Genomic DNA, 45,681 nt, shown 5'->3' with positions numbered 1-45,681 from the left:
GGGGTAAGACATCACGACGAAGCTCCTGGCCAGGCGAGTTGATCTAGGCAATCGCCCGTCTACCAGGAGCTTCACCCATGCACGGAGCCGACACGCCGCACAACCGCCACACTCGCTGACGAGGTTGGCAAAGGCTCACTGTCGTCATCGACACCGATGTCGCCTCCGCGATCCTCACAGCACGGCTGCCCGACCATCTCGACCGCCTGATCGCGGGCGCCGTATCGCGATCACCTTCGTGACCGTCGGCGAGCTCACGCAGTGGACCCACCGCCACCGATGGGGTGAGGCCCGCCGCGCGGGCCTGCACGCGTTCTTCCGCCGTGTCGTCATCCTGAACGCTACCGTCGACGACTGCGATCGTCCGGGGCGACATCCAGGCCGCCGGGCGGCTGCGCGGCCGACCACGCCCGATCAACGACAGCTTGATCGCGGCCTGCTGCATCGCCCGGGACCTGCCGCTGATCACGCTCAACATCAAGGACTACCGCGACGTCGCCGAGCACGAGGGCCTCGAACTCATCCGGTGACGCCGCTACCCCGTGGAACCTCGCGTTGTCGGTCCTCCCGTAGCGGGAGCCACAGGTTCGAGTCCTGCCGAGGCGCGCAGATGCTCCCGTACGCGCCGAAGGTCGTGTCCGGGTTCGTCAGCCCCCCGAGCTGTCGCCCAGCGGCTCCTGGACGAAGGGGTCGGTGAGCGGGGAACCCGCGCCCCCGGCCGTGCCCGGCATGATCTCGAAGTCGGGCCGGAAGTGGACCAGCAGCGTCGCGAGGGTGCCCAGCAGGGCGGCGTCGCCGTCGAGCGCGACCGTCCCGTCGGCGATCTGCTGCTGCAGCGGCCTCGTCCCGATCATCGCCTCCTCCAGGTCGGTGCGGTCGGCGGTGATCGTGAGGTCCGGGTCGTCGGCCGTGAAGCCCTGGAGGTTGGTCAGGGTGTCATTGCTGAGCTCGACGACGAACCGCTCCCCATTGTCGGGCGTGACCAGGTTGATGGTGAAGGCGAGCCCGGAGACCTTCGCCGGGTCGATGCGGATCGCGAGGAAGTCGAGGAACTGGCCGGTGCTCAGGGCGCGGATCAGGTCCGGGTGGCTGCTGCTGGGCGCCGCCCCGGTGGGGATGCCGGAGCGCAGCTCGAGCGCCGCGGCCAGGAAACCTGTTGCGCAGGCTGGGGCTCTCCCGCTGGTAGCCGACCTGCTCGAACGCGTCGGCCAGGAGACGTCGGGCATCGACGTCGGCAGGCTCGGCGTGGACGAGCTTGTCGAGGATCTCGATCGCCAGCAGGTACGAGCCGTCCGCCATGAGATCGCGGGCGCGGCGCAGGATCGGCTCCGCGCCGCCCATCATGTCCACGTACAGGGGCGCGGAGTCGCGCGGTGAGAGCGGGATGAGCGTCGCCGGGTTGCCGTCCCAGTACCCCAGGTACCGGTTGACCACGGCGCGGGAGTTGTGCTCGACCGAGCCGTGGTAGCTGCGCGCGGCCCACTGCCGCTCGAGGCACTCGGGCACCCGGTAGACGTTGTGGATCTCGTTGATCGTCACGCCCTGGTTCGCCAGGTGCAGCACGCCGTTGTTCAGGTGGGCGTAGGTGTCGCGCTGGGTGCGCATGACCTCCTGGATCCGGTCGTTGCCCCACCGGGGCCACGAGTGGGACGCGAACATCACCTCGGCCTGCGTACCGAAGAGGTACAGCGCCCTGTTGATCTGGCGCGACCACTCCAGCGCGTCCCGGACGAGGGCGCCGCGCAGCGTGTAGATGTTGTGGATCGTCCCGGTGATGTTCTCCGCGGCCCAGAACACCTTCCAGTCGGGGAACCACGTGTTCATCTCGGCCGGCGCCTCGGTCCCGGGGGTGTTCTGGAAGACCATCCGCACCCCGTCGACGGTGTGTTCCTCCACGTCACCGGAGATCACGACCGTCGGGGCGATGAGGCCGCCCGTCCCGGCCGCCACGCCCTTGCCGATGGCCTGGTCGACGTGCCCGAACGGACTCCGCGCCAGCAGCGACCCGTACTGGTAGAACATGCGCCGGTTCATGGCGTTGCCGGAGTAGACGTTCTCGGCCACGGCATGCTCGAGGAACCCGACCGGCGCGATGATCTGCACCGTGCCCGCGCGGACGTCCGCCTCGTCCACCACGCCGCGCACGCCGGCGAAGTGGTCGGCGTGCGAGTGGGAGTAGACGACCGCGACCACGGGCCGGTGGCCCAGGTGCTCGGTGACCAGCGCCAGCGCCGCCGCGGCGGTCTCCTTGGCCGTCAGCGGGTCGAACACGATCCAGCCCGTCTCGGACCGGATGAAGCTGATGTTGGCCAGGTCGAAACCGCGGACCTGGTAGATGCGGTCGGGTACGACCTCGAACAGGCCGTAGTGCATGTTGAGGACGGCCTGGCGCTGCAGGGACGGGTGGATGCTGTCGAAGTCCTGCCCGTCGAGCAGGAAGTCGTAGCTGCCCATGTCCCAGGCCACGTGTCCGGCCTCCGCCATGATCCGGCGGTAGGCGGGCGCCGCGACGAACCCGCGGCGGGCCTCCTCGATGTCGCGCACGTCGTCGAACGGGAGTGCCTCGCGGGCCGCCCGCAGCGCTGCGACCGTCTCCGCGGAGGGCGGCGTGCCCAGAGGGTGGAAGTGCTCCATCGTCCGCAGACCTCCGTGTCGCGCTCGTCCTGCTCCGGATCGGCACGACAGCAGCGGGCGTCCGCCGCCGTCATCGCAGCATCGAGCCTCGCCGCCGGGCCCGCCGGCCGCCTCACCTGCGCCGGGCGAGGACGGGACGCGCACGGCCGTCATCGGCCTGCCGACCGACGACCGGCCTGCGCACCACACCTGAGCCGACCGGAGCACAGGACCGACGGCCGGGACGGCGTCGGTGCCGGCGATCTCCCCCGCGGCAGGGGATGCGGCGGTCGCCGGGCGACGACGTCGCCCGCGCTGCGTCCCGCGACCGCTGGACTCACTCCAGTACCGCCACTGCCTCCCTCCACATCCGCGCGACGACCTCCCCCGCGGGGTCCGCCGTGGCCAGTGCCGCACCCTGTCCCGCCCAGTGGTTGACGCGGTCGATCCCGTCCGGCTCGCCGCGCCGCCACTGCGCGACCAGCGCCCGCTGGTGCGGGTACGGCGCGGGCGGCGGCGCCCCGGGCGTGTGCCAGGCCGTCACGTACGGGGTGGGCGCGGCGCGGGCCAGCCGGCCGGAGTAGGCACGGGTGGGCACCGTGGCCTCCGGAGCGAGGCCGTGCAGCGACCGGGCCCAGTCCGCGGCGATCGCGGCTTCCGGTGTGCGCAGCAGGGCGGTGCCGATCTGCACCGCGCTCGCACCCAGCGCGATCGCGGCCGCCACGCCGCGCCCGTCGGCGATCCCGCCCGCGGCGATCACCGGGACGTCCAGACCGTCGGCCAGCCTCGGGACCAGTGCGAACAGGCCGACGTCGGTGGCCTCCGCCATGGCCGGGTCGAAGGTGCCCCGGTGCCCGCCCGCCTCCATGCCCTGCGCCACGACCGCGTCGGCGCCGGCGGCCTGCGCGGCGAGCGCGTCGTCGAGGGTGGTGGCGCAGGCGAACCAGGCGATGCCGGCGTCGTGCATCCGCGCCACGAACGAGGGCTCGAACAGGCCCATGATCGACGAGATCACCGTGGGGCGGGCGTCGAGCATCGCCGCGCACTGCTCGGCGAAGTCCGGGGCAGCCGCACCCGGCTCACCGGGCGTCCCGAGCCTGCCGAGGAAGGCCCGGGCGGCGTCGACACGGGCCGGGTCGTCGGCGGGCGGGTCGGGGATCCAGATGTTGAGCTGCACCGGGCCGTCGGACCCGGCCCGGAACTCGCGCATCCACCGCGCGATCTGCTCCGGCGGGTCCAGCACGACCCCCGAGGCGCCCATCCCGCCCGCCCCAGCCACCGCCACCGCCAGCTGGGGCGGGCAGGCCCCGGCCATCGGCGCCTCCAGGATCGGCACCCGCAGGCCGAATCGGTCACAGAACTCGCGCACGCGCGCCGGCATCATGGACCCGTCCTACCACCGGGGACGCAGCCCCGCTGCGACGGCGGTACCCGGGTGTCCGACGACGCCCGCTCGCCGGCCTCCTGGCCGCGGTCGACGCGGACCCGCGATCGCCCCCCGGTTCCAGCCCCGAAGCCGCTGCCGAGGACGCGCGGAACGCCCGGCCTGCGCGTCGCCGACGTCGGCGGGACACGCCCTGCGTGCTGTTCGTCGACGAGATCGACGTGCTGGGGTCGGAAGCGCCCGAGACCGGCCGTGCTGCCGCTCAGCGTCGTGGCACTCGTGCGGCTGCGCAGGTGGCACCGCGAGCACCGCTGACCGCGACTCGCGCGCACGGAGACCCCGACTCGCGCACACGGAGACCCCGACTCGCGCACACGGGGACCCCGACTCGCGGAGCCGCCACGCGAGTCGGGGTGTGGGTGCGCGTGAATCGGGGCGGCGGGGCGCGGGGTCAGCGGGGCGGCCGGGTACCGCGGAACCCGTCGGCGCACCGCACGAGATGTTCGCTGTTCACGGCACGGCCCTCCCCGACAGTTCACCCGCGAGGGCCGCGGCCGCGGCGTGCAGCAACGGCGTGATCTTCTCGACCGCGGTCCAGGTCACCCGGGTCTCCGGGCCCGAGATCGACAGTGCCGTCATCGACGGCCCGCCGGGTACGGCCACCGCGACGCAGCGCACGCCCAGCTCCTGCTCCGCGTCGTCGACGGCGTAGCCCTGCTCGCCGATCTTCTCCAGCTCGCGGAGCAGCCGCTCGGGGTCGGTGATGGTGTGCGGGGTCTGCGCCACCAGCCCCGCCCGCCCGACCAGCGCGAGCACCTCGGCGACCGGCAGCTGCGCGAGCAGCACCTTGCCGACCCCGGTGCAGTGCGCCGGCACCCGCCTGCCCACCTCGGTGAACATCCGCATCGAGTGCCTGGAGGGCACCTGCGCCACGTAGACGACCGCGTCGCCGTCGAGCATCGCCATGTTGGCGGTCTCCCCCACGGCGTCGACGAGCCCGGCGAGCTGCGGCTGCGCCCACGAGCCCAGCATCCGCGATGCGGCGTCCCCCAGACCGATCAGCCGGGGTCCCAACGCGTAGCGCCGCGACGGGAGCTGCCGCACGTAGCCCGACCCGACCAGCGTGCGGATGAGGCGGTGGATCGTGGGCAGCGGCAGGCCGGAGCTCGTGGCCAGTTCGGACAGCGCGACGTCACCCCCGGCCGCGGCCATGTGTTCGAGCAGGCCGAAAGCGCGGTCCAGCGACTGGACGCCTCCGGTCCGTTCGATGCTGCTCATCACCCACCTGCCTCCGGTCCGAGCCTACTTGCCGAGCCGATCGGTTCCGGCCCACATCGACCACCGCCGCGCGCCATGGCCGGCCGTCCGGCCCGAACCACGACCGGAGCGCACCCGGTGGACGCCCCGGGAACCCGCGGGACCGGCGGCGAGTTGTCGGTGCGTGATCGAGCTCGTCGCCGGCGCGAACACCCCGCTGCCCGGGGCCGCCGTCGCCGTCCGCCTCGACGGGGGGTACGACCTGTCGGCGCTGGTCCTCGGCTCCGGAGGCAAGGTCGGCGGGGACGGCGACTTCGTGTTCTACAACGCTCCCCGCGCACCCGGGGTCTCGGTGGCGCCGGGCCGCGTGGAGGTGACCCCGGCCCGGCTGCGAGCGGGCGCGGAACGGGTCGTGGTGGTCGCCAGCCCGGACGGCCCGTCCGGTGCGGGCCCGCGTGCCACCCTCGCCGGCCCGGACGGGCGGCCCTTCGCCCGCCTGCCCGCACTCGGGCCCGAGGCCGCGCTGCTGCTGGCCGAGATCTACCCGCGCGCCGGGGCCTGGCGGGTGCGGGCGATCGGCCAGGGCTACTCCGACGGGCTCGCCGGGCTCGCCCGCGACTTCGGGGTGCAGGTCGACGACGACGGCACGGGCACCCCGGCCGGACCCGGCGCGGGTGCCTCCCGCGGGGACCCGCCCGTCGACGAGGTCGTCGCCGCCACCAACGCCGAACGTGCCCGGCATGGCCTGGGCGGGCTCGCCGTGGACGTCCGGCTGACCCGCGCCGCGCACGCGCACACCGCGGACATGGTGCGCCGCGGCTTCTTCGCCCACGAGAACCCGGACGGCGCGCAGGTCTGGGACCGCGCCGTGGCCGCCGGCTATCCCTACCGCAAGGTCGCCGAGAACATCGCGGCCGGCCAGCGCACCGCGGCCGAGGTCGTGCGCGGCTGGATGGACAGCCCGGGCCACCGCGCCAACATCCTCGACGGGGAGCTCACCCAGATCGGCGTGGGCCGCGTCGAGGGCGGGGAGTACGGCGTCTACTGGACGCAGGTGTTCGGCACTCCGCGCTGACCCGCCGTACCCGGCGGTCGAGCCCGCCGGCCGCCCTCACCGCGTGGGCGCATCGGCGACTGCCGGGCTGCTCGCGCTCGCCGTGGGCCCGGCCGCCCCCTCCCACCCCGCCCCCTCCCACGCCAGTTGCACCAGCCGCCGCAGCGCCCCACCCCCGACGGGCACCGGGTTGTCCGCCGGCACGACCGCCTCGGTGCGCGCCGCCACCTCGTCGAGCTGGTCGGCCCGCAGCCCCAGCTCCCGGAGCCCGCGCGGGACGCCCGCCGCGTCGGTCAACGCCCGCAACCCGGCCACGGCGTCGGCACACCCCAGCGCGCGGGCGATGCGGGTGGTGGCCTCCGGAGAACCCGCAGCGTTGAACGCCAGTACGTGCGGCAGGACGGTCGCGTGCGTGCGGGCGTGCGGCAGGCCCAGGCCGCCCAGCACGTGGGCGAGCTTGTGGTGCAGGCCCGAACCGGCCGCGGCGAAGGCGGTGCCGGCGAGGTAGGCGCCCCGGAGCAGGTCCGCGGGATCGCCGTCCCGCAGCCCGGCGGCGAGCACCCGCACCCCCTCCTCCGCCAGGACGCTGCTCACCGGGTTGCGGCGCGGCGCCCAGAACGCCTCGACGCAGTGCGCCATCGCGTTGAGCGCGCTCGCCGCGGCCAGCTCGGGCGGCAGCGTGGCCGTCAGCTCCGGGTCGTAGACGACGGTGCGCGGCAGCACCGCGAGGTCCACACCGGTGGTCTTGACCCCGTCCTCCGACAGCCCCCAGATCGGGGTGACCTCGGATCCGGCGTACGTGGTGGGGACGGCGACGATGGGCAGCCGCGTGGTCAGGGCCACGGCCTTCGCGGCCCCGATGGTGGATCCGCCCCCGATGCAGAGCACCGCATCGGCCCCGACGGCGGCCGCCCGCGCCGCGTCGGCCGTGGCCACCGGGACGTGCTCGCGCACGGCGGTGAACGTGGCCGCGACCCGGCCGGCGAGAGGATCGGTGATGATCCGTACGCGGCCGGCGTCACGCTCCGAGGCGATCAGCAGGACCCTCGTCGCCCCGAGCCTGTCGATCTCCGCGGCCAGCTCCGTGCGCGCCGCGCCGGCCCCGAATACCACGCGGCCGGGCAGTGCGTCGTAGGTGAAGTGCACCGGCCCACCCTGTCGGGGGCCGAGATCGATGTCCACCCGGCCCCCGCGCCCCCTCCCCGCAGTTGCGCGACGTCCTACAGCACCCCGAACCCGCACCTGGGGTCCTCCGGGTCGCAGTGGGGTGGCTTCACTGCGGCGACACTGCAGTGGGGTGGCTCCACTGCAACCTGGCTGTGGCGGCGAGGCGCAACGTCGCGGGGGTGGGTGGCTGGCGCCACGGCCGGGGCAGTGTGCGCATTCGGGCCCGGCGCCGCGGGCGGGCTGGCAGCATGCGCGGTCGTGACCACCGCCGTGCGGGCCTCCCGCATCACCTCGCTGCACGTGTTCTGCGCGGTCCTGGTGCTCGCGATCCTGGCCCGGCCGCTGCTCACCGAGGTCGCGGCGGCGCCGGCGCTGCGCACGGCGGCCACCGTGTTCGTCGCCGTCTGCGTGCAGGCGCTGCCGTTCCTCGTGTTCGGGGTGCTGCTGTCGGGGGTGATCGCGGCGTTCGTGTCCCCGGCTGCGCTGCGCCGGGCGCTCCCGAGCCGCCCGGCCGCCGCGGTTCCCGTGGCCGGCGCGGCCGGGCTGGTGCTGCCGGGCTGCGAGTGCGCCTCGGTGCCGGTGGCACGGCGGCTGATCGGGCAGGGCGTGCCCGACGCCGCGGCGCTGACGTTCCTGCTCGCCGCACCCGCGATCAACCCGGTCGTGCTGGTGGCCACGGCCGTCGCGTTCCCCGGTGAGCCGCGGATGGTGGCCGCCCGGTTCGCCGGGTCGCTCGCCACGGCGTGCGTGATGGGCTGGCTGTGGCAGCGGGCCGGGCGGGCGGAGTGGATCGCCGACCGGGCCCGGCGCTCCGCGCCCACCACCGGGGGCGCCGGCCGGTGGGCGGTGCTCGCCGAGACCGCGCGCCACGACCTCGTGTCCGCGGGGGGCTTCCTGGTGCTCGGCGCGGCCACCGCCGCGGCGCTGTCGGTGCTCGTGCCACCGGAGTGGATGGACGCGCTGGCCGGGCAGCTGCTGCTCGCGATCGTCGTCATGGCCGTGCTCGCGGTGGTGCTGGCGCTGTGCAGCGAGGCCGATGCGTTCGTCGCCGCGTCGCTGTCGATGCTTCCGCTGCTGCCGCGGCTGGTCTTCCTCGTGGTCGGCCCCGCGGTGGACGTCAAGCTGATCGCGCTGCAGGCCGGCACGTTCGGGCGGGCGTTCGCGGCCCGCTTCGCCCCGGTCACGTTCGTCGTCGCGATCCTCTGCGCGTGCGCCGCCGGGTCGGTGATCCTGCCGTGAGGCGCGACACCCAGCACGTGCTGCTGGTGCTGCTGGGCGGTGCGCTGCTGCGGATCGCCGCCGACGACACATACCTGCGCTACGTCAAGCCCTCGCACCGCTGGCTGCTGGTCGCGGCGGGGGCGGTCATCGTCGCACTGGCCGTGGTGGCGCTGGTGCGGGACCTGCGCGGCGACGCCCCGGCCGACGACCACGACCACGGCGCCGCCGAGCGGCACGTGCCGTGGCTGCTGCTCGCCCCGGTGCTGGTCATCGCGCTGGTCGCCCCGCCCGCGCTGGGCGCCGACTCGGTGGCCCGCGCCGGTGCCCGCAACGCCGTGGTGCAGGACGGCGACGTGTTCGCGCCGCTGCCGGCCGAGCCCGAGCTGACCGTCGCGGAGTTCGTGCAACGTGCCGCGTGGGACCGCTCGGGCTCGCTGGACGGCCGCGAGGTGACGCTCACCGGCTTCACGGTCCGCCGCGGCGCGGCCGTGGAGCTGGCCCGCCTCACGATCGCCTGCTGCGCGGCCGACGCCCGCCCCAACCGGGTACGGCTCGTCGGCGACCTGGGCGATCCGCCGCCGGACACCTGGCTGCGGGTCCGCGGCACCGTGCAGACCGGCAGCGCCACCGCCGCCACCGGGTACGTCCCGGCGATGACGGTGGCGGCCGTTGAGGTCGTGGCGGCCCCGCCGGACCCCTACGAGTACTGACGGTCAGGGTGTGGCCCGGCGCAGCCCGAGCCACCCGGCGCCGCCGACCAGCAGCGCGAGCAGCAGCGGGTAGACCACGGCGGCCGCGGGCGGCTGGTCACCCAGCGCCGAGAACACCTGCGGCCACCAGCCCTGCCACCCGATGACGGCCATCGCCCCGACGAGGACCACCGCGAGACCGATCAGCACCGCATACACGCCCAGCTGGCCCCACCGCTTGAACACGACCCCGAACCCCAGACCCACCGCCGAGCAGCCGAGCAGCACCGCCGCGAAGACCAGCCAGGCGAGCAGCAGGTTCTCGGGTGCCCCGAACCGGAAGAAGCCCAGCCCGACACCCCACCCCCCGGTGGCCCGCTCGATCGCGAGGCCCGCGGCCAGGACCAGGCCGAAGGCCATCGCCTGGACCAGCGCGTAGAGCAGGGCCGCGGCGTAGAACTCCTTGCGGGTGACCCCGAGGCCCAGCGCGAACGGGAAGAACTGGGTGATGACCTGGATCTGCCCGATGGCCACCACGACGTAGATCGCGCTCACGCCGCCGGTGGACAGGTCGCCGGAACTGGCGATGAACGCGATCGCGACGTTCAGGGCCAGCACCGTCGCCATGATCCCGAGCGGAAGCCCGACGGCCTTGCGCCCGTCCATCAGCTGGAGACGGGCGACGTCGACGATGCGTGTCATGAGAACTCCCCCGGGGCCGCGCCGGCTCCCACCGGCCGGGCCTGCGTCGTGCGGACGACGAGCTGCTGCAGCGAGACCGGCTCGAACCGCAGCTCCGGCGCGTCGACGGCCGGTTCCGGCGAACCGGTGACCGTGACCCGCAGGAACCCGCCGAGCTGCTCGCGGTGCAGCTCGGCGCGCCCGGCGACGAACCGCTCCACGGCGTCGGTCGGGCCGCTGACGGTGACCGCGCTGTCGCGCAGCGCGTCGGCGGCGTCGTCGAGCAGCACGCGACCGCGGTCGATCAGCACGACGTGCTCCACGAGGTCGCTGACCTCGTCGATCAGGTGCGTGGAGAGCACCACGGTGCGCGGGTGCTCCGCGTAGTCGGCGAGCAGCCGGTCGTAGAACAGCTGGCGGGCGACGGCGTCGAGCCCGAGGTAAGGCTCGTCGAAGAAGGTCAGCGGCGCCCGCGACGCGAGCCCGATGATCACCCCGACCGCCGAGAGCTGGCCCCGCGACAGCTTCTTGATCATCTGGTGCTCCGGCAGCCCGAACTCCCCGACCAGCTCCGCGGCGAACGCGGCGTCCCAGTGCGGGTACAGCAGCGCCGCCGAGCGCAGGGCGTGGGACACGCGGAACGCGTCGGGGTAGCGCTGGCTCTCCTTGACGAAGCAGACGCGCGAGAGCACGCCCACGTTCTCCCGCGGCGCCTCGCCGAAGATCTCGACGCTCCCGGAGGTCTGGAAGACCTGCCCGGTGAGCACCTGCATCAGCGTGGTCTTGCCCGCCCCGTTGCGGCCGAGCAGCCCGTGGACGGTGTTCTCGGCCAGCTCGAGGTCGATCCCGTCGAGTGCGGCGACCTCGCCGTAGCGCTTCGTGAGACCGACCGCCCTGATCGCACTCATGATTCCTCCCCCGCGACGTCGATCATCTTCTTGACCTGCTCGGCGTCCATGCCGAGCTTGCGGGCCTCCGCCAGCAGCGGGGCCAGGTACGCCTTCGCGAACTCCTCGCGCCGGCGGTCCAGCAGCAGCGTGCGCGCGCCGGTGGCGACGAACATGCCGATCCCTCGTCTCTTGTAGAGCACCCCGTCGGCGACGAGCTGGTGCACGCCCTTCGCCGCGGTGGCCGGATTGATGCGGTGGAAGGCCGCGAGCTCGTTCGTCGAGGGCACCTGGGCCTCCTCGGCCAGCGACCCGTCGACGATCGAGGTCTCGATCTGCTCGGCGATCTGCACGAACAGCGGACGGCCGTCGTCCCTCACGCCGACACCCAGTCCGTTGGTTCGTTACTCATGTAGTTAACCATGCAACGTGAGAACGGGGCTGTCAAGAGCGTCGACGAGGTCGTAGACGCGGGCACGGGGTCGTGTCGCATACCGGGTCGGCGGTGCCGCGGTTGCTCGCCGCCCACACCGGCCTGACCAACCTATGACGACGAAGTCAAGTCCTGGCTTCAGGTGATCTTGGGCGTGTGGGGTCGACTCGGCGGTCTGCCACCGCCGAGTTGATCTTCTTGGTGGGGGTGTGCGTTGCTGGTCGGGTGGTGCCCCGCGCCCGTCTCCGGCCCTACGTAGCGTTCAAGCGGGTTGTTCCCGACAGCCTTCATCCGGGCTTGATGGGAGACGGGCGGGGCTGCTCATGGTCAGTTGCGGGATCTCAGGTCCCGACGGCGATGCGAGCTCGCCCCGCCCGGTGGTCAGCGGCGCGCGGGTTCAGGCGGCGGCGGCCCCGTTCTGGGGGTTGGGGTCCTCGTGGCGGTCCAGGCCGGCGGCGATGGCGGGGTCCCAGGCGGTGCCGGTGACGATGACGGCGTGGAGTTGGCGCAGCAGGCTCGCCGCGCACGCGACGCGGGCCTGGGTGTCGGTGAGCGGGTTGTCGGTGCGCCCGGTGAGGTGGGTGTGGCGGGCGGCGAGGACGGGGTTGTGGCGCAGCGCGGTGAACACTGCCCGCCACGCGGCCAGGCGCAGCTCGGGGCGGCCGCGGCCGCTGATACCGGTCTTGCCCTGGTAGGTGCCCGAGGCGTTGTCGCGCGGACAGAGCCCGGCGTGTTTGACCAGGGCGCGGGCGCTGGTGAACCGGGCGGGGTCACCGGCCTGGGCCAGGATCGTCGCCGCGCCGATCGCGGACACCCCGGGGATGCTGGAGACCAGGTCGGTGAGCCCGAGCTGGTCGAGCACGGCGAGCATCCGGGATTCGACCTCGACGATCTCGGTGCGTCGGGCGGTCAGGTCGGCGCACGCGTAGCCGACCCGTTCCAGAGCGCCGGCTCGCTGCCCGGTGACCCCGACCGCGGTGTGGGCGGGGTCGGTGGCGGCGTCGAACACCGCGCGCACGATCGCGCCGTGCCAGCGGGTGGTGCCGAGCTCGCGGCGGACCGCGGCGGCGAAGCGGGTCGGGCCCCACCGCCCGATCACGCCCAGGTCCCCGCTCTCGCCGACCCGGTCGAGCGCGACGGTGACCGCGGCCAGCCAGTTCGCGGAGTCCAACGGCTTGGACGCGGCCTCGAGCACCGACGGCCACGCGCACTCGAGCAGGTCGCGGACCTGCTGCCGCGCCGCCCCAGCGGCGACGAGCAGCCCGGCCCGGCGTGCCCCGAGGTGCCGCAACCTTGCCCAGGTCGGGTCGGCCCGCTCGGGCAGGTAACAGCGCAGCTCGGTCACCAGCCGGGCGATGATCATCGCGTCGGTGTCGTCGTTCTTGTTGCGGGTGAAGTCCTCGGCCTCCCGCGCCCGGCACACCAACAGCGGCTGTACACACACCAGCACCACCCCGAACTGCGCGGCGATCTGGTCCAGCACCCGCCAGCGGTGCCCGGTCGGCTCACACGCGACCACGACCGAGCCGTATCCGGCCTCGGCTGCGCGGGCCAGGCCCCACTCCACGGCGTCGGACAGCTGCCAGGCCTTGCACCGCACCGTGCGCCGGGCCAGGACCTGCGAGTCCGGGTCGGTCAGCGCGCACACCTGCTTGTCCGCGGCCAGATCGAACGCCAGCACCGCGGACTCGCGGGTGATCACCGCGCGGAGCCGGGCGAGTTTCTCGTTGCGACGACGGTCTCCCCGGGACAACCGGTGCCTACTAGCGTTGGACACGACATCCTCCTGGTGCGGTTGGGACTCCAAGCCCGAGAACCTCACCAGGAGGATGTCCCGCGACCTCAACCGCTCAGGTTGTTACTACCGCCGGGGTTGTCGCGGGTATTGGCGCGGCACGGGTCCAGCCCGCCGACCGCCTGGCGCACCCTGGACGCGATCGGTGAGCCGGCGCTGGCGGCGAACGCCGCCGCCGGAGCGAAGGCCCGCCGTCGGGCCCGGGCCCAGGTGGTGACTCGGCACGGCCGGATCCCACCTCGCGGGTCGCCGAGCGGATCATGCCGCCAGGCTGGCGAACGCGCCCTGTGCTACCGAACTACGAGTCTCCCTTCCTTATGATAGACAAAGGCACTTAGGTAGCAGAGACTCGACATCGCCGGAGGTGAGTAGCAGTGGACGTACCCGGGTCCCACACCGTGAAGTCGCTGCGCGGGATCCGCACTTTCCTCCCACCTGCACTCCCACCTCCCATCGAGTTCACTGCGACCCTCATCAGCACGTTGTCCCGCGCCGACCGGGCGCTCGGCGAACTCGCCGGGACCGGCCGCGGAATGCCGAGCCCGACGCTGTTCACCCGCGCCCTGCTGCGCCGGGAAGCCGTGCTGTCGAGCCGGATCGAAGGGACGCAGACGACACTGTCCGATCTCGTCCTCTTCGAGCTCGACGACGCGCGATCGGTCATCGACGACTCGACGCGTGCCGATGCGCGCGAGGTGGCCAACTACGTCCGGGCGATGGACTACCTGCTCGACGAGGAGCGCCAAGCCCCTCTCGGCCTCTGGGTCCTGCGCGAGGCCCACCGCATCCTGCTGACCGGGGTCCGTGGCGACTCCGCAGTTCCCGGGGAGTTCCGTACCGATCAGAACTGGATCGGCTCCCCTGGCGCTCCCGTCGAGGAGGCCACCTACGTTCCTCCACCTCCCGAGCGCCTGCCGGACTGCCTGGACGCCTTCGAGCAGTACCTGCGCGGGCCACGGACCCTGCCGCCCCTTGTCGACATCGCGGTGCTGCACTACCACTTCGAGGCGGTGCACCCGTTCCGTGACGGCAACGGGCGCGTGGGCCGCCTACTGGTGTCGTTGCTGCTGGCGGAGTGGGGCCTACTTCCCGGACCGCTGCTCGACTTCTCGGCCTACATCGAGCCCCGACGCGAGGAGTACTACGCACGGCTGCTCGCCGTCTCGGCCCGGGCGGACTGGGCTGGATGGATCGCGTTCTTCCTGGAAGTCGTGGCCGTGCAGGCCCGCGACGTCCTGACCCGCGTGCAGGCCCTCCAGAAGCTGCGCGAGAACTACCGCAGCCAGGTCACCGGAGCCCGCTCGTCCAGCCTGTTGCCGCGGCTCGTCGACGAGGTCTTCGTCAACCCTGCCATGACCATCGCCGACGTCATGGACGTGCTGCACGTCACGCACCGCGCGGCGACCACGAACCTGGAGAAGCTGGTGGAACAGCGCGTGCTGGTCGAGGTGACCCGGGCCGGCCGGGTGCGGCGCTTCCTCGCCCGCGACGTGCTCGCGATCGTCAACGGCAATCGGCTGTGAGGCCGGTCAGATCTCCGCGCGTCGCTCCACCAGCGTCTGGGCCACCTGGGCCAGCTTGACGTTGAGCGCCTGCGACGCCGATCGAAGCACCTCGAACGCCTCGTCGGCGGAGATCCTGCGCCGCTCCATCAGGATGCCCTTGGCCTGCCCGATGACGTCGCGGCTCTGCAATGCCTGTCGCAGCTGCGCCGCCTCCAGCTCGGCGGACGTGGAGGCGAGCGTGGCCGCGAGCGCGGCCGAGGCGTGCGCGGCGAGCACGAGGGCGAGATCGCGGTCGAGCTCGTCGAGACCTCCCACCTGGTGGGAGTAGACGTTGAGCGCGCCCATGCGCGGCCCGTCGCCATCGGGGAACAGGCCCACGGCCAGGACGCTGTGCACACCGAGCTCGGCGGCGGCGGGCCCGAACGCGCCGAACCGGGTGCTCGTGGCGAGGTCGGAGCAGAACGTCAGGCCCAGGCCCGACTTGCGGGTGGCGTCGACGCACGGTCCGTCGTCGATGCGGTACTGGATCTCGTCGAGCCGGGTCGCGAGCGCGTCGGTCTCCACGGGGGTGTGGAAGCCGCTCCCGCTGCGCAGGGTGACGCTGACCAGGTCGGCGCCCGGCACGACCGCCCTGGCGGCCTCGACGACCCGTTGCAGCACCCCGCGCACGGTGGTGGCGTTCATCAGCGCGGCGGCCAGCGCCAGGAACTCCGCGGCGACCGGGCCGGGGATGTCGTCGGTGTCGACGAGGGCGTCGAGCCGCTGCCGGTCGTCGGCCATCTCCTGGTCGGTCGTCACCCTCGCCCCCCTTCTCTCGCGCCGTGCGCCGGCGCGGAAGCTTGACCCACGGACGGTTCGCAGGGCAAGCCCGGCCCGATCACTGCGACGTCTGCCGGACACCGATGGCCCGAATGGCGTCACCCGCGGGTCGCGACGGCCTCCGTCGAGCGGCGCCTGCGCACCGCCAGCACGACGAGGCCGACGACGACCAGCCCGATCACCACGTAGCTGACGGGACCCAGCCACTGCTCGACGGTGTCCCAGTTCTCGCCGAGTGCCCAGCCGATGGCGAGGAACGCCGCGTTCCACACCCCGCTCCCGATCGCCGTCAGGACGGTGAACCGCAGCACCGGCATGCCCGAGATGCCGGCCGGGATCGACACCACGCTGCGCAGGAAGGGCACGCAGCGCGCGAGCAGGACGACCTTGCCGCCGTGACGGTCGAACAGCTCGTCACCGCGGTCGATGTCGCGCACGCTCGCGAAGACGAACCAGCGACGTCGGGCCAGGCGACGCAGGCGCTCGTGCCCGAGCCAGGCGCCCAGCCCGTAGAGGATCAGGGCCCCCAGCACCGACCCCGCGGTGGCGGCGGGCCAGACCGTCAGCAGGTTCAGCGTGCCCGTCCGGGCGCGGAAGCCCGCGAGCGGCAGGATCACCTCGGACGGGATCGGCGGGATGACGTTCTCGAGCAGGATCAGCAGACCGACGCCCGCCGCCCCGAGGCGGTCGACGATCGCGAAAATCCAGTCGGCCATACCGCCAAGGATGCCCGAAACCCTCCAGGGCGAACCGGTGCCGGTCGCCGGCTCACACTCCGGGCAGGATGGCGTCATGGCTGTGAACCCCACCGGAGCCGACATGAAGGCCTTCCTCGACGTCGGGCCGGACCAACCGATCGTGATGCTCAACCTGCTGCGCTTCTCCGAGGGCGGGGCGGCGCGCTACGACGAGTACCTCGCGCACTTCCGGCCGCACGCGCAACGGGTGGGCGCCACGGTGGTGTACTTCGGCCACGGGGGCGATCCGATCGTCGCCGAGCACGGCCGGTCCTGGGACGCCGTGCTGCTGGTGTCCTACCCCAGCCGGCGCGCGTTCTCCGACATGGTCCGCGACCCCGGCTACCAGGAGGGCACCCACCTGCGCACCGAGGCGTTGGTGGAGGCCGTCCTGCAGCCCACGACGCCGCGCTGACCGTGCCACCGGGCTACTCCAACCTCAGCGAGCGCCCACCCGGCCGGTTCCTGTCACTCGCCGCACGCCTGCTGCCGGGGGTGCGCGCGGTGCAGGACCAGGTGCTGCCCTACGCGGCCGCCTGGCGGGACCACAACGCCGCCGCGCTCGCCGCCACCGGGCCGCTGTGGGTGGCGCTGGGCGACTCGATGACGCAGGGCATCGGGGCGGGCGCGTACGAGCGCGGCTGGGTCGGGCAGGTCGCGGCCCGGATGCCCGGGTGGCGGGTGGTGAACCTGGCGATCTCCGGCGGCATCGTGCGCGACGTCCTGGACCGCCAGCTCCCGGCGCTGGACGCGCTGGCAGCGCCACCGGACCTGCTCACCGTCATGATCGGGTCCAACGACATGTTCAACCCGCGCCACCGCCCGCACCTGGCCGCCGACCTGGCGGAGCTGCTGGAGCGGCTCCCGCCCGGAACCGTGGTGGGCAACCAGCCGGGCACGTTCGCCCCGGCCCTGGAGATCAACCGCCTGATCGACGACGCCGTGGCCCGCCGCGGGCTGGTGCTGGCCGAGTTCCGCGACCCCCGCACCCGCACCTGGCGGGGCAAGCTCGCCGCCGACCACTTCCACCCCAACGAGCGCGGCTACGCCTCGATGGCCGCGATCATGGAGGAGGCGATCCGCCGCCGGTGAACCACCCGAGCGCCGGACCGGTCGGTGGATCGCTCGCGCCGCCGCACTCGTGGGGCACCGCCGGCACCGGCCGGTGGGCGCCGTCGAGCAACATCCGGACCGTCGACAGCAGCACGTGCGAGCCCAGCGGCCGGACCAGGAACGCACTCGCCCGGTGGGCGGCGGGCTCGTCGCCGGGCCGCCGACCCACCGCCAACACGGGGACCCGGCGTACCGCGAGTGCGGCGATCAGCGCGGACGCGGCGTCGCCCGCCTCGCCGACCTCGATCACCGCGACGTCCGGCGGGCGCGCCCCGACCAGCGCCGCCGCGCCCCGGACGCCGCCCGCGGCGCTGACCCCGTACCCGGCCGTGGACAGCGTGCGGACGTACCCGCGACGCACCTCGGCGCACGCGGCCAGCACCAGGACGTGGCGCGCACACCGCTGCCGGGGCAACGGTGTGCGCGCACCGGGTCCGGGCACCGACGCCTCCTGCCACACGGCCGGCTCACGCACTGCCGCGGCCGACGGCGGGCGCGAGCGGCGATGCGGCACGAGGGAACCGACGGCGCCGAGCAGGTCGGCCGGCCCGAACGGCCGGTTCAGGTACCGGTCCGCGCCCACGTGGAGTGCGAGGTCGTGCAGGAAGGCGTCGTCGCCGAGCATCAGCACCGGCACGGTGGAGCCGCGCTCGCGCATCGCCCGGACCATCGAGACCCCGTCCAGCACCGGCATCGCGACCTCGGCCACGACGATCTCCGGACCCCCCGTCGTCGCGGCGGCGAGCACCGCCAACGCCGCGTTGCCGTTGGCCACGGCCGTGACCTCGTGACCGCTCTGCCGGAGGGCGTGGGCGTAGGCGCGGCGCAGCGTGGGGACGTCGTCGGCGAGCAGCACCCGGCGCCGGCCGCGGGGGTACCGGACCGGGATCGGCGCCGCGGCGCCACCGGACGTCGGGGCGGCCGGTCCACCGCACCGGGGCCGCGCGGCGCCGGCCGCCTGCCGGCGCCCGGATCGGTCGGTGTCGGATCGCGCGATCATGCCTGCTCCTCGGGTCAAACTCCCCGCCACGCTGCCGTCGCGCCCTTGCGCCGGCATGAAGGGTTGATGAGGATCGCTTCAGAATCCGAGCGGTCCGCCGGTGCGCCGCGGGTGCCCGAAGCGCGCGGCGGCCACCGTCACGGGAGTTCGACGTGACGGTGGCCGCGCTGCAGACCCGCGGTCAGGCCGCGGCGGGTGCCTCCGCCCGCTCGCGCAGGCTCGCCGGCACCTCGAACCTCGCGCCGTACTTGGCCACGAACTCGTCGGCGCGGGCCACGAAGCCGGCGGGGCCGCCGGGGTAGCCCTCGACGTACTGCACGACGCCCCCGGTCCAGGCCGGGAAGCCGATGCCGAAGATCGAGCCGATGTTCGCGTCCGCCACGGAGGTGAGCACGCCCTCGTCGAAGCACTTCTGCGTCTCGATGGCCTCGACGAACAGCATGCGCTCGGACAGCTCGTGCAGGTCGACGTCGTGGTCGGTCGCCCCGAACTCGGTGCGCAGACCCGGCCACAGCCCGGCCCGCTTGCCCTCGGCGTAGTCGTAGAAGCCCGCCCCGCCGGACTTGCCGGTGCGGCCCGCGTCCACCAGCCGGTCGATGACCGCCTCGGACGGGTGTGCCTCCCACGTGCCGCCGGCCGCCTCGACCGCCGCCCTCGTCTCCTTGCGGATCTTCTGCGGCAGCGTCAGCGTCAGCTCGTCCATCAGCTGCAGCACCGGCGCCGGGTAACCGGCCTGCGACGAGGCCTGCTCGATCGTCTGCGGGTCGATGCCCTCGGCGATCATCGCGACACCCTCGTTGAGGAACGTCCCGATCACCCTGCTGGTGAAGAACCCGCGGCTGTCGTTGACCACGATCGGGGTCTTCTTCATCCCCAGCACCACGTCGAAGGCGCGCGCCAGCGTGGCGTCCGAGGTCTGCTCACCGCGGATGATCTCCACCAGGGGCATCTTGTCGACGGGCGAGAAGAAGTGCAGGCCGACGAAGTCGGCCGGGCGGTCCACGCCGGTGGCCAGCTCGGTGATCGGCAGCGTGGAGGTGTTGGAGCACAGCAGCGCGTCCGGGGAGATCACCTTGGCGGCCTCGCGGAACACCTCCTGCTTGAGGGCCACGGACTCGAACACCGCCTCGATGACGATGTCGCAGCCCGCCAGGTCGGCGTAGTCGTCGGTGGCGGTGATCCGGGCGAGCAGCGCGTCGCCCTTCTCCTGCGTGGTCTTCCCGCGCGTGACGCCCTTCTCGACGAGGGCCTCGGAGTAGGCCTTCCCCTTCTGCGCCGCCGAGAGGGAGACGTCCTTGAGCACGACCTCCCAGCCCGACAGCGCGCACGTGTAGGCGATGCCCGCGCCCATCATCCCGGCGCCGAGCACCGCGACCTTGGTGGGCGTGTACTTCTCGGGCCCGTCGGGGCGCGAGCCGCCGCCATTGATCGTCTGCAGGTCGTAGAAGAACGCCTTGGTCATGTTCTTGCTGACCTGGCCGGTCACGAGCTCGGTGAAGTACCGGGCCTCGATGCGGAACGCGGTGTCGATGTCGACCTGCGTGCTCTCCACGGCCGCCGCGAGGATGTTGCGCGGCGCCGGCATCGGCGCACCCTTGATCTGCTTGCGCAGGTTGGCCGGGAAGGCGGGCAGAAACGCCGCCAGCTTCGGCGAGGACGGGGTGCCGCCGGGGATCTTGTAGCCGGGCTTGTCCCACGGCGCCGCGGCGTCGGGGTTGGCCGCGATCCAGGCGCGTGCCTGCTCCAGCATCTCGTCGGGCGTGGCGGCAAGTGAGTCGACGATGCCGACCTCCAGCGCCTGCGCGGGCTTCATCCGCTGGCCCTGCGCGAGGACCTTCATGAACCCGTCGGCGATGCCGAGCAGGCGCGTGACGCGCACGACGCCGCCGCCGCCGGGCAGCAGGCCCAGCGTCACCTCGGGCAGGCCGTAGAGCACACCCTTCGCGTCCAGGCCGATGCGGTGGTGGCAGGCCAGGCCGATCTCCAGGCCGCCGCCGAGCGCGGTGCCGTTCATGGCCGCGACGACCGGGCGCCCGAGCGTCTCCAGGCGCCGCAGCACCGTCTTGATCGCCATGGACTGCTCGTAGAACCGCGGCGCGTCGGCCGGGGTGGCCTTCGACAGCGAGTCGAGGTCGCCACCGGCGAAGAAGGTCTTCTTCGCGGAGGTGAGGATGACCCCGGTGATGTTCTCCTTGTCAGCGACGAGGGCGTTGACGCACTCGTCGAACGCCACGCCGAAGCGCTCGTTCATGGTGTTGGCACTGCGGCCCGGGTCGTCGAGGGTGACGACGACGATCCCGTCGGCACCCTTCTCCCAGCGCACTGCCTTGTCCGTGCTCATCAGATCCGCTCCACGATCGTCGCAATTCCCATGCCGCCGCCGACGCACAGCGTGGCGAGGCCGTAGCGCAGCTCGCGCCGCTCCAGCTCGTCGATCAGGGTGCCCAGGATCATCGCCCCGGTCGCCCCGAGCGGGTGGCCCATCGCGATGGCGCCGCCGTTGACGTTGGTCTTCTCGTGGCTGATGCCCATGTCGCGCATGAACCGCATGGCGACCGCGGCGAACGCCTCGTTGATCTCGAACAGGTCGATGTCGTCGACGGTCAGACCCGCTTTCGCGAGCGCCTTGCGCGAGGCGGGCGCGGGGCCGGTGAGCATGATCGTCGGGTCGGCGCCGGACAGCGCCGTGGAGAGGATGCGCGCCCGTGGCCGCATGTTCGCGGCCCGGCCCGCGGCCTCGGTGCCGATGAGGCACAGCGCGGCACCGTCGACGATGCCGGAGCTGTTGCCGGCGTGGTGCACATGGTCGATCTTCTCGACCCAGTGGTACTCCTGCAGGGCCACGGCGTCGAAGCCGCCCGCCTCGCCCATCATCGCGAAGGACGGCTTGAGGCCGGCGAGGGACTCCAGCGTGGCCCCGGAGCGGACGTGCTCGTCGTGGTCGAGGACCGTGAGCCCGTTGCGGTCCTTGACCGGAACGACCGACCTCGCGAAGTAGCCGTTGGCCCACGCCTTCGCGGCGCGGGCCTGCGACTCCACGGCGAACGTGTCGACGTCCTCGCGGTTCCACCCCTCCAGGGTGGCGATCAGGTCGGCGCCGATGCCCTGCGGCACGAAACCGGTCTGGTAGCTGGTGTCGGGGTCCATCGCCCAGGCGCCGCCGTCGGAGCCCATCGGCACCCGCGACATCGCCTCCACGCCGCCGGCGAGCACCATCTCCTCCATGCCGGAGCGCACCTTCTGGGTGGCGGTGTTCACGGCCTCCAGGCCGGACGCGCAGAAGCGGTTGAGCTGCACGCCGGCCACCGTGTGGGGCAGGCCCGCGGCGATGGCGGCGGTCTTGGCGATGTCGCCGCCCTGGTCCCCGATCGGCGAGACCACACCAAGGACCACGTCGTCGATGGTGCTCGGGTCCAGCTCCGGGTAGCGGGCGCGGAGCTCGTCGATCAGCCCGGTCACCAGCGAGACCGGCTTGACCTCGTGGAGCGAGCCCGAGGCCTTGCCTCGACCACGCGGGGTACGGACGGCGTCATACACGTACGCCTGAGGAATCCCAGAAGAAGCGACGGTCATGACCCTTTGTTACAGCAGTACTGTCACATAGGTCAAGGTTCGGGCTACGGTGTCACTCATGGGGCCACCGGCTACGGCGATCGCACTCACCATCGACCAGCTCGCGGAGCGCAGCGGCGTCACCGTCCGGACCATCCGTTTCTGGGCCGGGCGGGGCCTGCTCCCGCCCCCGACCCTGCGCGGCCGCACCGGTTTCTATGGTGCGGATCACCTCGCGCGCCTGGAGCTGGTCAGCGAGCTGTCCGCCCTCGGCTTCACGCTGGCCGCCATCGAGGGCCACCTGGGGACGCTGCCCGAGTCCGCGGGTGCCGCCGAGCTCGCCCTGCAGCGCGCGCTGCTCACCCCGTGGGTCCCCGAGCACATCGAGGACGTCGACCGGGCCGAGCTGGACCGCCGCGCCGGTCGCACCCTGCGCGACGCCGATCTCGACGCGCTCGTCGGCCTGGGCGTCGTCGACGTCCTGGACACCGGGCGGTTCCGACTGCACGGGCCCGGCACGCTGGGCAGCGGGCTGGCCGTCCTCGACTCGGGGCTCCCCGTCGAGGTGTGGCGCCGCGCCCACGAGCTGATCGAGCAGCACACCACGGCCCTGGCCGAGGACCTGATGAAGATGTTCCAGGACGACGTGCTGCAGCCCTACCGCGACCGCGGTCGCCCCGCGGAGGAGCGCACCCGGCTGGCCGAGGCCATGTCGCAGCTCAAGCCGATCACGGTGCGCGGTGTCGTCACCGCGTTCGGGCGGGCGGTCAACCGCGCGATCCGCGAGCGGGTGGGTTAGGTTGCAGGCTGTGCAGGTACTGCGGGCCGCCGGCTACTACGCCGTGCCAGAGGGTGAACCCAACCAGTACCGCGAGCATGTCCGGTGTGACCACCTGTCGGTCGGCACGTACTGCATCCCGGTCGGCGGCAAGGACAGCCAGGACCCGCACACCGAGGACGAGGTCTACGTCGTGATGCGGGGCCGCGCGCTGCTGGTCAGCGACACCCGCGAGGTCGAGGTCGGCCCCGGCTCGGTGATCTTCGTGCCGGCCGGGGAGGCGCACCACTACACCGACGTCAGCGAGGACCTGTCGATCGTCGTGGTCTTCGCGCCCGCCGAGCGCTCCCGGGCATGACCTACACCCACCCGCACACCGTCCGCTACCTCGAGGTCGACGCCCAGGGCGTCGTGTTCAACTCGTGGTACCTGGCCTGGTTCGACGACGCGATGACCGGGTTCCTGGCCCATCGGGGCCTGCCCTACGCCACGATGCTGGAGTCCGGTCACGACGTGCAGCTCGTGCGCTCGGAGATCGACTGGCGCGCCGGGGTCGGTTTCCAGGACGCGGTCGACATCGCGGTCTCCACCGCGCGGATCGGCCGCACGTCCTTCGCGCTGGACTTCGAGGTCCGCCTCGACGGGACCGTCACCTGCGCGGGCCGCACCGTCTACGTCGTGGTCGCCACCGACGGCTCGGGCAAGCGGACGATCCCGGCGCTGATCGCCGACGCACTCGGGAAGCCGGCCCCGCTGCTCCCGGCCTGACGCGCCGTCTCAATTCGGGTCACCCGATCAGGCTTGTTAGGGTGCACTATCCCGGTGTTCGCAACGCCGCCGACGTCAGCCCTGGGAGTGCCCGTGTTCGTCGTCCCCGACGGCCCGCTGACCACCGACATCTGGATGCGCTACGCGCTGGTGCGCATCCGTGAGCTCGTCGACAAGCCGCGTGCCGACATGACCGACACCGAGCTGAGCATCTACACCTTCGCCACCGCCGCCCTGAGCGGCGGGCCCCCGATCATCCCCCTGATCGAACGCGGCGCCGCCCGGCTCTGCCGCGTGTGCGGGGCCGAGTGGCCGCTGCGGATGCCGGCCGAGCACGTCGCCGGCTGCCCCGTCCGCACCGCCACGGCCTGATCGGTCGAGGTGGAGCTGCACGGTCATACCGGCGCCGTACCCGATCGGGATGCTGGGTGCACCCGGCCGCGCACCTCGCCCAGCGCCACTCGCCCGCCCCCGACCGCGGGCGCCGTGGCGGAGATGACGACCTCGTCGCCGTCCTCGAGGTAGGTGCGGGCGCCCGTACCCACCTGCACCGGCTCGGTGCCGCCCCAGGACAGCTCGAGCAGGCACCCGCGCTGGTCGCGCCGGGCGCCCGAGACCGTCCCGGAACCGAGGAGGTCCCCGGCCCGCAGCGGGGCCCCGTTCGAGGTCAGGTGGGCGATCAGCTGCGCGGCGGTCCAGTACAGGTCGATCGCGGGCGGGCGGGACACGACCTCACCGTTGATCGCCAGCTCCAGCGCGACGTCGAGCCCCCGGTCGGCGGTACCGAGCAGGTGGGGCAGCGGCTCGGGGTCGCGCGGGGGCGGGTCCACCCAGGCCGCGGCGAGCTCGTCGAGGGGAGTGACCCACGCCGAGATCGAGGTGGCGAAGGACTTCCCGAGCAGCGGACCCAGCGGGCGCGACTCGAACGCCTGGACGTCGCGCGCGGACCAGTCGTTGAGCACCACCACCCCGAAGACGTGGTCCAGCGCGTCGTCCATCGCCACCGGCCCCGCCGACCCGCCGAGCACGAAGCCCAGCTCGGCCTCGACGTCGAGGCTGCGGGTGGGCCCGAGGTCACCCGCGGCGCGCTGCCCCGACGGCCGCACGACGGGCGTGCCCGACACCGCCACGGTCCCCGCCCGACCGTGGTACCCGACGGGCAGGTGCTTCCAGTTCGGGGCCAGCGGCGGGCCGCTCGGGCGCGCGATCCGCGCGGCGTTGGCGGCGTGCTGTTCACAGGCGAAGAAGTCGACATAGTCGGCCACCGAGAAGGGCAGCCGCATCTGCAGGCCCGCGGGCGGCAGCACGTACGGCGCGTGGTCCTCCCCCAGCCGGGCCGCCAGCCAGCCGTGCACCTCGCGCCACGCCGGGCGGCCCGCGGCCAGCAGCGCGTCGAGCGTGTGCGCGGCGAGCAGCTCCGGGTACGGGCCCGCCTCGACGTCGGCCAGCGACCCGACGTCGACGACGCCCTCGGCCGAGCGGGCCACCACCCGCCCCGGCCCCGGACGTCCCGCGCCCCCCACGACCCCCAGCGCCAGGCTCCGCATACCGGCACCGTAGCGGGGTGATCAGCCCGGGTCGTGCCGGAGGAGTGCACCCGCGCCGAGCACGGCGGCGGCACCGCGACGCGACCGGGCCGCGCGCTCACGCGCGTGTCGTCGCCGCCCGCGCATCGGAGCCGCGCGACAGGCGGTGGGCCGCGCGCGTGAGCATGGCCCGCACGATCACCGGGTGGACGAGCCGGACCAGCGCGAAGTAGGCCCGGCCACGCGCGTTGTGGATCCGCACCACCGTGGTCAGGACGACGCGGCCGGGCTCGCGGAGCACCGAGGCGCGGAAGTCGAGGTGGCGCTCGTCGGTGCCCAGCAGCACCTCGTCGGCGGTGCGCGCGATGGTGTCGAACGACGACGTGCCGCTCCGCGCGATCCCGACGAACCCGACGAGCACCTCGCGCAGCCCGAGCGCGGCCCGCACCCAGCCCGGTGGATCGCGGAACACCGCGTCCGCCCAGACCTGCGGATCGCTCGGCATCCCCGGCCCGCAGGCGATGGCGTGGGCGTCGGCGAAGTCGGTCCGCGGCAGCGCGTCGGCCAGCAGGGGCGTGTCCGGCACGGCCGCGGTGCGGGCCCGCACCCCGACCGCCCGGCGCAGCAGGCGGACCCACGGCGGCCAGCGCGCCGACCGGGCCGGGCCGGTCGCCGTGGCGTGCTCGACCCGGTCGAGCAGGTCCTCCAGCAGGGCGTCGTGCAGCCACCGGAACGCGACGGGCCACAGGATCCGGCCCCGGCCGACCGTCCGGCCCGCGATGACGTGACGCACGGTGCAGCGTGCGGGCCCGGCCGGCTCCACGGTGAACATGTGCGTGCCGTCGAGCCCGATCCGCGGATCGAACGTGAACTCCACGCGGCGCCCCGGGTCGTACCCCGTCACGCGGTAGCGCACCGGGCCGTGCCCGCCGGCCGCACCGACGGTCGGCGGCCGGTCGAGCACCGACGGCGGCCACGCCGGGACCGGCCACATCCTGTCGGCGGGGCCGCCGAGACCCTCCAGCAGCCGACCGACCTCCTGCACCGGTGCGGCGATCACCCGCTCGTGCACGTTCCACACCACGCGCGCCACCTCCGTACGCTTGCGTATGGACCTCCGTACGCTAGCGTACGGAGGTGGCGGAGCGGAAGCGGTTGACAGCACAGGACTGGATCGAGGCCGGCTGCGCCGCGCTGGCGGAGGGCGGGATCGCGGCCGTCGCGGTGGAGCCCATCGCCGCCCGGCTGGGCACCACCAAGGGCAGCTTCTACTGGCACTTCACCGGCCGCGACGCGCTTCTCGCCGCGAGCCTGCAGCACTGGGAGCGCACCGACACCGACGAGGTGATCGCGCTGATCGAGCACGAGCCGGACGCCGCGGCCCGCCTGCGGCGGCTGCTCGCCGTCGCGCTGGGCGGGTCGTACGGCAGGCCGGGCGCGGCCGTGGAACTGGCGCTGCAACCCGCCGCAGCGCACCCCCTGGTGGCACCCGTGCTCGCGCGGGTCACCCGGCGGCGGCTGGACTATCTGACCGCGCTGTTCACCGAGCTCGGATTCGACCGCGCCCGGGCCCGCGAACGCAGCCTGCTCGGCTACACCGCATACCTCGGCCACGCGCAGCTCGCGCACGCCACGCCGGACCTCGCCCCCGCCGGTCGGGCCTACGTCGACGCGGTGGTCGCCGCCCTCACCGCACGCTGAGCGAGCGGCTCACTTCCTCGTCACCGCATCCAGGTAGCGCCGGGTCCAGCCGTCCTCGACGCGGCGGATCCAGAGCGTGGTCACCGACTCCGCCTCGTCGGCGTAGGTCGCCATCCGCTCGACCGCGTCCCGGCGCAGCTGCGCCTTGGTCGCCGCGAACGTATCGGAGGGGATCGACGCGGTGAGGGCGCGGGCCCGGGCGACGGCGGAGGGCAACAGGTCGTCGGCGGCCGGCACCTCGTCCACCAGCCCGAGGCTCCGCGCCTCGTCGGCCGGGTAGGTCTGCGTGCCGAGCACCAGCTTGCGGGTGACGGCGTCGCCGACCGCGTGCCGCAGCACCTCCAGCGCCACCCGGGGGAACGGCACGCCGACGGCCAGCTCGGGCACGCCGATCCGTCCCGCCGACATGAGCGTGACGTCGGCGCAGGCGGCCAGCACGCAGCCCCCCGCGATGGCGTGCCCGTTGACCGCGGCCACCACGGGCTTGCCCAGCTCGAACACGCTGCGGAACAGGTCGTCGAGGGACGGCACGAAGCGCCGGACGTAGGGCTCGCCCTCCTCGACCACCCGGCGCAGATCCGCACCGGCGGAGAAGGCCCGGCCCGACCCCGTGACGACGACGGCGCGCGCCGGATCGGTGACCAGCGCCCGGAACTGCGCCGCCACCGCCTCGCACAGGTCGGCGTCCAGGGCGTTCACGGGGCCGTGGGCCAGGCGGAGGATCGCGACCTCGCCGTCGTCGATGCGCTCGATCATGGGGCGAACCTACGCCCACCAGCCGGAACGGACCGAACCCGTCCGGCCCGTCTTTCGATCACATGGCAGGCTTTGCATGAGCCGTCATCGATGAGGGAGAAGCCATGCCGCAGAACGTCCGCGGGGTCGTCGCGATGAAGAAGGGCGAGCCCGTCTCCGTCGAGACCGTCATCGTCCCCGACCCCGGGCCCGGGGAGGCCGTCGTCCAGATCCAGGCCTGCGGCGTGTGCCACACCGACCTGCACTACCGCGAGGGCGGGATCAACGACGAGTTCCCGTTCCTGCTCGGCCACGAGGCCGCCGGGATCGTGGAGTCCGTGGGCGAGGGCGTGACCGACGTCGCGCCGGGCGACTTCGTGATCCTCAACTGGCGCGCCGTCGACGGCACCTGCCGCGCGTGCCGCCGCGGCGAGCCCTGGTACTGCTTCTCCACCCACAACGCCGCGCAGAAGATGACCCTCGAGTCGGGCCAGGAGCTCTCCCCCGCCCTGGGCATCGGCGCGTTCGTCGAGAAGACGCTCGTCCACTCCGGGCAGTGCACGAAGGTGAACCCGGCGGTCAAGCCGGAGGTCGCAGGGCTGCTCGGGTGCGGGGTCATGGCGGGCATCGGCGCGGCGATCAACACCGGCGGCATCGGCCGCGGACAGTCGATCGCCGTGATCGGCTGCGGCGGCGTGGGCGACGCGGCCATCGCGGGCGCGAAGCTGGCCGGCGCGGCCACGATCATCGCGATCGACACCGACGGCCGGAAGCTGGAGTGGGCCACGGGCTTCGGCGCCACGCACACGATCAACGCCCGCGAGCAGGACGTCGTGGAGGCCGTGCAGGCGCTCACCGACGGCAACGGCGCCGACGTCGTCGTCGACGCGGTCGGCCGCCCGGAGACCTTCAAGCAGGCCTTCTACGCCCGCGACCTGGCCGGCACCGCCGTCCTCGTCGGTGTCCCGACCCCGGACATGATGCTCGAGCTCCCGCTGATCGACGTGTTCGGCCGCGGCGGGTCCACCAAGTCCTCCTGGTACGGCGACTGCCTGCCCAGCCGCGACTTCCCGATGCTCGTCGACCTGCACCTGCAGGGCCGCCTGCCGCTGGAGAAGTTCGTCAGCGAGACGATCGCGCTCGACGGCGTGGAGGCGGCGTTCGAGAAGATGCACTCCGGCGACGTCCTGCGCTCGGTCGTGGTCTTCTGATGGGGCCGATCGACCACCTGGTCACGTCCGGCACGTTCTCCCTCGACGGCGGCACCTGGGACGTCGACAACAACGTGTGGATCGTCGGGGACGAGCGCGAGGTGTTCGTCATCGACGCCGCGCACGACGCCGAGAAGATCGCCGAGGCCGTCGGCGGGCGCACGGTGAAGGCGATCGTCTGCACCCACGCCCACGACGACCACGTCAACCAGGCCCCCGCGCTGGCCGACCGGTTCTCCGCGCCGATCTGGCTCAACCCGGCCGAGCAGGTCCTGTGGGACATGACCTGGCCCGACCGCAAGCCCGACGGCGAGCTGGCCGACGGTCAGGTCCTCACCGCGGGCGGCATCGAGCTGCGCGTCCTGCAGACCCCCGGGCACTCGCCCGGTTCGTCCTGCCTCTACTCCGCGGAGCTGGGCACCGTGTTCTCCGGCGACACCCTGTTCCAGGGTGGCCCGGGCGCCACCGGGCGGTCGTACTCGAGCTTCGACACGATCATCGACTCGATCCGCACCACGCTGCTGACACTGCCCGGCGCGACCACGGTGCGCACCGGCCACGGCGACGCCACCAGCATCGGCGACGAGGCCCCGCACCTGGAGGAGTGGATCGCGAAAGGCGGTTGAGAAGTAGCACCCCAGCGCTACTCTCGCCACATGGGTGAGCCCGAAGGCATCGGCATCCGCGAGCTGCGCCAGCACGCCTCGCGGTACGTCGCCATGGCCAAGGCCGGCCTGCGGGTGCCGGTGACCGAGCGCGGGAAGCTGGTCGCCTACCTCGTCCCCGCGGAGGAGCCGGGCTCCGCCTTCGAGCGCATGGTGGCGGCCGGGCAGGTGCGGCTGGCCCGTCGGCGTGGGATCACCGATCTCCGCCCCCTTCCGGCCTACGAACCCGGTGAGAGGACGCTGTCCGAGGTCCTGCAGGAGATGCGTGACGAGGAGCGGTACTGATCCACCTCGACACCTCGGCGTTCCTCAAGCTCGTCCGGGACGAGGCCGAGTCGCCCGCGCTGCGCGGACTCATCGGCGAACGCGGCGACCTGGTGTCGAGCGCGCTGCTCGTCGTCGAGGCCCGGCGCGGCGTGCTGCGCCGGGATCCGCGGAAGCTCCCCGAGGTCGATGTGGCACTCGACCGGGTCGACGTCCTCGAGATGTCCGGCGCGCTCCTGGAGTCGGCGAGCCGCCTGCCCGATCCACTGCTCCGCTCGCACGACGCCATCCACCTCGCCACGGCCCTGCTGATCCGCGACGACGTCGACGTCCTGCTCACCTACGACGACCGGCTGGCCGAGGCCGCCCGGACCCACGGGGTCCCGACCGCCTCCCCGGCCTGAACCACCGTGCTCGTCCGGACTCGGACGTGACCGCCGGGTGCGACGCTCAGGTCCCGGTCCTGCCGGTCACGACCCGCCGGACCCGCGTCACGGGCGCCGCCACGACGAGCAGCAGCGCGGAGAGCCCGAACGCCGCACGGAACCCGAACGGGTCCGCCACCGCTCCCAGCCCGGTGGCCCCCACCCCCGTCCCGGCGTCGTAGGCGATGTTCCACGCGGCGCTCGCCGAGCCGTAGCGGGCCGGGCCCGAGGCGGCGAACAGCGTGGTGAGCGCGTCGTTCTGCACCAGCCCGAACCCGACGCCGACGACCGCCGCGCCGATCACCACGAACGCGCCGCCGCCGGCGACCGCCAGCACCTCCAGCCCCATCCCGGCGGCCGCGAGCAGCACCCCGGGCAACAGCAGCCGCCCGCCCATCCCGTGCCGGTCCACCAGCCTCCCGGCCACCGAACGCCCGAGCAGCGCGCCTGCGGCCGTCAACAGCAGGGCCGCGGCGACCAGCAGGCCCGCGCCCGGCACGGCCAGCGGCAGGAACGTGATGAGCCCGCCCTGCGCGACCGAGCACACGAGCATCGCCATCAGCGGTCCGACGGCGGCCCCACCGGCCCGCGGCGCGGTCTCCCGGGTGACGGCGCGGGGACGCGGCACCCGCAGTGTGGGCACGACCAGCGCGCCGAGCAGCGGCGCCACCCCCGCGGCGACGAACAACGCCGCGAACCCGACGGCATCGACCACCGCCACCCCCGCGGGCAGCAGCACCAGCTGCGGCAGCCCGACCGCGATGCCGTAGCGGGCGCCGGCACGCCCGTGCTCGGCCGGTGGCACCAGCTCGGCCACCAGCGCGCTGCCGACGACGGTGAGCAGCCCGAACCCGACGCCCCGCACCGCGGACACCGCCAGGACCGGCGCGAGGTCCGCCGACAGCGCGAGCAGCGGCGTGGGTGCACCGAGCAGCACCAGCCCCGCCCCGAGCGCCACCCGGTAGCCCACGCGCATCACCAGCCACGGCACCCCGAGCTGCGTGATGATCGTGGTCAGCATCAGCACCCCGGTGGTGGCGCCCGCCGCGAACTCCCCGGAGTCCGCCACCCACAGCGGCACCACGGGCAGCAGCAGCGCGTACCCGCCGAACCCGAGCACGGTGGTCGCGAGCATCAGCCGGAACGGCACCGACCCGACGCCGGTCCCCGTCACGCCGCCGCCCCCCGAGCCACCGACCACCGAGCCACCGACCACCGAGCCGCCGAGCCACCGACCAGCGGATCGCGGCTCGCCCGGCCGCCGACGCCCGGACCGCCCGTCACGCCGCCGCCCGCGCCCCATCGGCGGCGCGCGCCACGCAGGGACCGCTCACGCCCGGCCACGACGACGCGCCTCCCCGGATCGACGGGTGAGATCGACGCCATCGGGGTCTGCGGCAGCGGAGAGCCCGACCACGTCGATCCCACCGGTGCGCATCGATCGGCGGCGGGGCTCCCGCCGGAACCGGACGGCGCGGCCGGTCACCCGGGTCGCCACACGCGGGCCTCGGTCACCACCGCGGTGACCAGGTCGTGCGGCGTCACGTCGAACGCCGGGTTCCAGGCAGGGTGCCCGTGCACCACCTCGTCGGCGGCCCGTTCCTCGATCACGATGTGCGCGCCGTCGGGCGTGGCCGGGTCCACCGTCGACTCCGGCGCCGCCACCAGGAACGGGATACCGGCCCGCGCCGCGGCCAGGGCCAACGGATAGGTGCCGATCTTGTTGGCGACGTCACCGTTGGCCGCCACCCGGTCCGCGCCCACCACCACGGCGTCCACGAGGCCGCGGGCGATGACCGAGGCCCCGGCGCCGTCCACGACCACCCGGTAGGGCACCCCGATCGCGGCCAGCTCGACGGCGGTGATCCGGGCCCCCTGCAGCAGCGGCCGGGTCTCGTCCGCGACGACGTGCGCCACCCGGCCGAGCCCGTGCAGTGACCGCACCACCCCCAGCGCGGTGCCCCACTCGACGCAGGCCAGCGCACCCGCGTTGCAGTGCGTGTGCAGGCGCAGCGGGCCCGGCCCGCACAGCTCGCCGAGCAGGGCGGCCCCCCGGGCACCGATGGCATGGCAGGCGGCGATGTCCTCGTCGCGCACGGCGAGCGCGGCGGCGAGCACCGCGTCCGGTCCTGCGGGCAGCGCGGCCCGGGCCCGGGCCACCCCGACGGCGAGGTTGGCGGCGGTCGGGCGGGCCGCGGCGATCCGCGCGCACGCGGCGTCGAGGCCGGCCGGGCCGACCGTGCGCACGGCGAGCACCACACCCAGGGCGCCGGCCACCCCGAGCGCGGGCGCGCCGCGCACGACGAGCCGACCGATCGCGTCGACCAAGCCGTCCACGCCGGTCACGGACGTGAGACGCACGTCGGGCAGCGCGGTCTGGTCGACGAGCACGATCCGCTCGCCGTCCCAGTCGATGGTCCGTGGCAGCACGACCGGAGCCTATGTCGCACGATGAGACGACCGGCCGGGTTGTGGTGCAGTACCACCATCGCTTAGATTTCCTGCACCGCGGAGTTAGAGGTGACTAATGATCGATGGAAGGGCCCCCGAGTGCTGCACGCTGCTGCACACTCCGGCCGTCGAGGACACCCTGCGCACGATCTTCGTCCGCGCCGGCCGCAGCGAACCGGTGTCCACCTCGGCAATCGCCGAGGAGCTCGACGTCAGCGCACCCACGGTCTCGATCATGCTGAAGCGGCTGACGGCCCGCGGCCTCGTGGAGCGCACCGAGGACCACCTGGCCGCACTCACCCCGCACGGCGCCACCCACGCCCGGGACATCGTCCGCCGCCACCGGCTCCTGGAGGCGTTCCTGGCCCAGGTGCTCGACGTGCCCTGGGACGAGGTGCACGGCGAGGCCGACGCGCTCGAGCACGCGGTCTCCCCCACGCTGATCGATCGGATCGACCGCCAGCTCGGACACCCCGACCGGGACCCACACGGCGATCCGATCCCGCGCGAGGGGAGCGTGCTCGGCGAGGGCTGGGGGGTCCGGCTCGACGCCGTACCGACCGGCTCCCGCTTCGCCATCGAACGCGTCTACGACCGCGACAGCGCCGCCCTGCGCTACCTGGCCGACCTGGGCATCCATCCGGGAGTGAGGATCGACGTGACCGAACGACTGCCCTTCGGCGGGCCCCTGTGGGTCAGCGTCGACGGCGCCGCGCACGCGCTCGGCGAGCCGCTCACCCATCTCGTGCACGGCCGGGTGGTCGCGTGAGGGCCCTGCTCGCCGCCGCTGCCGCGGGGCTGGCCCTGCTGGCCGGGTGCACGTCCACCGCGGCCTCGGGCTCCGAACCGATCGGGGACCGCCCGGTCCGCGTCACCACCACGACCAACTTCATCACCGACACCGTCTCGCGGATCGGGGGTGACGCCGTCGAGGTCACGGGGTTGATGGGCCCCGGCGTCGACCCGCACCTGTACACGGCGAGCGCGGGCGACGTCGACGCGCGGCGCGGCGCCGACGGGATCTTCAACGGCGGGCGGGAGCGGGAGGGGAAGATGGCCGACCTGCTCGACCAGCTGGAGGAGACGCAGTTCGTCCGGGCCGTCACCGACGACCTGCCGCGCGAGGACCTGCTGGAGCCCGCCCCGGGCGTCGCCGAGCAGTACGACCCGCACGTCTGGTTCGACGTGACGCTCTGGGAGCAGGTCAGTCGCACCATCGCCACCGCCCTGTCCGAGCGCGACCCGGCCCGCGCCGGTGAGTACCAGGCCAACCTGGAGACCTACCTCGACGAGCTGGCCGAGCTCGACTCCTACGTCTCCGAGCAGATCGCGACGATCCCCGAGGAACGCAGGCTGCTGGTCACCTCGCACGACGCGTTCGAGTACTTCGGCCGCCGCTACGGCCTCGACGTCGCCGGCATCCAGGGCATCTCCACCGCCGCCGAGGCCACCACGGCCGACGTGGAGCGCGTGGCCGAGCTGATCGCCTCGCGCGGGGTGCCTGCGGTCTTCGTCGAGTCCAGCGTCCCGCGCCAGACCATCGACGCGCTGATCGCCTCGGCCGCCCAACGCGGCGCCACCGTCGTCGTCGGCGGGGAGCTCTACACCGACGCCGCGGGCGATCCGGGCACCGACGAGGGCACCTACGTCGGCATGCTGCGCGCCAACACCGACCTGATCGTCGCCGGCCTGTCACGTCCGGACTCGGGGGGCTGAGATGTTCATGAAGAGCCGAGCGGCGGACGCGCTGGAGGTGCGGTCGCTGACCGTGTCCTACCGGTCGGCCCCCGTGCTGTGGGAGGTGGACGCGCGGTTCCCGACCGGGCAGCTCTGCGCGATCGTCGGCCCGAACGGCGCGGGCAAGTCCACGCTGCTCAAGGCCGCGCTGGGGCTCGTCCCCGCCGACGCGGGCCGGGTGCTGATCGACGGCGTGGAGGGCCGGGCGGCCCTGGACCGGGTGGCGTACGTGCCGCAGCGCGAGTCCGTCGACTGGGACTTCCCGATCACCGTCGGCGAGGTCGTCGCGATGGGCCGCTACCGGGCCACCGGCTGGTTCCGTCGCGTCGGGCGGGCCGACCGGGCGATCGCCGCCCAGTGCCTGGACCGCGTCGGCATGGCGGCCTACGGGCGCCGCCAGATCGGGCAGCTGTCGGGCGGGCAGCGCCAGCGGGTGTTCCTGGCCCGCGCGCTCGCCCAGCAGGCCCCGGTGCTCGTGATGGACGAACCGTTCGCGGGGATCGACGCGCGCACCCAGTCCGACCTGCTGAACCTGCTCGGTGGCATCCGTGACGACGGCGGCTCGGTGATCGTCGTGCACCACGACATGGCGCAGGTGCGGGCCGCCTTCGACTGGACGCTGCTGCTCAACGTCCGCGCGCTGGGATGCGGGCCCACCGCCGAGGTGCTCACGTCCGACGCTGTGCGCGGCGCCTACGGGGTCACCTCCGACGCCGTGGCCTGGGCCGGCTGAGCATGTTCGGCCTGCCCTACACCGACACCGTCGTCGTGCTCGGCGCGCTGGTGCTCGGCGTCACCAGCGGGGTGCTCGGCACGTTCGCGGTGCTGCGCCAGCGCAGCCTCGTCGGCGATGCCGTGGCGCACTCCACCCTGCCGGGGGTGTGCGTGGCGTTCCTCGTCGCCGGGGTGAAGGACGTGCCGGGGCTGCTCGTCGGGGCCGCCGTCGCGGGCCTGGTCGCGGCGCTGCTGATGGTGGGCATCGAACGCACCCGGCGGATCAAGCCCGACACCGCGATCGGTGTGGTGCTCTCGGGCTTCTTCTCCCTCGGGATCGTGCTGCTCACCTACATCGGCAGTCGCCAGGACTCCGACCAGGCCGGCCTGGGCAACTACCTGTTCGGTCAGGCGGCCGGGCTGCTGGAGACCGACGTCGTGGTGATGGCCGCGCTCGGCGGCACCGCCCTGCTGGTGGTCGCCGCACTGCGCCGTGCGCTGACCACGACGCTGTTCGACGCCTCCTACGCCGGGTCGATCGGGCTGCCGGTGCGGGCGCTGGAGATCCTGATGACGGGGCTGCTCGTGGTGGCCGTCGTCATCGGGGTGCGGGTGGTCGGCGCGATCCTGATGGTCGCGATGCTCGTGGTGCCCACGGTCGTCGCCCGCCAGCTCGCCGACCGGTTCACGTTCGTGCTGCCGCTGGCGGGGCTCACCGGCGCTGTCGTCGGGGTCACCGGCGCGCTCGCGGCCACCCGGGCGGCGCTGCCGACCGGGCCGGTGGTCGTGCTCGTCGGGTTCACCCTCGCCGTTCTCGCGGTGCTGCTGGCCCCCGGGCGCGGGGTGGCATGGCGGGGCGCGAAGCTCGCCGCGCGCCGCAGGCGGGTGCTGCGCGACGCCGTCCTCGTGGAGCCCGGCGCGCCGGCGCGGACCGTCGGCGACCGGTGGGCCCGGGCGTCGTTGCGCCGCCAGGGCCTGCTCGCGCCCGACGGGCTCACCCCGGCGGGCGAGATCGCCGCCGCCGATCTCGCCGACCGCCGCGCGCTCTGGTCGGCGTGGCTGGAGCACGGCGCCTCGGTCCGGCTCCCGGACGCGCGCGAGCCCGATCCCACCGACCTGCGCGGCTCGCTCGGCGACGATGCGGTCGAGCAGCTGCGCAGGCTGAGCACGGGGGACGTCGCGGCTGGGACGACGCAGGCGGCCCCCGTGCTCACCCTCCCGACGGGCAGGCACCCCCGTGTCAGATGACCTGGTGATCATCATGGTGGCCGGGCTGGTCGGCACCGCGTGCGGGCTGCTCGGCCCGTTCCTGGTGCTGCGCCGGATCGCGCTGATGTCCGACGCCGTGAGCCACGCGGTGCTGCCCGGGATCGTCGCGGTGTGGCTGGTGTGGCAGACCCGTGCACCGCTGCCGGTGGTCGTCGGCGCGGCGGCGTTCGCGGTGCTCTGCGTGCTGGCGATCGACGCGCTGCGCGCCACCGGCCTGCTGGCGTCCGACGCCGCGATCGCGCTGGTGTTCCCGGCACTGTTCTCCCTGGGCGTCCTGGGCGTGACACAGTTCGCCGACGGCATCCACCTCGACCTCGACGCCACGATCTACGGCGAGATCGCGTTCGTGCCGTTCGACTCCGTCGACCTCGGTGGCGGCGTGGGGGTGGCACGGGCCGGCCTCGTGCTCGCGGTCGTCGTGCTGCTCAACCTGGCGATGGTCACGCTCCTGTGGAAGGAACTGAAGGCCACCACGTTCGACCCGGCGTTCAGCGCCACGGTCCGGCTGCGCCCGCAGCTGATGTCCCGGCTGCTGCTGATGGCCGTCGCCGTCACCGCGGTGTCGGCGTTCGAGGCCGTCGGCGCGATCCTGGTGGTGACGATGCTGATCGTGCCCGCGGCCACCGCGTACCTGCTCACCGAGCGGCTGGCGGTGATGCTCGCGCTGGCCGTCGGCGTCGGGTGGGTGGGTGCCGTCGCCGGGTACGCGCTGGCCTCCGCCTACGACACCTCGATCGCCGGCGCCATGGGCCTGGTCTGCACCGCCTGCTTCGTGCTCGCCCTGCTCGGCTCCCCGCGGCACGGCCTGCTCACCCGCCGCCTGCGCACCCGCCGGTCCGTCACGACCTGACCGCCCGCGCCTGTCCGCGCGCCGCCCCTCGCGCGCCCGGCTGCGCTTCGCGCGCCGCGCTGCTCTCCGCGCGCCGCCGGCCGCGCGCACACCGCACCCGGGCGCGCGAACGTGCGTCGGATGCATGGCGCTCGCCCCCCCCGCACACCGGGCCGCACTCCGCGCGCCCAGCCACACCTCGCGCGCCCAGCCGCACCTGGCGCGCCCAGCCGCACCTCGCGCGCTGTCGGCAGCGCGCGAGCCGCATTCGGGCGCGCGAAGTGGTGGTGCGGGAGGGCGGCCGGCCGCGCGTGCGGGCGGTGCGCTGCGCGGGCGACCGGGGTCCGGCTACCGTCCCTGCCGTGATCTGGCCCGACTCCGCTTTCCCCGCGGACCCCTACCCCGGTGCGGTCCCGCCCGCGTCGTACGTGCACGTCGGCGAGCGGTCCCACGAGCTGGTCCCCGGGCCGTGGCGCGTCGACGGCCTGACACTCGACGAGTGGCTCGCCGCCCACGACGCCGCGCCGGCGGCCGCGCGGGTCCCGGTGCTGACCTACGGCTCCAACCGCTGCCCGAGCAAGATCACTTGGCTGCGGCGGGAGCTGGGACTCGGCCGGGATCCGGTCGTGGTGCTGCGGGCCCGCACGTCCGGTGTCGCCGCGGTGTGGGCGAGTGGCCTGCGCGCCCGCGACGGGCAGCGCCCCGCGGTGCTGACCGCGGCACCGGGCGTCGTCGAGGAGCACGCCGTCTGGCTCGCCACCCCCGCGCAGATCGCGGTGCTGGACCGCTGCGAGGGCCGTGACGACCGCTTCCGCCTGGCCCGCCTGCACACCGGCGACGTGCGCACCGACGACGGCGCCCACGTCGACGCCCCCTGGGTCTACGTCGGGCACGGCGCGATCCGCAGGCCGCTGCTCGTCGACGGCGCGCCCGTCCGGTGCGCCGACCTCGCGCAGGACCACGCCCGCGACCTGGCCGGCGAGCCCGCGGCGGACGACGGCCTCGACGCACCGACCGTCTCCGGCGACCCGGCCCCCGACGAGTGGCCCGCCCGGCTGTTCGCCTACGGCCTGCTGCGTCCCGGACAGGTCTCCTGGTCCTACGTGGCGCCGTACGCCACCGGTGGCACCCGACCCGGCGAGGTGCCCGGCTCGGCGCTGGACACCGGCCGCGGCTACCCCGCCTGGCTCCCCGACGGCCCGGGCACGACCCCGGGCGCACTGATCGAGCTGCACGACCCGGCCGGGGCATTCCCCGCGATGGACGCCTACGAGGGCCCGGAGTACGAGCGCATCCGCGCGGTGCTCACCGACGGCACGGTGGCCTGGGCCTACGCCTGGCGCGCCCCCACGACCGGCTTCCTCCCGTTCCTCGACACCTCGCAGCCGTAGTGCCGTCCTGCGGATCCGGTCAGGTGTCGAAGTCCGACACCGTGTAGGCCCGGGGCTCCACCAGGACCATCCAGTTGCCGCTGTTGTCGCGGGCGACGGCCTCCACGCCGTACGGCCGCTCCTGCGGCTCCTGGACGAACTCGACGCCCTTGGCGCGCAGGTCCTCGCACGTCTTGCGGCAGTCGTCGACGTTGAAGCCCAGCCCGTGCATCGTGCCCTCGTCGAGGGCCCGGTTGATGGCGCCCGTCATCTCCGGCGAGTACGGCGGGCCGGGAACCGCGAGGGAGACCATCAGTTCGGGCTGGTTCGGGTGGTTGACCGCGCACCAGCGGTAGCCGTCCCCGAGCGTGATGTCGGCGTTCTCCACGAAGCCGAGCACGTCGATGTAGAAGGCCTTGGACGCGTCGATGTCCTTGACGAAGACGCTGGCGATCGAAACTCCTGTGATCATGGGAGGAAGCCTAGGAGCCAGCGGGGCCCGCGGGCTTCTCCTCCCTTGCGCGCTCGGCGAGGCCCCACATGAACACGAAGCACCCGGGGATCCGGGGTGCACCGGTCACGGCCCACCGGCGCTGGAACTCGCTCGGCGTCTCCCCCACGAGCTCCTTGAACCGCCGCGAGAACGACCCGAGGCTGGAGCAGCCGACGGTGTGGCACACCTCGGTGACGGTGAGGTTGGTGGCGCGCAGCAGATCCTGCGCGCGCTCCACCCGCCGCCGGGACAGGTGCGCGGCCGGGGACACGCCGTAGGTGGCGGTGAACAGCCGCTGGAAGTGGAACTTGCTGAGCCCCGCCACCGCCGCGAGCGCGTCGAGATCCAGCGGCTCGGCGTAGTGCCGGTCGGCGTGGTCGCGGGCCCGGCGCAGGTGCACGAGCACGTCGCCGGGGGCTCGCCGCTGCAGCGCGCTCACCCCGCGAGGCTCGCACAGGCTCGTGGGTCGGCACACAGGGCCGGACCTGTGCGCGGGCCCCGGCGCCCGTGTGCGAGCGGTCAGGCCGGATCAGCAGCGCCTAGCCCCGGCGCGCCGAGACCTCAGGAGCGAGCCTGCCGCCCTCGATGCCGTACAGGCGTGCCGCGTTCCCACCCAGCACGGCGCGGCGGGCGTCGACGTCGAGGTCGCGGTAGCGGCCCCGAAGCTCGTCGGGGAAGCGGTAGTCGGCGAGCTGCCGCACCAGCTTGCCAGGGCGCACGAGCGGGTAGCCGCTGCCGAACAGCAACCGCTCCGGCCCGTACGCCAGCAGCAGCTCGCCGAACGCCCGCCCGAACTCCAGCGACGACGTCCACGGCAGGATCTCGGTGAGCACCACGTGCACGTTGGGCAACCGGGCCAGCCGGCACAGCTGCTCCGACGGCAGGCACCCCGCCCCGAGCACGAACGACGTGCGGGGCAGGGCGGTGGCCAGCTCGCGGAACTGCGCGACGTCGAACCCGGCCGACGCGACCCGTTCCACGGGCCGGGTCCGCACCGGCAGCGCGGAACCGGACCGCACCGGCTCCGCCCAGCTCGGCAGCCGCGGGGCCCCGCCGACGGAACGCTGCCCGGTGGCGGCGCGCCAGCGCAACCACGGCGCCGGGCGGGCCGAGGGCGTCACGCCGAGATGCACCACGCCGGCGCCGGCCTGGCCGCCGCGGGCCAGCACGCGGCGCAGCCAGCTCTCGCTCAGCCGCATCCGCCCGCCGGGGTGGCGGCTCTCGCAGAACGTCAGGCCACGCAGGTCCCAGCGCCGCACCTTGGCCGCGATCCCGCGTGCGCCGGGCTGGCCCGCGTCGGGGTCGAGCTCCCCGGACAGCACGAACTTGCCGGGCATCCGCCCGGCCAGCTCGGCGTGCCACGCCACCGGCGAGAACCCGAGGACGAACAGCTCCCCGAGCACCACCGGCTGCAGCACCGCGCGGTCGACGCATCCCTCGCCGAACACGTCCCGAGCCAGCCCGTCCTCGGTGACCCGTTCGACCTCCGGCAGCGGCACCGCGGAGCCGTCGAGCTCCCGGTGCCGCCGCAGCAGGTCGGTGGCGAAGTCCTCCCCCGCGGGCCCTGCCTGGTTGTGCGGGCTCGCGTCCCAGGCGTGCACCTGGGCGTCCACCACGAGGTAGTGCTCGCCGTCCGCCGTGTACACCGGTGTGCACTCCCTTCTGGACAGGCTCCCCGCTGGGTGGCCTCCCTCGTGGGGCGACTACCCCATCGACGGGCCCATGCCCAGCGACTGCGGGGTGCTGGAGTCGGGCGACGGCTGCGGGATGCCGTCGTCGAGCGGGCCGTACTCGGTCATCAGCGCCTTGTTCCAGGGGGTGACCTCCTCGCCCACCAGGGAGTTGGTGGTGAGGATCAGGCCGGCCACGGACGCGCCGTTCTGCAGCGCGGAGCGCACGACCCGCAACGGGTCGATGATGCCCATCTCGATCATGTTGCCGTAGCGGCCCTCGAGGGCGTCGAAACCCTCGTCGACACCGAGCGCGCTGACCTGCTTGACCACGTCGTGGCCGTCGTACCCGGCGTTGGTGGCGATCAGGTGCACCGGCTCGGTGAGCGCGGCACGGACGATCTCGACGCCGATCCGGTAGTCGCCGGTGACCTCGAGCTTGTCGAGCGCGGGCTCCGAGTGCAGCAGCGCTGCCCCGCCGCCGGCCACGATGCCCTCGGCCATGGCGGCGCGGGTGGCCTGCAGCGAGTCGTCGACCCGGTGCCGGATCTCCTTGAGCTCCGCGTTCGTCGGCGCCCCGACGGAGATGATGGCGGCCTTGCCCGACAGCCGCGCGATGCGATCGTTGAGCCAGTCCTCGTCGGTCCCGATGCTGGCGCGGTTCATCTCGGCGCGCAGCTGCGAGAGCCGCATCTCCACCGATTCCTTCGCACCCTGCCCGCCGATGATCGCGGTGTGCTCGTTCGTGGCACGCACCTGCGAGGCGCGACCGAGGTGCTCGGTGGTGACCTGCTCCAGCGAGAACGACGACGCCTTGGACAGCACCTTGCCGCCACACAGGGCCGCCATGTCCTCGAGCATGTGCACGCGCTTCTCGCCGAAGCCGGGCGCCTGGATCGCGGTGCACTTGATGTGCCCGTTGACGTGGTTGTGCACCAGCATCTGCAGCGCGGTGCCCTCCACCTTCTCGGCGACGATCACCAGCGGCTTCGGGTCGCGCATGATCCGCTCGAGCATCGGCATCAGCGCCTGCACGTTCGTGATCTTCTCGGCGCACAGCAGGATGTAGGGGTCGTCGAGGACCGCCATCATGCTGCCCGGGTCGGTGACCAGGTACGGCGAGACGTAGCCGTTGTCGAACTCGAAGTCCTCGACGAAGTTCACGGTGAGGCCGAGGACCGGGCCGTCGTCGACGGAGATCACGCCGTCGTCGCCGACGGTGTGCAGCGTCTGCGCCACCACGCTGCCGATGGACTCGTCGTCGTTGGCCGAGATGGCCGCGACGCGGGAGAGGTGCTCCAGGCTGTCGACGGGGTGCGCCACCGTCGACAGGTGCGCGACGATCGCGCCCACCGCGACGTCGATGCCCCGCTTGACGAGCACCGGGTTGCCGCCGGAGGTGATCGCCTTCATGCCCTCGCGGACGATGGCCTGCGCCATCACCGTGGCGGTCGTGGTGCCGTCACCGACGATGTCGTTGGTCTTGATCGCCGCTTCCTTGAGGATCTGGGCACCCATGTTCTCGAACGGGTCCTTCAGATAGATCTCGCGCGCGATCGTCACGCCGTCGTTCGTGACCTCCGGCGTACCGGTGATCTTCTCCAGGATCACGTTGCGGCCCTTGGGGCCGAGCGTCGACTTCACGGCCTCGGCCAGCTGGTCGACGCCGGCCTTGAGCAGGTCGCGGGCTTCCTGTCCGAACTTGAGTTCCTTGGCCACGGGGCCCCTCCTGGAGACGAATTCTCAACATGTGCGCGGGGAAGAAGAGAGGTGAAGCAGGCCCGGGTCGCCGCCCGCACCGGAGTGCACGGACGGCGACCCGAGGATGGTGCTACCTACGTGTCGGCCGGACTACTTGACGGCCGGGGGGAGCATGTCGCCGATGAACTCGGCGGCCTCCTCCAGGTTGCCGAACATCACGGTCCGGTCATCCATGTGGATCATCTTGCCGTAGTGGGTGGACATGTTCTCCTCGAACTCGGAGGCGTCGTAGAAGCCCTCCTCCTCGCCGAGTGCCTCAGAGATCTCGTCGTAGACGAAGTCCATCCGGCCGACGCAGTCCACCCGGATCATGGACGGCAGGTGCGTGATGGTCACGTTCTCCTGCCGGTTCATGACATCCGCGACGACGACGCCCACCTGGTTGTTCATCAGCGTCACACCGGCCATGCCGGACGCGGTGTTGTCCGCCTTGTACGGGCTCTCTGATGTCTTGAAACTGGTCACTGCGACAGCTCCTTCGGGGGCTCCAGTCCGAGGTCGGTCACGATGCCGGCGAACCGGCTCTTGGCCCGGTCGAGGGCGTCCTCGAACCGCGGGGGCTTGGCGTCGGGCTGGCTCCACAGCGGCTGCATCGCGCGGGCCGCTTCCAGGCACTGCGGCACCCACTTGGACAGCCAGCCCTGCAACAGCTCCTTGTTGTGGGCCGCGAACTCCTTGTCCTGGACCAGCGGGCCGAAGCACGCCTGGGTCCAGCGGAGATCACGCTGGGCGTAGTCGTACTCGCCGGCGCCGATCACGGTCGGCGTCACGAAGTCGCCGTTGCCTGCGGCGGCCTGCTGCACCAGGTTGGACCGGAACAGCTCGCCGACCAGCGGTTCGAACACCACGTTGGTGGCGAACACCGACTCGCCCCAGTCGTTGTCGATCGCGGTGAGGGCCTCGACGACCTTGCGGGCGCCCTGCCACTCGGGATCGTTGTTCCACGCGTCGAGGTGCGCGGTGCCGTCGAAACCGTCGATCTCCTCGGAGAGCGTGAGGTTGTAGAGCGCGAGGTCCTGCGCGAAGCGGATCTTGTGCATGCTGTTCACGACCATGGCCGTGTTGTGCATGTTCGTCGGACCGGACCGGTTGCAGGCCGCGAAGATGTACAGACCGAGGATGTGCTCGATGTGCATCCACGCGCCGACGTTGCGCTCGACGAACGACTTCCAGTTCGGGGTCCAGTTGTCGAAGGCCTTCGCCTGGCGGGCGTTCTCGACGTTCTGGGTGGTCTGGCGGACGACGTTCGCGTTGTAGCGATAGAACGTCATCTCCCATTCCTCGTTGGGGTCCCGGAACTCGTGCCAGCCGTGCGCGGGCCAGTCCTCCACGTGCAGCGAACCGGTACCGGGCCCGGTGACGGGCTCGGGCTTGTCGACGCCCCACGCCTTCAGCTTCGTCCAGTGCAGCGGGTAGCCCGCCTCACCGTTGGCGAAACCGTAGATCCAGCCCTGCGACAGGTAGTGCCGCGGGTCGGGCTGGACGTCGACGGTGACGTCCTCGTAGTGGGTCTGCTTGCGCTTCGCCGGCTTGTAGTAGTTGTACCGACGTGCGCTGGCACTGGAGTCGGGGAACTCCTGTGCGCCTGCCTCCGCATCCGTGAACTGTGGCTTCGGGACACTGCGTTCGGGACGTTGAGCAGCTGTGGTCATGGGCCGTCCTCGCCTTCCGGCTCACCGGTGGTGGTGAACTTGTCGTAGAAGATGTTCTGTTCGAGCACTCCGAGGGCCGTGAGCTTCGCCAACGCCGCATCCACCATTGGCGGAGGTCCGCACACGTACGCGTCCCGACCCTTGAGGTCGGGTTCGCACCGCTCGACGACGTCGGTGATGAGACCGACCTCGCCGTCCCACTCGTCGTCACCGGCAGGCTCGGACAGTGCCGGGACGTACCGGAAGCCTGGAATTCGAGACTCCAGGCTCCGGAGCTCTTCTTCGAAGCACAGGTCCCGCTTCGCGCGGGCCCCGTAGTAGAAGACCGCCTTGCGGTCCACGCCTCGATCGGCCATGGCGCGCAGCAGTCCCAGTACCGGTGCCATCCCGGCGCCGCCGCCCACGAAGACGATCGGCGAGGTCCGACTCTCCCGAAGCGTGAAGGTCCCGAATGGGCCCTCCACATCGAGCCGGTCGCCGACCTGGACCTTCGAGGCCAGGAAATCCGAGAACAGGCCGTCCGGATAGATCTTGATGACGAACTCCCAGTGGGCGTCGCGACCCGGGACGTGTGCCATCGAGAACGAGCGGTGCTCATCGGTGTTGGGAACCGAGATGTCGAGGTACTGGCCCGGGAAGAACTTGATCTCCTCGGGTTCGATCAGCTTGAGTACGAGATGGCGCATGTCATGGGTGGCCGGCTCGTTGGACACGACCTCGGCCACGCCCTTCGAGATCGGCAGACCCGACCGGATGATCTCCTCGTCGTACTGGAGGAGTTCGATCACGAGGTCCTCGTAGGCGTGTGCCCGGCAGAGGAGGGTCTGACCCTCCTCGCGTTCGGAGTCGGGCAACGCGAAGGTCGAGTACTTGTCGAGCTCGATGTTGTCCATGTCGCCTTCGAGGACGAAGGACTTGCAGGCAGCGCACTGACCTTCCTTGCAGCCGTGCATGAGCTGGACGCCCTGCTCGGCGGCCGCACGCAGGATGTTCTGCTCCTCGTCGACCTCGATCTCGATGCCCACCGGCTCGAACCTGACTCTGTGCTTGTTACCCACTACGTCCGCGCCCTTCGCCGGTGGACCATCTGTGCTATCGCTGAGCCCCGATCTGGCAGGGGGAGGGCCGACGATGGAGTCGCCGGCCCTCCCCCCTCACCTGACCCGCGCTCAGGCGCCCGAAGGTGCCGGTCGTCCGGCGGGGCCCTGACGGTTGTAGTCAGCGAGGTAGGCGGCGCGCCCGGCGTCGTCCATCTCGTTGATGATCACGTTGGGGCTGCCCAGCGGAGGACAGCGGCGCATGTGATCCAGCGTCCACATCTTCTTGGGGTTCAAGTCGAGGTGGGGCTGTGCCGTCATGGTCTTGCCGTCGTCGCGGACGAAGCCCATGTCCGAGACCACGTCGGCCCAGTTCCAGCCGTGGTAGATCGTCTCCCACTCACGACGCCCGACCAGCCGGCCCATGTTCGGGGTCTCGCGACCCTGGTACTCGGGGCGGAAGGCCTCGACGTCGGTCCAGCGGCAGACCTCGTGGCAGTACGTGCGGTGCACGCCGTCGACCTCGGCCATGACCATGTCCTCACGGACCAGGCACGGGACCATGCAGGTCCAGCAGCGGGCCGGGTAGACGTAGTCGACGTCCTCGAACACGATCGGGTTGTGCCCGTTCGGCACGGCGAGGCGGTTGTAGTTCTCCCACCACGCGCCGTACTTGTCGTACCAGCCCGGGTACTTGTACTCGAACCACTCGAAGTCC

47 protein-coding genes and 1 pseudogene are annotated in these 45,681 nt (G+C 73.0%); 21 read left to right on the top strand and 27 right to left on the bottom strand.

The window, feature by feature from the left end:
* Positions 1-647: 647 nt before the first annotated feature.
* The 4 genes from Q1K26_RS22380 to Q1K26_RS22365 form a co-directional block, all read right to left on the bottom strand.
* Positions 648-1,034 (bottom strand): alkyl sulfatase C-terminal domain-containing protein, encoded by a 387-nt coding sequence (locus Q1K26_RS22380; protein WP_300016512.1) that lies wholly within the window; start codon positions 1,032-1,034, stop codon positions 648-650.
* Positions 937-2,634: an alkyl sulfatase dimerization domain-containing protein gene (locus Q1K26_RS22375; protein WP_300016503.1), complete on the bottom strand. Its 1,698-nt coding sequence runs from the start codon at positions 2,632-2,634 to the stop codon at positions 937-939. Before Q1K26_RS22375 ends, Q1K26_RS22380 begins: the two co-directional genes overlap by 98 nt.
* Before the next feature lie 316 nt (positions 2,635-2,950).
* Entirely contained in the window at positions 2,951-3,997 is a 1,047-nt protein-coding gene (locus tag Q1K26_RS22370; protein ID WP_300016500.1) for a nitronate monooxygenase, read from the bottom strand.
* Positions 3,998-4,507: 510 nt separating this feature from the next.
* On the bottom strand, positions 4,508-5,275 hold the full coding sequence (locus tag Q1K26_RS22365) for an IclR family transcriptional regulator (RefSeq protein WP_300016498.1): 768 nt from the start codon (positions 5,273-5,275) through the stop codon (positions 4,508-4,510).
* Between the two features lie 163 nt (positions 5,276-5,438).
* Between Q1K26_RS22365 and Q1K26_RS22360 the strand changes: the two genes are divergently transcribed.
* Positions 5,439-6,329 (top strand): CAP domain-containing protein, encoded by an 891-nt coding sequence (locus Q1K26_RS22360; protein WP_300016495.1) that lies wholly within the window; start codon positions 5,439-5,441, stop codon positions 6,327-6,329.
* Between the two features lie 36 nt (positions 6,330-6,365).
* Here Q1K26_RS22360 and Q1K26_RS22355 read toward each other — a convergent pair whose 3' ends face one another.
* Positions 6,366-7,454, bottom strand: coding sequence for a maleylacetate reductase (locus Q1K26_RS22355; protein WP_300016492.1), 1,089 nt, complete (start codon positions 7,452-7,454; stop codon positions 6,366-6,368).
* A 279-nt stretch (positions 7,455-7,733) separates the two neighbouring features.
* Here Q1K26_RS22355 and Q1K26_RS22350 point away from each other — a divergent pair, with 279 nt between their 5' ends.
* Positions 7,734-8,714 carry a permease gene (locus Q1K26_RS22350; RefSeq protein WP_300016489.1) on the top strand — a complete coding sequence of 327 codons (981 nt, stop codon included), beginning with the start codon at positions 7,734-7,736 and terminating at the stop codon, positions 8,712-8,714.
* The gene (locus Q1K26_RS22345; RefSeq protein WP_300016486.1) at positions 8,711-9,406 is read left to right on the top strand and encodes a TIGR03943 family protein; all 696 of its coding nucleotides are present in this window, start codon (positions 8,711-8,713) and stop codon (positions 9,404-9,406) included. Before Q1K26_RS22350 ends, Q1K26_RS22345 begins: the two co-directional genes overlap by 4 nt.
* Positions 9,407-9,409: 3 nt before the next feature.
* Here the strand turns inward: Q1K26_RS22345 and Q1K26_RS22340 are convergent, their stop codons facing one another.
* From Q1K26_RS22340 to Q1K26_RS22325, 4 genes are all read right to left on the bottom strand, one after another.
* A complete protein-coding gene (locus tag Q1K26_RS22340; RefSeq protein ID WP_300016483.1) occupies positions 9,410-10,087 on the bottom strand; it encodes a hypothetical protein in 678 nt (225 codons plus the stop codon).
* Positions 10,084-10,974: an ABC transporter ATP-binding protein gene (locus Q1K26_RS22335; protein ID WP_300016480.1), complete on the bottom strand. Its 891-nt coding sequence runs from the start codon at positions 10,972-10,974 to the stop codon at positions 10,084-10,086. The genes Q1K26_RS22340 and Q1K26_RS22335 overlap by 4 nt, the downstream gene beginning before the upstream one ends.
* Positions 10,971-11,333, bottom strand: coding sequence for a GntR family transcriptional regulator (locus Q1K26_RS22330; RefSeq protein WP_300016477.1), 363 nt, complete (start codon positions 11,331-11,333; stop codon positions 10,971-10,973). Before Q1K26_RS22330 ends, Q1K26_RS22335 begins: the two co-directional genes overlap by 4 nt.
* Positions 11,334-11,783: 450 nt before the next feature.
* A complete protein-coding gene (locus Q1K26_RS22325; RefSeq protein WP_300016474.1) occupies positions 11,784-13,139 on the bottom strand; it encodes an IS110 family transposase in 1,356 nt (451 codons plus the stop codon).
* 416 nt (positions 13,140-13,555) lie between these two features.
* Between Q1K26_RS22325 and Q1K26_RS22320 the strand changes: the two genes are divergently transcribed.
* Positions 13,556-14,704 (top strand): Fic family protein, encoded by a 1,149-nt coding sequence (locus tag Q1K26_RS22320; RefSeq protein ID WP_300016471.1) that lies wholly within the window; start codon positions 13,556-13,558, stop codon positions 14,702-14,704.
* A gap of 6 nt (positions 14,705-14,710) precedes the next feature.
* Here Q1K26_RS22320 and Q1K26_RS22315 read toward each other — a convergent pair whose 3' ends face one another.
* Both Q1K26_RS22315 and Q1K26_RS22310 read right to left on the bottom strand, forming a co-directional pair.
* Positions 14,711-15,484 (bottom strand): ANTAR domain-containing protein, encoded by a 774-nt coding sequence (locus Q1K26_RS22315; RefSeq protein WP_300016469.1) that lies wholly within the window; start codon positions 15,482-15,484, stop codon positions 14,711-14,713.
* Positions 15,485-15,603: 119 nt separating this feature from the next.
* Complete coding sequence (locus tag Q1K26_RS22310) at positions 15,604-16,221, bottom strand: DedA family protein (protein ID WP_300016464.1); 618 nt, start codon at positions 16,219-16,221, stop codon at positions 15,604-15,606.
* Between the two features lie 76 nt (positions 16,222-16,297).
* Between Q1K26_RS22310 and Q1K26_RS22305 the strand changes: the two genes are divergently transcribed.
* Together Q1K26_RS22305 and Q1K26_RS22300 are read left to right on the top strand one after the other, a co-directional pair.
* On the top strand, positions 16,298-16,657 hold the full coding sequence (locus Q1K26_RS22305; protein WP_300016461.1) for a DUF1330 domain-containing protein: 360 nt from the start codon (positions 16,298-16,300) through the stop codon (positions 16,655-16,657).
* A gap of 2 nt (positions 16,658-16,659) precedes the next feature.
* On the top strand, positions 16,660-17,334 hold the full coding sequence (locus tag Q1K26_RS22300) for an SGNH/GDSL hydrolase family protein (protein ID WP_300016458.1): 675 nt from the start codon (positions 16,660-16,662) through the stop codon (positions 17,332-17,334).
* On the opposite strand, the gene Q1K26_RS22295 is transcribed toward Q1K26_RS22300, so the two are convergent.
* The 3 genes from Q1K26_RS22295 to Q1K26_RS22285 form a co-directional block, all read right to left on the bottom strand.
* The gene (locus tag Q1K26_RS22295; protein WP_300016455.1) at positions 17,306-18,355 is read right to left on the bottom strand and encodes a response regulator; all 1,050 of its coding nucleotides are present in this window, start codon (positions 18,353-18,355) and stop codon (positions 17,306-17,308) included. The two genes, Q1K26_RS22300 and Q1K26_RS22295, sit on opposite strands and share 29 nt — an antisense overlap.
* 181 nt (positions 18,356-18,536) lie before the next feature.
* The gene (locus Q1K26_RS22290) at positions 18,537-20,696 is read right to left on the bottom strand and encodes a 3-hydroxyacyl-CoA dehydrogenase NAD-binding domain-containing protein (RefSeq protein ID WP_300016452.1); all 2,160 of its coding nucleotides are present in this window, start codon (positions 20,694-20,696) and stop codon (positions 18,537-18,539) included.
* Positions 20,696-21,928: an acetyl-CoA C-acetyltransferase gene (locus Q1K26_RS22285; protein WP_300016449.1), complete on the bottom strand. Its 1,233-nt coding sequence runs from the start codon at positions 21,926-21,928 to the stop codon at positions 20,696-20,698. The genes Q1K26_RS22290 and Q1K26_RS22285 overlap by 1 nt, the downstream gene beginning before the upstream one ends.
* A gap of 58 nt (positions 21,929-21,986) precedes the next feature.
* Between Q1K26_RS22285 and Q1K26_RS22280 the strand changes: the two genes are divergently transcribed.
* From Q1K26_RS22280 to Q1K26_RS22265, 4 genes are all read left to right on the top strand, one after another.
* Positions 21,987-22,706 carry a MerR family transcriptional regulator gene (locus Q1K26_RS22280; RefSeq protein WP_300016446.1) on the top strand — a complete coding sequence of 240 codons (720 nt, stop codon included), beginning with the start codon at positions 21,987-21,989 and terminating at the stop codon, positions 22,704-22,706.
* Between the two features lie 10 nt (positions 22,707-22,716).
* Entirely contained in the window at positions 22,717-23,043 is a 327-nt protein-coding gene (locus Q1K26_RS22275) for a cupin domain-containing protein (RefSeq protein ID WP_300016443.1), read from the top strand.
* A complete protein-coding gene (locus Q1K26_RS22270) occupies positions 23,040-23,453 on the top strand; it encodes a thioesterase family protein (RefSeq protein WP_300016440.1) in 414 nt (137 codons plus the stop codon). The genes Q1K26_RS22275 and Q1K26_RS22270 overlap by 4 nt, the downstream gene beginning before the upstream one ends.
* 93 nt (positions 23,454-23,546) lie before the next feature.
* Positions 23,547-23,825 (top strand): hypothetical protein, encoded by a 279-nt coding sequence (locus Q1K26_RS22265; protein ID WP_300016437.1) that lies wholly within the window; start codon positions 23,547-23,549, stop codon positions 23,823-23,825.
* A gap of 23 nt (positions 23,826-23,848) precedes the next feature.
* Here Q1K26_RS22265 and Q1K26_RS22260 read toward each other — a convergent pair whose 3' ends face one another.
* Both Q1K26_RS22260 and Q1K26_RS22255 read right to left on the bottom strand, forming a co-directional pair.
* On the bottom strand, positions 23,849-25,000 hold the full coding sequence (locus tag Q1K26_RS22260; protein ID WP_300016434.1) for a fumarylacetoacetate hydrolase family protein: 1,152 nt from the start codon (positions 24,998-25,000) through the stop codon (positions 23,849-23,851).
* Between the two features lie 97 nt (positions 25,001-25,097).
* Positions 25,098-26,063, bottom strand: coding sequence for a DUF2867 domain-containing protein (locus Q1K26_RS22255; protein WP_300016431.1), 966 nt, complete (start codon positions 26,061-26,063; stop codon positions 25,098-25,100).
* A 53-nt stretch (positions 26,064-26,116) separates the two neighbouring features.
* On the opposite strand from Q1K26_RS22255, the gene Q1K26_RS22250 reads away from it, so the two are divergent.
* Positions 26,117-26,680, top strand: a complete 564-nt coding sequence (locus Q1K26_RS22250; protein ID WP_300016428.1) for a TetR/AcrR family transcriptional regulator — start codon at positions 26,117-26,119, stop codon at positions 26,678-26,680.
* A 9-nt stretch (positions 26,681-26,689) separates the two neighbouring features.
* Here Q1K26_RS22250 and Q1K26_RS22245 read toward each other — a convergent pair whose 3' ends face one another.
* Positions 26,690-27,436: an enoyl-CoA hydratase/isomerase family protein gene (locus tag Q1K26_RS22245; RefSeq protein ID WP_300016425.1), complete on the bottom strand. Its 747-nt coding sequence runs from the start codon at positions 27,434-27,436 to the stop codon at positions 26,690-26,692.
* A 104-nt stretch (positions 27,437-27,540) separates the two neighbouring features.
* On the opposite strand from Q1K26_RS22245, the gene Q1K26_RS22240 reads away from it, so the two are divergent.
* The 4 genes from Q1K26_RS22240 to Q1K26_RS22225 are packed head-to-tail and all read left to right on the top strand — an operon-like array spanning position 27,541 to position 29,959.
* Complete coding sequence (locus Q1K26_RS22240) at positions 27,541-28,626, top strand: S-(hydroxymethyl)mycothiol dehydrogenase (protein ID WP_300016422.1); 1,086 nt, start codon at positions 27,541-27,543, stop codon at positions 28,624-28,626.
* Entirely contained in the window at positions 28,626-29,252 is a 627-nt protein-coding gene (locus tag Q1K26_RS22235; RefSeq protein WP_300016419.1) for an MBL fold metallo-hydrolase, read from the top strand. The genes Q1K26_RS22240 and Q1K26_RS22235 overlap by 1 nt, the downstream gene beginning before the upstream one ends.
* 30 nt (positions 29,253-29,282) lie before the next feature.
* Positions 29,283-29,576, top strand: coding sequence for a type II toxin-antitoxin system prevent-host-death family antitoxin (locus tag Q1K26_RS22230; protein ID WP_300016416.1), 294 nt, complete (start codon positions 29,283-29,285; stop codon positions 29,574-29,576).
* The gene (locus Q1K26_RS22225; protein ID WP_363320520.1) at positions 29,573-29,959 is read left to right on the top strand and encodes a type II toxin-antitoxin system VapC family toxin; all 387 of its coding nucleotides are present in this window, start codon (positions 29,573-29,575) and stop codon (positions 29,957-29,959) included. Before Q1K26_RS22230 ends, Q1K26_RS22225 begins: the two co-directional genes overlap by 4 nt.
* Positions 29,960-30,005: 46 nt before the next feature.
* Here Q1K26_RS22225 and Q1K26_RS22220 read toward each other — a convergent pair whose 3' ends face one another.
* On the bottom strand, positions 30,006-31,154 hold the full coding sequence (locus Q1K26_RS22220) for an MFS transporter (RefSeq protein WP_300016413.1): 1,149 nt from the start codon (positions 31,152-31,154) through the stop codon (positions 30,006-30,008).
* A 308-nt stretch (positions 31,155-31,462) separates the two neighbouring features.
* Positions 31,463-32,407 carry an S-methyl-5-thioribose-1-phosphate isomerase gene (gene mtnA, locus Q1K26_RS22215; protein ID WP_300016506.1) on the bottom strand — a complete coding sequence of 315 codons (945 nt, stop codon included), beginning with the start codon at positions 32,405-32,407 and terminating at the stop codon, positions 31,463-31,465.
* Positions 32,408-32,507: 100 nt separating this feature from the next.
* On the opposite strand from mtnA, the gene Q1K26_RS22210 reads away from it, so the two are divergent.
* The 6 genes from Q1K26_RS22210 to Q1K26_RS22185 all read left to right on the top strand — a co-directional run bounded on the left by Q1K26_RS22210 (position 32,508) and on the right by Q1K26_RS22185 (position 38,371).
* Positions 32,508-33,200: a metal-dependent transcriptional regulator gene (locus tag Q1K26_RS22210; RefSeq protein ID WP_300016410.1), complete on the top strand. Its 693-nt coding sequence runs from the start codon at positions 32,508-32,510 to the stop codon at positions 33,198-33,200.
* Complete coding sequence (locus tag Q1K26_RS22205) at positions 33,197-34,147, top strand: zinc ABC transporter substrate-binding protein (RefSeq protein ID WP_300016407.1); 951 nt, start codon at positions 33,197-33,199, stop codon at positions 34,145-34,147. The genes Q1K26_RS22210 and Q1K26_RS22205 overlap by 4 nt, the downstream gene beginning before the upstream one ends.
* 7 nt (positions 34,148-34,154) lie before the next feature.
* A complete protein-coding gene (locus Q1K26_RS22200; protein WP_300016404.1) occupies positions 34,155-34,901 on the top strand; it encodes a metal ABC transporter ATP-binding protein in 747 nt (248 codons plus the stop codon).
* Positions 34,902-34,903: 2 nt separating this feature from the next.
* On the top strand, positions 34,904-36,130 hold the full coding sequence (locus tag Q1K26_RS22195) for an iron chelate uptake ABC transporter family permease subunit (RefSeq protein ID WP_300016401.1): 1,227 nt from the start codon (positions 34,904-34,906) through the stop codon (positions 36,128-36,130).
* Positions 36,120-37,001, top strand: a complete 882-nt coding sequence (locus tag Q1K26_RS22190) for a metal ABC transporter permease (RefSeq protein WP_300016398.1) — start codon at positions 36,120-36,122, stop codon at positions 36,999-37,001. The genes Q1K26_RS22195 and Q1K26_RS22190 overlap by 11 nt, the downstream gene beginning before the upstream one ends.
* Before the next feature lie 341 nt (positions 37,002-37,342).
* Complete coding sequence (locus tag Q1K26_RS22185) at positions 37,343-38,371, top strand: gamma-glutamylcyclotransferase (RefSeq protein WP_300016395.1); 1,029 nt, start codon at positions 37,343-37,345, stop codon at positions 38,369-38,371.
* 19 nt (positions 38,372-38,390) lie between these two features.
* On the opposite strand, the gene Q1K26_RS22180 is transcribed toward Q1K26_RS22185, so the two are convergent.
* From Q1K26_RS22180 to Q1K26_RS22145, 8 genes and pseudogenes are all read right to left on the bottom strand, one after another.
* The gene (locus tag Q1K26_RS22180) at positions 38,391-38,822 is read right to left on the bottom strand and encodes a VOC family protein (RefSeq protein WP_300016392.1); all 432 of its coding nucleotides are present in this window, start codon (positions 38,820-38,822) and stop codon (positions 38,391-38,393) included.
* Positions 38,823-38,832: 10 nt separating this feature from the next.
* Entirely contained in the window at positions 38,833-39,282 is a 450-nt protein-coding gene (locus Q1K26_RS22175) for an AraC family transcriptional regulator (protein WP_300016389.1), read from the bottom strand.
* A 100-nt stretch (positions 39,283-39,382) separates the two neighbouring features.
* Positions 39,383-40,489, bottom strand: a complete 1,107-nt coding sequence (locus Q1K26_RS22170) for an amidohydrolase family protein (RefSeq protein WP_300016386.1) — start codon at positions 40,487-40,489, stop codon at positions 39,383-39,385.
* A gap of 57 nt (positions 40,490-40,546) precedes the next feature.
* Positions 40,547-42,232, bottom strand: a complete 1,686-nt coding sequence (groL, locus tag Q1K26_RS22165) for a chaperonin GroEL (protein ID WP_300016383.1) — start codon at positions 42,230-42,232, stop codon at positions 40,547-40,549.
* 132 nt (positions 42,233-42,364) lie between these two features.
* Positions 42,365-42,739 carry a propane 2-monooxygenase effector subunit MimD gene (mimD, locus tag Q1K26_RS22160; RefSeq protein WP_300016380.1) on the bottom strand — a complete coding sequence of 125 codons (375 nt, stop codon included), beginning with the start codon at positions 42,737-42,739 and terminating at the stop codon, positions 42,365-42,367.
* Positions 42,736-43,926, bottom strand: coding sequence for an aromatic/alkene monooxygenase hydroxylase subunit beta (locus tag Q1K26_RS22155; protein ID WP_300016377.1), 1,191 nt, complete (start codon positions 43,924-43,926; stop codon positions 42,736-42,738). The genes mimD and Q1K26_RS22155 overlap by 4 nt, the downstream gene beginning before the upstream one ends.
* Complete coding sequence (locus tag Q1K26_RS22150) at positions 43,923-44,984, bottom strand: 2Fe-2S iron-sulfur cluster binding domain-containing protein (protein WP_300016374.1); 1,062 nt, start codon at positions 44,982-44,984, stop codon at positions 43,923-43,925. The genes Q1K26_RS22155 and Q1K26_RS22150 overlap by 4 nt, the downstream gene beginning before the upstream one ends.
* A gap of 111 nt (positions 44,985-45,095) precedes the next feature.
* Positions 45,096-45,681 (bottom strand): annotated as a pseudogene (locus Q1K26_RS22145) (methane monooxygenase); the annotation flags it as partial.

Origin of the sequence: Pseudonocardia sp. (assembly GCF_029263155.1) — a bacterium.
In the GTDB taxonomy this organism is placed as follows: Bacteria; Actinomycetota; Actinomycetes; order Mycobacteriales; family Pseudonocardiaceae; genus Pseudonocardia.
The sequence above is the reverse complement of the archived record's forward strand: the minus strand, read 5'-3'. Positions and strand labels throughout refer to the sequence as shown.

Coding starts and splice junctions, on each gene's coding strand:
- Q1K26_RS22375 (WP_300016503.1), bottom strand. CDS start 2,634: ATGGAGCACTTCCACCCTCTGGGCACGCCGCCCTCCGCGGAGACGGTC.
- Q1K26_RS22370 (WP_300016500.1), bottom strand. CDS start 3,997: ATGATGCCGGCGCGCGTGCGCGAGTTCTGTGACCGATTCGGCCTGCGG.
- Q1K26_RS22365 (WP_300016498.1), bottom strand. CDS start 5,275: ATGAGCAGCATCGAACGGACCGGAGGCGTCCAGTCGCTGGACCGCGCT.
- Q1K26_RS22340 (WP_300016483.1), bottom strand. CDS start 10,087: ATGACACGCATCGTCGACGTCGCCCGTCTCCAGCTGATGGACGGGCGC.
- Q1K26_RS22335 (WP_300016480.1), bottom strand. CDS start 10,974: ATGAGTGCGATCAGGGCGGTCGGTCTCACGAAGCGCTACGGCGAGGTC.
- Q1K26_RS22310 (WP_300016464.1), bottom strand. CDS start 16,221: ATGGCCGACTGGATTTTCGCGATCGTCGACCGCCTCGGGGCGGCGGGC.
- Q1K26_RS22305 (WP_300016461.1), top strand. CDS start 16,298: ATGGCTGTGAACCCCACCGGAGCCGACATGAAGGCCTTCCTCGACGTC.
- Q1K26_RS22295 (WP_300016455.1), bottom strand. CDS start 18,355: ATGATCGCGCGATCCGACACCGACCGATCCGGGCGCCGGCAGGCGGCC.
- Q1K26_RS22290 (WP_300016452.1), bottom strand. CDS start 20,696: ATGAGCACGGACAAGGCAGTGCGCTGGGAGAAGGGTGCCGACGGGATC.
- Q1K26_RS22285 (WP_300016449.1), bottom strand. CDS start 21,928: ATGACCGTCGCTTCTTCTGGGATTCCTCAGGCGTACGTGTATGACGCC.
- Q1K26_RS22280 (WP_300016446.1), top strand. CDS start 21,987: ATGGGGCCACCGGCTACGGCGATCGCACTCACCATCGACCAGCTCGCG.
- Q1K26_RS22270 (WP_300016440.1), top strand. CDS start 23,040: ATGACCTACACCCACCCGCACACCGTCCGCTACCTCGAGGTCGACGCC.
- Q1K26_RS22260 (WP_300016434.1), bottom strand. CDS start 25,000: ATGCGGAGCCTGGCGCTGGGGGTCGTGGGGGGCGCGGGACGTCCGGGG.
- Q1K26_RS22245 (WP_300016425.1), bottom strand. CDS start 27,436: ATGATCGAGCGCATCGACGACGGCGAGGTCGCGATCCTCCGCCTGGCC.
- Q1K26_RS22240 (WP_300016422.1), top strand. CDS start 27,541: ATGCCGCAGAACGTCCGCGGGGTCGTCGCGATGAAGAAGGGCGAGCCC.
- Q1K26_RS22235 (WP_300016419.1), top strand. CDS start 28,626: ATGGGGCCGATCGACCACCTGGTCACGTCCGGCACGTTCTCCCTCGAC.
- Q1K26_RS22230 (WP_300016416.1), top strand. CDS start 29,283: ATGGGTGAGCCCGAAGGCATCGGCATCCGCGAGCTGCGCCAGCACGCC.
- Q1K26_RS22210 (WP_300016410.1), top strand. CDS start 32,508: ATGATCGATGGAAGGGCCCCCGAGTGCTGCACGCTGCTGCACACTCCG.
- Q1K26_RS22200 (WP_300016404.1), top strand. CDS start 34,155: ATGAAGAGCCGAGCGGCGGACGCGCTGGAGGTGCGGTCGCTGACCGTG.
- Q1K26_RS22195 (WP_300016401.1), top strand. CDS start 34,904: ATGTTCGGCCTGCCCTACACCGACACCGTCGTCGTGCTCGGCGCGCTG.
- Q1K26_RS22180 (WP_300016392.1), bottom strand. CDS start 38,822: ATGATCACAGGAGTTTCGATCGCCAGCGTCTTCGTCAAGGACATCGAC.
- Q1K26_RS22155 (WP_300016377.1), bottom strand. CDS start 43,926: ATGACCACAGCTGCTCAACGTCCCGAACGCAGTGTCCCGAAGCCACAG.